Source organism: Caballeronia mineralivorans PML1(12), assembly GCF_001028175.1.
Lineage (GTDB): Bacteria > Pseudomonadota > Gammaproteobacteria > Burkholderiales > Burkholderiaceae > Caballeronia > Caballeronia mineralivorans.
On the sequence record NZ_AEJF01000219.1, the window covers coordinates 1 to 41,611 of the forward strand.

General features: G+C 58.8%; 25 protein-coding genes and 6 pseudogenes. 23 read left to right on the forward strand and 8 right to left on the reverse strand.

What is annotated here, in order from left to right; translation table 11 throughout:
• From EOS_RS35915 to EOS_RS35950, 8 genes are all read left to right on the forward strand, one after another.
• The coding region (locus EOS_RS35915; protein WP_047896978.1) for a pentapeptide repeat-containing protein at nucleotides 1–977 on the forward strand (977 nt) is incomplete at its 5' end.
• The gene (locus EOS_RS35920; RefSeq protein WP_047896979.1) at nucleotides 974–1,927 is read left to right on the forward strand and encodes a pentapeptide repeat-containing protein; all 954 of its coding nucleotides are present in this window, start codon (nucleotides 974–976) and stop codon (nucleotides 1,925–1,927) included. The genes EOS_RS35915 and EOS_RS35920, both read left to right, overlap by 4 nt.
• A 58-nt stretch (nucleotides 1,928–1,985) precedes the next feature.
• Nucleotides 1,986–2,630 carry a DUF3540 domain-containing protein gene (locus EOS_RS43815; protein WP_053064157.1) on the forward strand — a complete coding sequence of 215 codons (645 nt, stop codon included), beginning with the start codon at nucleotides 1,986–1,988 and terminating at the stop codon, nucleotides 2,628–2,630.
• A 9-nt stretch (nucleotides 2,631–2,639) separates the two neighbouring features.
• Nucleotides 2,640–3,056 (forward strand): DUF4150 domain-containing protein, encoded by a 417-nt coding sequence (locus EOS_RS35930; protein ID WP_047896980.1) that lies wholly within the window; start codon nucleotides 2,640–2,642, stop codon nucleotides 3,054–3,056.
• A gap of 2 nt (nucleotides 3,057–3,058) precedes the next feature.
• Nucleotides 3,059–3,775, forward strand: coding sequence for a type VI secretion lipoprotein TssJ (locus EOS_RS35935; protein WP_053064158.1), 717 nt, complete (start codon nucleotides 3,059–3,061; stop codon nucleotides 3,773–3,775).
• Nucleotides 3,772–5,157: a type VI secretion system baseplate subunit TssK gene (gene tssK / locus EOS_RS35940; RefSeq protein WP_047896981.1), complete on the forward strand. Its 1,386-nt coding sequence runs from the start codon at nucleotides 3,772–3,774 to the stop codon at nucleotides 5,155–5,157. Before EOS_RS35935 ends, tssK begins: the two co-directional genes overlap by 4 nt.
• A 3-nt stretch (nucleotides 5,158–5,160) precedes the next feature.
• The gene (locus tag EOS_RS35945) at nucleotides 5,161–5,814 is read left to right on the forward strand and encodes a DotU family type IV/VI secretion system protein (RefSeq protein ID WP_053064159.1); all 654 of its coding nucleotides are present in this window, start codon (nucleotides 5,161–5,163) and stop codon (nucleotides 5,812–5,814) included.
• A gap of 1 nt (nucleotide 5,815) precedes the next feature.
• The gene (locus EOS_RS35950) at nucleotides 5,816–9,901 is read left to right on the forward strand and encodes a type VI secretion protein IcmF/TssM N-terminal domain-containing protein (protein ID WP_047896982.1); all 4,086 of its coding nucleotides are present in this window, start codon (nucleotides 5,816–5,818) and stop codon (nucleotides 9,899–9,901) included.
• An 846-nt stretch (nucleotides 9,902–10,747) separates the two neighbouring features.
• Here EOS_RS35950 and EOS_RS35955 read toward each other — a convergent pair.
• A pseudogene (locus EOS_RS35955) lies at nucleotides 10,748–11,134 on the reverse strand (IS110 family transposase); the annotation flags it as partial.
• Between the two features lie 74 nt (nucleotides 11,135–11,208).
• On the opposite strand from EOS_RS35955, the gene EOS_RS35960 reads away from it, so the two are divergent.
• Complete coding sequence (locus tag EOS_RS35960; protein ID WP_200908740.1) at nucleotides 11,209–11,724, forward strand: SRPBCC family protein; 516 nt, start codon at nucleotides 11,209–11,211, stop codon at nucleotides 11,722–11,724.
• Nucleotides 11,725–12,118: 394 nt separating this feature from the next.
• Here the strand turns inward: EOS_RS35960 and EOS_RS45825 are convergent.
• Nucleotides 12,119–12,264: pseudogene (locus EOS_RS45825) on the reverse strand (IS6 family transposase); the annotation flags it as partial.
• A 372-nt stretch (nucleotides 12,265–12,636) separates the two neighbouring features.
• Here EOS_RS45825 and EOS_RS35965 point away from each other — a divergent pair.
• The 5 genes and pseudogenes from EOS_RS35965 to EOS_RS35980 all read left to right on the forward strand — a co-directional run bounded on the left by EOS_RS35965 (nucleotide 12,637) and on the right by EOS_RS35980 (nucleotide 22,073).
• Nucleotides 12,637–14,658, forward strand: a complete 2,022-nt coding sequence (locus tag EOS_RS35965) for a hypothetical protein (RefSeq protein ID WP_047896984.1) — start codon at nucleotides 12,637–12,639, stop codon at nucleotides 14,656–14,658.
• 1 nt (nucleotide 14,659) lies between these two features.
• Nucleotides 14,660–14,767 (forward strand): annotated as a pseudogene (locus EOS_RS49580) (IS6 family transposase); the annotation flags it as partial.
• A gap of 340 nt (nucleotides 14,768–15,107) precedes the next feature.
• Nucleotides 15,108–17,630, forward strand: a pseudogene (locus EOS_RS48425) (Tn3 family transposase); the annotation flags it as partial.
• A gap of 374 nt (nucleotides 17,631–18,004) precedes the next feature.
• Complete coding sequence (locus EOS_RS35975; RefSeq protein WP_152693244.1) at nucleotides 18,005–21,235, forward strand: hypothetical protein; 3,231 nt, start codon at nucleotides 18,005–18,007, stop codon at nucleotides 21,233–21,235.
• Between the two features lie 136 nt (nucleotides 21,236–21,371).
• Nucleotides 21,372–22,073, forward strand: a complete 702-nt coding sequence (locus tag EOS_RS35980; protein ID WP_047896986.1) for an IS6 family transposase — start codon at nucleotides 21,372–21,374, stop codon at nucleotides 22,071–22,073.
• 177 nt (nucleotides 22,074–22,250) lie between these two features.
• Here EOS_RS35980 and EOS_RS46015 read toward each other — a convergent pair whose 3' ends face one another.
• Nucleotides 22,251–22,823, reverse strand: coding sequence for a methyltransferase family protein (locus EOS_RS46015; protein ID WP_047896987.1), 573 nt, complete (start codon nucleotides 22,821–22,823; stop codon nucleotides 22,251–22,253).
• A gap of 512 nt (nucleotides 22,824–23,335) precedes the next feature.
• Between EOS_RS46015 and EOS_RS35995 the strand changes: the two genes are divergently transcribed.
• The gene (locus tag EOS_RS35995; protein WP_268760386.1) at nucleotides 23,336–24,457 is read left to right on the forward strand and encodes a CsgG/HfaB family protein; all 1,122 of its coding nucleotides are present in this window, start codon (nucleotides 23,336–23,338) and stop codon (nucleotides 24,455–24,457) included.
• 486 nt (nucleotides 24,458–24,943) lie between these two features.
• Nucleotides 24,944–26,173, forward strand: coding sequence for a hypothetical protein (locus EOS_RS36005; protein WP_160312566.1), 1,230 nt, complete (start codon nucleotides 24,944–24,946; stop codon nucleotides 26,171–26,173).
• Between the two features lie 418 nt (nucleotides 26,174–26,591).
• Here the strand turns inward: EOS_RS36005 and EOS_RS36015 are convergent, their stop codons facing one another.
• The gene (locus tag EOS_RS36015; protein ID WP_235443068.1) at nucleotides 26,592–26,972 is read right to left on the reverse strand and encodes a hypothetical protein; all 381 of its coding nucleotides are present in this window, start codon (nucleotides 26,970–26,972) and stop codon (nucleotides 26,592–26,594) included.
• A gap of 655 nt (nucleotides 26,973–27,627) precedes the next feature.
• On the opposite strand from EOS_RS36015, the gene EOS_RS36020 reads away from it, so the two are divergent.
• The gene (locus tag EOS_RS36020; protein ID WP_047896994.1) at nucleotides 27,628–28,545 is read left to right on the forward strand and encodes a hypothetical protein; all 918 of its coding nucleotides are present in this window, start codon (nucleotides 27,628–27,630) and stop codon (nucleotides 28,543–28,545) included.
• Between the two features lie 95 nt (nucleotides 28,546–28,640).
• Here EOS_RS36020 and EOS_RS43830 read toward each other — a convergent pair whose 3' ends face one another.
• Entirely contained in the window at nucleotides 28,641–29,933 is a 1,293-nt protein-coding gene (locus tag EOS_RS43830) for a pentapeptide repeat-containing protein (RefSeq protein WP_160312567.1), read from the reverse strand.
• A gap of 353 nt (nucleotides 29,934–30,286) precedes the next feature.
• On the reverse strand, nucleotides 30,287–31,345 hold the full coding sequence (locus EOS_RS36030) for an NAD-dependent epimerase/dehydratase family protein (RefSeq protein WP_075645454.1): 1,059 nt from the start codon (nucleotides 31,343–31,345) through the stop codon (nucleotides 30,287–30,289).
• Nucleotides 31,346–31,606: 261 nt separating this feature from the next.
• Here EOS_RS36030 and EOS_RS36035 point away from each other — a divergent pair.
• Nucleotides 31,607–31,975: pseudogene (locus tag EOS_RS36035) on the forward strand (transposase); the annotation flags it as partial.
• Between the two features lie 1,245 nt (nucleotides 31,976–33,220).
• Here the strand turns inward: EOS_RS36035 and EOS_RS45140 are convergent.
• Nucleotides 33,221–33,424, reverse strand: coding sequence for a DUF3562 domain-containing protein (locus EOS_RS45140; RefSeq protein WP_075645455.1), 204 nt, complete (start codon nucleotides 33,422–33,424; stop codon nucleotides 33,221–33,223).
• Between the two features lie 777 nt (nucleotides 33,425–34,201).
• Between EOS_RS45140 and EOS_RS36040 the strand changes: the two genes are divergently transcribed.
• The 3 genes from EOS_RS36040 (at nucleotide 34,202) to EOS_RS46680 (ending at nucleotide 35,811) form a co-directional block, all read left to right on the forward strand.
• Nucleotides 34,202–34,864: an acetate uptake transporter gene (locus EOS_RS36040; protein WP_047896995.1), complete on the forward strand. Its 663-nt coding sequence runs from the start codon at nucleotides 34,202–34,204 to the stop codon at nucleotides 34,862–34,864.
• Nucleotides 34,865–34,888: 24 nt separating this feature from the next.
• Nucleotides 34,889–35,305, forward strand: coding sequence for a phasin family protein (locus EOS_RS36045; protein WP_047896996.1), 417 nt, complete (start codon nucleotides 34,889–34,891; stop codon nucleotides 35,303–35,305).
• A 275-nt stretch (nucleotides 35,306–35,580) separates the two neighbouring features.
• A complete protein-coding gene (locus EOS_RS46680; protein ID WP_152693245.1) occupies nucleotides 35,581–35,811 on the forward strand; it encodes a hypothetical protein in 231 nt (76 codons plus the stop codon).
• 88 nt (nucleotides 35,812–35,899) lie between these two features.
• Here the strand turns inward: EOS_RS46680 and EOS_RS36055 are convergent, their stop codons facing one another.
• Nucleotides 35,900–36,808 carry a cation diffusion facilitator family transporter gene (locus EOS_RS36055; protein WP_047896997.1) on the reverse strand — a complete coding sequence of 303 codons (909 nt, stop codon included), beginning with the start codon at nucleotides 36,806–36,808 and terminating at the stop codon, nucleotides 35,900–35,902.
• Between the two features lie 637 nt (nucleotides 36,809–37,445).
• Between EOS_RS36055 and EOS_RS36065 the strand changes: the two genes are divergently transcribed.
• Both EOS_RS36065 and EOS_RS36070 read left to right on the forward strand, forming a co-directional pair.
• Nucleotides 37,446–37,766, forward strand: a complete 321-nt coding sequence (locus tag EOS_RS36065) for a hypothetical protein (RefSeq protein WP_047896999.1) — start codon at nucleotides 37,446–37,448, stop codon at nucleotides 37,764–37,766.
• Between the two features lie 334 nt (nucleotides 37,767–38,100).
• Nucleotides 38,101–41,611, forward strand: a pseudogene (locus EOS_RS36070) (cyclic beta 1-2 glucan synthetase); the annotation flags it as partial.

The following is a 41,611-nucleotide window of genomic DNA, read 5'->3' on the forward strand; positions in this document are numbered from 1 at the left end:
TCGACGGCGCCGCGCTGCGGACTGCACGCGGCGAATCGTTCGAGCGCGTGCGTGTAGAGGACGCCGATCTGTCGGATATCGATCTCACTGGCGCGAACCTGTCCGGCAGCGAATTCATCCGTTGTGTGCTGAATGGTGCGTGTTTGTCCGGCGCGCAGCTTGCCGATGCCGTTTTCACCGATTGCAGGCTGGATGGCGTGAACGCCGAGCGCGTGAGCGCAGGACGCCTGATGGCGAGCGGCTGCTCGTGGGTGGGCGCGTCGCTTTCGCAAGCTGACCTGTCGGCCGCGCGCTGCGACGCCTGCGACTTCACGCGCGCGAATCTTTCGGAGGCGGTGCTTGAGCGTTCGAGTTTCAGCAAATGTTTATTTGCGGATGGCTCGTTCGCGAAACTACGTGCGCGGCGCGCGAATTTCTCGATGTGCGACTTGACCCGCACCGATTTCACGCAGGCGGAACTAGGCGACGCGATTATCGAAGATGGTCCGCTGGATGACGCGCGCTTTACGCAGGCATCTCTTGCCGGTTCGTCCTGGTGGGGTGTCAAAGGCGTTGCGATCGATTTCAGCGCCGCAAATCTCGCCGGCGCGCGCATCGGACGGAAAAGCGGTTTCGAGCGCAGCAATTTCGACGGCGCCGACCTCACGAACGCCTGCGCGAGCGACACCGCATTTACCGCGAGCACGCTGCGTGGCACCCGGCTCGACAAATCGCTGCTGTCGAATTGCGACCTCTCTGGCACCGACGCCTGTCGCGCGACGGCGCGCGCCGCTGACCTCGCTGGTTCGCGCATGAACGGCGCGCGCTGGACAGGCGCGAACCTGATGCAGGCATCGCTGCGCCGAATGGCGCTGAGCAACGTCGATCTGAGCGGCGCCAACCTGCATGCAGCCGATACGAGCGGGGCGCGCTTTGAACGCGTGCTGCTCACCGACGCGCTGATGACGCGCTTCAGGCTTCCCGAGGACGCGTCATGAGCGCAACCGTGCCGCTTCGAGCGGAGGAACTTCTTGCACGCCGCCGCGACTCGATGACGATATCGGGCCTGTCGATCGCAGGGGGCGACTATCGCGGCATTGATCTGTCGGGCGTGCGCTTCGACAACATCGACGCGCGGGGCGCGAGATTCGCCGGGGCGTCGCTTGAATCGAGCCGCTGGGCGAACTGTCGCATTGACGGGACCAGCTTCGAAGCCGCCGACTTGACGCGCGCGCGTCTACAGACGTGCGGCGGCGAAGGCGCGATCTTTTCGCGCGCACGGCTCATGTATGCGGAGATGCATACGTGCACCTTGCGCGGCGCAATCTTCGACGGTGCTGATCTGACGCGCGCGGCGCTCGAGCAGTCGGATTTCCAGACGGCCGCGCTCGAAAACGCGTTGCTGAGCATCGCGTGGTTGCGCGCATGCAATCTGGCGCACGTCGATTTGCGCCGGGTGAGCTGGAACACGGTGCAGAGCGTCGACTGCGATTTCACCGGTGCCCGGCTGGAGGATGCGCAACTCGTGCACTGCGCGTTCGATGGCGCCCGCGCGCCCGGTGCCGATTTCACCCGCGTTCATGCGCCGTACTCGTCATTCGCGCGCGCCGACCTGTCGGGCGCGTGCTTTGCCGGGGCGTTCCTGAAGGGTGCGAAGTTCGACATGGCGTCGATCGGCAAAGCCAGCTTCATGGCCGCCGACCTGACGATGGCGCGGCTTGTCGGCGCGAGCGCCGGAATCAGCCTGTTTGCAGACGCCATTCTCGCTTATGCGGACTGTTCGCATATGCAGGCGCCCGCCGCCGATTTCTCGCGTGCGGATGTGACCGGCACGAACCTGCATGCCGCGCAGCTCGACGGTGCGCTGTGGACTGGAAGCAACCGCGCGGCGGCACGCGATACCGACATGGAGCAGCTCGCTGCAGAGCGCTGGGAGCCGTCACGATGAGCGTGTCGGCATATACGGGCCGGCAACGGTCCGCGGATCTTTTATCGAGGGGCTTCTGATGAGTCATGTGCATGCGCTTCACGCGGCATCGGCAACGTTTTTTCATGCGCGTGTGATTGCCGCGGATGGTGAACGATTCGCGGTGGCATACGATGCCGGCCGTTCCTGGGTCGACGTCGCCGCGGGCTGCCTGCTTTTTCCGCAGGTCGGCGACACGGTGCTGGTCTCGTTCGCTGACAGCGGCTATGTGCTGACCGTACTGCGGCGCGGAGATGCGGCGGCGTGCGAAATGCGCTTCGAAGGCGATCTGAAGATCACCGTGGCGAACGGCCGGCTGGACCTGTCAGGCGAACACGGCGTCGCGCTCGACGCACACGCCGGTCTGACCGTGCGCGCCGATGCGGCGGCGATACGGCTGGGCCGCGCGCATCTCCATTGCGACGAACTCGCCGTTGTCGGCGGCCGTGTTCATGCAGCCTGGGGCGAGAGCGCGCTCGTGACTGAACGCCAGTTTGTCGCTGCCGCCCATGCCGAAACAAGACTCGGCGAATCGGTCCGGCATGTTGCCGGTCACGACGAACAGGTGGCGGGCTCGATGCGGCAAACGGTTTGCGCCGACTGGACCGTGCAGGCCCACGATGCATCCGTCATCGCGGCGCGGCGCGTGACGGTGGATGCGGACGAACAGATCCAGCTTGGATGAGGTGACGACATGTTCATGCTGAACAACGGCGGCGCGATGGCGCTTGCAGTGCCGGATGTATGCATTACCCCCGTGCCGACTCCGGTTGGTCCGGTACCCACACCGCTGCCGTATCCGAACATGGCGACGACCGCCATGGCGGACCCCGGCGGCGTCGTCGCGAAGGTGCTGGTTGTCGGGATGCCGGCGCTCAACATGGGATCGAAGATCACGATGACACTGGGCGATCAGCCTGGTTCGCAAGGGGGCGTGATTTCACACAAGGTAATGGGCGAGATGAACTTTCTGCTTGGCAGCTCGACCGTGATGGTCGGCGGCAAGCCGGCGGTGCGGCTCACCGCGTTGACCGGCCATAACGGCGCGCCGCCGAACGCCGAAGGTGCGGTCATAGCTCCGTCGCAGACGATCGTGATGGTGATGACGTGAGCATGTCCGGCCCATCTTCGCGGCAGGCGCGCATGCCGTTCATCGGGTTCGCTCTGGCAAGCGTCGCCATGACGGCGGCGATGCTGACCGGCTGCTCGTCAGTCAATGGCATGTTCGGCGGCAACTCGCAGGCCGACGCCCTCGGCAAGCTCCAGTGGGGTTACCAGGACCGCTCGATCGACGTCGTCTGGAGCGCGGACAGGGCGCTCAACAGTCACGGCGAAACGTCGCACACGCTCCTTCTGGCGATCCTGCAGTGCACGGACCCGAACGTCTTCAAGGCGTACGTCACGGAGCCCGAAAAGCTCGCGACGTTGCTGTCGGCGAAAACAGTGCCGCAGGGTTTTCTGCAGGTAGACCGCGTGTTCGTGCAGCCGGGCAGCGACGGTGCAATTTCGCTGGCAAGGGCGCAGAACGCGCAATACGTCGGCGTGGTCGCGGGCTACTACGCGCTGGAGCCCGCGCGGGTGGCCCGTCTCTACCGGATCGGCGTGAGCGTCGACTCACAAGGGTTCCTCATCAAGACTCGTACAGCCAGCCCGGCGTCGCTGCAGATCAACCTCCAACTGGGGCCTGACGGGCTTCTCGGCGGCGAGTCTTCTCGTGCCTTGCCCCGTGCACCCGTTCAACCCAAAGCCGGCGAGGTGCCGATCACGGAGCCATCACCGGAAAGCACCACGTCTCGTGTCCCTTACTCAGATCGCGCGAAAACATCATGAACATTGATCAGCCTGTCTACTGGCACCAGGGACTATTCCTTCAGCCGCAGCATCTGCAGCACAACGATCGTTTGCAGGCACATCGTATCGGCCGGCTGGCGAACATCGCACTGCCGTATTCGTGGGGGGTGGTGTCGCTGCAACTGAATGAAGCGGCGCTGGAAACCGGGCGTCTCACGCTGACGCAGTTGACCTTGCAGTTTCGCGACGGCACGCTGGCCGAATTTCCGGGCAACGCACTGGTCGAGCCGCGCAGCTTCGAACCCGGTGAGCTGGCCGCGGGGCCCCGCACGGTCTATGCGGGCTTGCGGCGCCTTGTGCCGGGCCAGCCGAACGCGAGCGTGTACGAGACGTTCGATGCCGCGGCGCGCGCGCAAACGCGTTTCGCCACGCTGGCCGACCCCGAGAGCGTGCCTGACTACCTCGACGGCGAACGCACGGCGCATGTCCGTTCCCTGAGCTACGTGGTGCGGCTGTTCTGGGAAGATGAAGTGTCGAGCCTCGGCGAGTACGAGCTGGTTGCGATCGCCCGGATCGAGCGCGACGGCCAGGCGACACGCGCGGCGTCGCGCTTCATTCCCCCTTGCGTCAACCTGGGCGCATCGCCCGCGCTGAGCCAGACGTTGCGCGATATCCGTGACGAACTGGTTGGCCGTGCCCGCCAACTCGAGGTGTACAAGCAGCCGCACGATGCAGCACAGGGCGATCTCGAGTTGAGCCAGATGCGGCTGTTGTTCGCACTCGCGACACTGAACCGCTATGGTCCGCTGCTGTGCCATCTGATCGAGACGCCGCAGACCCACCCCTGGCAGATGTACGGCGTGCTGCGGCAACTGATCGGCGAGCTGAGCTGGTTTTCCCTGCGTTGCGACATGCTGGGCCATGCGCCAGATGGTCGGGTGCTGGTTCCGCCGTACCGGCATGACGATATCGGGCCGCAGCTCGCGGCCCTGGAACTGCTGATCGGTCAGATGATGAACGAAATCACGTTCGGCCCCGAACAGGTGGTGCGCCTGGCCGAGACCGAGGGCGTCTGGATGGCTGATCTGCCGGCCTCCTTTTTTGCCACGCGCAGCCGGTATTACCTAGTCGTGCACGGCGCGGCCGACCCCGCGCAACTGGGTGAAGCGTTGCCACGCGACGCAAAACTGGGCACGCCGGCGGAGCTGGATGCGCTGGTCACGCACTCGCTGCCTGGTGTCGAACTGATGTATCTGCAGGTGCCCCCTTCCGGCATGCCACGGCGAGGGGGCGCGACCTATTTTCGTATCGAGCATGAATCGGACACGTGGATGTCAGTGGCCCGGGCGCAGGCCGTCGCGCTGTTTTTCGCCGGCGCCCCTGCGCAATTCGCGGCCGACCTCGTTGCGGTAAGGAGATAGGACATGCGTCTTGCCCATTGCTGGATGCCCGTCGTCGAGCGAGTACGCACGGAACTGTCCGCCGCCTCAACGGAGGCCGGCACGTTAGCCGCGGCGATCCCGGCGATGCTGGACAGTGCGCAGACCAATGCGCGGCGCGTCGGATACAGCGAACGGGAAATCGGCGATGCGCTGTTCGCCGTGATCGCCTGGATTGACGAGCAGGCGATGACGCGCGCATGGCCCGGTGCGCCGGCATGGCGTCTCGCGCCATTGCAGCGCCGTTATTTTTCGACGACCCGTGCCGGCGTCGAGTTCTTTCAGCGCGCCGAGGCATTACCACCTGAAGCCCACGGCGTTCGCGAAGTGTATGGACTGATGCTGATCGCCGGTTTCGAAGGACGCTTCAGCAGCCGCCCGAAAGCGGAACTGACGGCGTTTCGAAATGGGTTGCTCGAAGCCTTGTCGAACGCCGCGACGGCGCCTTTGTCGGCGCGGGGGCCGTTGTTTCCCATTCCACCCGCGGCGACACCAGGTTCGTGGCGTCCCTCGAACAGGCGCTCAATGCTTCCGCCCGTGCTGGCGATCACCGTTCCGCTGGTCGTGCTCGCGACGCTGTACGTGCTTTACGACGGCTTGCTGGATCCGCTTGTCAATGCATTGTTGACTGGCCATTAATATGCTCAAGAAAATTGCTCGAATTATTCTCGGGTGCGTGCTCATCCTGGCGCTGGCGATACTGTGCTGGGTGGTTGCGCTGTATTGGGACTGGCCACTCTGGAGCGGTATCGCGCTTTTTGCCGGGGTGCTGGCGGCGGCGTGGCTTGCGGGACGCACGCGTCGCGCGTGGCTTTCCTGGCGTTTGCGACGCAAGCTCTTGCACAGCTCCGCGGGTGCCGCTGGCGTGGACAGCATCGCCACGCTCGATGCCGCGTGGAAGTCGGGTATCCGGCTTCTCAGACGTTCCCGGCTCTCGCGCATGGGCGGCGCACTCTACGCGCTGCCCTGGTTCCTGATCCTCGGCGCGACCGGCAGCGGCAAGACCACCCTGCTTACCCGGACGAGATTATCGTCAGCGGTGCGTCTTGTGAGCCAGCGCCAGCCGGTCGAGCCGACGCAGGCGCTCGACTGGTGGTACTTCGACCACAGCGTGGTGCTCGATCCGGCGGGACGCATTTCCAATGAGGGCGATCCCGACAGCGCGAACGGCGAATGGCAAAGGCTTTTGCGACGGTTCCGGGACAGCCGTCGCCGCGAGCCGTTGAATGGAATCGTGCTGACGATTTCCGCCGTGTCGCTGCAGAATGGCGATCTGCAACAGCTGGCCGATGCCGGGCAGGAAGCGCGCGCTCGCGTCGACGCGCTGACGCGGGTGTTCGAAGCGCGCATACCGGCCTACGTGGTGGTCACGCATTGCGACAGGATTCCAGGCTTTGTTGCCTGGGGACAGGCGCTTCCTCCGGAGTCTCGCCAGGCACCGTTCGGCGTGATGGCGCGTGGCGCGAGCGGCGGTGAATTTGTCGATGGGGTTTTCGAAGGCCTTCGCGAGAGACTCGCGGAGATCCGTATCGAACAGGGCCGCCAGGGCACACCGGATGACTCCGCATTCTTCTTTCCTGAATGCATCGCGCAGATCGAGACGGCGGTTGCCGCGTATCTGTCACCTGCGTTCGACGAGAATCCGTACGGCGAAGTACCGCTTCTGAGCGGACTCTTCCTGACGGCTGAAGTCCCGGATGGCGCACTGGCTACCGGTCCGGACCGGCAGCCCGCCGCCGCACCGCAGGGCTGGTTCAGCCATGCGCTGTTCGACGAATTGCTCCCGTCACGGCGAGCGGCATACGAGCCGCTCGCGAGGCTGCGTTTCTGGCAGCGTTTCCTGCGGCACCGTGTGGTGCTCGCGTGGCTCGTTCTGTGCGTTGCGTTGGCGACGCTGATGACCTTGAGCTACCTGGATTCGCGAGCGACGCTCATGACGGTCGCGGCGCGCGAGCCGCAAGCCATCAGTCTTTGCGGCAATCTTTCCGCGGATCTCGCCGCGCTGGGTGAATATGGCGACACGATCCGGCTGCTGGATGGACGCAACGCCAGTCTGCTCAATCGCTGGTTGCCGTTCCGCTCACAGCTCGTGCGCGTGTCCGACACGTTTCATGCGAAATTCTCCGCGGCCTTCGAGAAGTGCGCACTACGCGGTGGGGTTGACGCAGTCATAGGACAGGACCTGCTGGCCGTCGCACAGCGTGGCGACGACGCGATGATCGCGGCCTATGCACAGCATCTCGTCCGGCGCATCAACCTGATCGATGCGGTGTTCGCCGGGCAGCCGCTCTCTGCGTTGCCGTTGCCCGGCAGCGAACTGACTGCGATCCAGAGCATGTCCGGGGCGCACCCGTCCTTTGACGCGGCGGTCCCGTCGCGCTTCGGGCAACTTTATCTCGACTATGTCCGTTGGCAAGGTCATCGCGATGTGCTGTCGGCGCAAAGGTCCGAACTGCGAAGTGAACTGACGCAGCTCAGCCTGGCGGCGCGTTCGCCGTCGTGGCTGGTCGCATGGGCCGATCTGCAGGGCGACCTTGCACCGGTCACGCTCGCGTCGTTCTGGAACATACCGAACCGGCCTGACCTTCCACGCATTCCGAGTGCATACACGACGCAGGGCTATCGCGCGATCTCGGGCTTCCTTGGTGAAGTGTCGCGTGCAAGTGGCGATACCGCGCTCTGGCGGAACCAGAGGAGTGTGTTCGAGACGAATTTTCGTGAGACATTGACCAAGACCTGGTACCGCTTTGCAGTCGACTTCGACGGGTCACGCAGTGTGCTGACAGGTGAGCCGGAATGGCGGGGTGCGCTGGCCTTGATGCTGACGCATGAGGATCCGTACCGCAAGCTGATCCAGGCGATCAGCGAAGTGTTCCGGAACATGCAGAAGGTTGCGCCCGACGGTCCGCCGGCTCCGGCATGGGCGCAACTGGCGATGCGGCTTGACCCGCTGTATACGGCATCTCGTCGTGAAACGAACGCGCCGTCGCCGTCACGGTCCGCGGGGCCACTCGCCTTCTTCAAGCTTGCCAATGCGGTGGGCAAGAGCGTATTGCGGCCTTCGCAGGTGTCCGCGTTCACCCAGGTGAGCGGCGCCCGGCGCGACATGGAGCGTGCGGGGGAACTGGACCAGTATTGGGGGCAACTGGCGACCACGATCGAGGAGATCGAGAAAGGCAGCGGACATGCACTGCAGGTCGCGGCCGATACCTACGGGTTCAGCAGTAACGCTTCGATCAAGGAGCCGGCGTTGATCGCCGCTGCGCGTGGGCTCGACCGGCTGGAGAGCAGCGATGTCGCGAAAGCGCCGGACGATGCGATCGTATGGAATCTGGTGCGGGGACCGCTCGCGTTTACGCTCGACTACGTTAGCCGGAGCGCGGCGTGCACGGAACAGAAAAGCTGGGAAGCACAGGTTCTGGCGCCCGTGCAGGGCATCACCGATCCGTCGCGGCTGGATCAGGCGTTGTATGCCGACAATGGTCTGGTGCCCACGTTCATGGGCGGCTCGGTCAACTCGTTTGTCGACCGCGACGCGGTGCGCTACCGGCCGCGCGAAGTGATGGGGCAGCGGATTCCCTTCAACGGGCTTTTCTACGCGTTTGTCAGCCGTGCGCAACTGGCGCGCGTCAATGACGACACCGCGCGGCAGCAGTCCGACGCGCAGCGCAAGGCGGATCAGGCGGCTCAACAGGCGCGCGACATGGAGCTGCGCGCACTGGACCAGCAGGTGAACGACATGAGTTCGCAGATTGCGCGGCTCACCGCGACGAGCGGTGTGGTGAGACTTACGGCGCAGCCCACACAGACGAGCCGGGACGCAACGTTGTTGCCGCAACAATCAACGCTCACGCTGCAATGCGCGAGTGGCACGACGACGCTCAACAACTACAACTTCCCGGAAAGCGCGTCGTTCAACTGGGCGATGGCGTCGTGCGGAGACGTTACGCTCAACGTCCAGTTCCCGCGCGTGACCTTGACGAAACGGTGGACAGGTCCGCGCGGGTTCATCGATTTCTTGCGCGCAACAGCGGATGGTGAGTACCAGTTCGATCTGATGCACTACCCGGACGCGCAAAAGGCGCTTGCCGATGCACACGTCACATGGATCAGGACGCCGTATCAGCAGGAGGGGCAGGAGGCTTTACTGGTCAATTTCGCGGAAGCCGACAGACTCAGCGCGCAGTTGCAGACACTGACAAGCCGCCGTGCCGCGCTGCAGGACGCGGCGGCTCAGGCTGCGGCTAGCGCGGCTCAGATTCCAGTCGACACAATCCCCGATCTCTTCGAACCCATGTCCGATCTTTCGACTCCGGCAACGGTTGCAGCCTGCTGGAACACCTCGCCGGCGTACCCGGATGGAGAGGGCATCAAGCCGGAAATTGTCCCGCTGCCGTCGAAGCCGCCATTGCCGGTGGTCATGCGCGCGGTCGCCCCGCAACAACCGGCGCACGATGCCGCACCCGCGCGGAAGGGGCAACAGGCGGGCGGAGCGTTCGACATTCAGGTTGGCGTGTTCGCGGACCCGGCTCGCGCAGAGGCGAGTCTGAAGTCGCTGGGTCTGCGCTCCGAGACGACACCGATGCAGGCGCGCAGCGACGGCACGTCGCTGTACATGGTCCGCGCGCCGGGTTTCGTGGATCGAGCGGAGGCCGCCGCGGCTGCGGGCCAGATAGGACAGGCGCTCGACCTGACACCTATCGTCGTGACCGCGCAACAGAGGTGAGTGGTGATGGCGTGCTCAGATGCTCCGCGGCCGCACAGATTTTCCGGATATCAAGTCCTTTTTCTGAAAGACAGCCGGATTGCGCCGGAAGGATACTTCGGTCGCGCGACGGTCTGCACGCCATCGCGTTGATCGGCGTGGCACACATACGAACGAAGACGAGCGGTTCGCCGTCGGTGCTCCGTTGATGCATGAAGATGACGACGTGCAAGCTTGATCCATTGATTCGGGAGATTCATCGACGCTCAAGCGCAGGGCTTTCCTTTACCTCGCCACGCCGTTCGCCGCGGCGCTGTTTGCCGGCCAACGGGTGTGGGGACAGCGGGCCGAACAGATGCTGACGCCAGAAGTCGCCGGCGATCCTGCGGTGGTCGATGCCAGTGCCTTTGGTCAGTCTGTGGCGCGCTTGGCGACTATATGGGGGCGTTTGACGAAAGGGGGCGACGCCCATTAGCGGGCCGGTGTCAAGTGAGCAAACAACACCACGACTGCGCAAGCAGCCGGTTTCGTATTTCAATATCCGATCGCAGTAGCTGATCGCGCCCGTTTCTTCGATTCATGGCTGCGACGGATCGCGCCAGACACCCATCTAGAGATCTAGCATGCCGTGATGTAATGCACGATTGCCTTGGTGGCGATTGCCACCCCAGAGAAACGTTGGTGCCAGGCGAGGTCCAATGGGTTTCGCAAAACCATGGCTGTTGTTTGCACAACGCCAGTCAAAGATGGCTCGTCGTCCGGGCGACCCGGTAATCTACAAACAGCCGGTGGAGCAAAGGGATGACCGAATCAAAGCCATGGATTCTGACCAGTCAACTTACCGGGCTCATCCCCTTACCCCACCTTTTAACCAAAGCCGTGGCTTACTTCAAATGGCTTGTGCTCCCGAAGCATGTGATAGCAGGCACGCGCCAGCTTGTGCGCCAGCGCCTTGATCGCGACAATCCCGTTGCGTGCACGTTTCTTGCGCTCATAAAAGCGTCTCGCCTCGGGGCACGTGCGGATGGCAAAGTTGGCCGCCTCGACGAATGCCCACGCCAGGTACCTGTTACCGTTCTTTGTGTTGCCTTCGCCTTTCTTCCTGCTGTTGCTTTCCCGCCGGCTATCCACGCAGCGGCAGTACGAACTGAAATTGCCCACATCTGCAAACCGCGAAATGTTTCCAGTTTCCAGCATGATCGTGGTTGCGAGAACAGGTCCAATGCCTGGAACCGAGTTCAGTAACGCGTAATCCGCAGGAACGTGTGCGAATGTCCATTTCTTGAAGCATCCCAACTCCAGAGCTGAAAATGACACACGATGAACAGTTGAGCACCGCCGACATTGAGCCTGTAATCGCGAGCATCAACGTTCAGGCCACGCCGACCCGCGCGTTCGAGTTTTTCACCGCCGGCATGAGTCGTTGGTGGCTGCCGACCCAAACGGTCAGTCCATCAAGACCTCTGATCCACCAGGACGATCCTGTCGCTAAAGTCGTACCAGCAATCGAACTACGGGTGGGCGGTCGCTGGTACGAACGCGCTACCGACGGTAGCGCGTTCGACTGGGGCCGCGTTCTTGTCTGGGAACCACCGAAACGTCTTGTTCTCGCGTGGCAGATCGACGCTAAGTGGCATTTCGACCCGACGCTGCTTACCGAAATCGAAGTGCGCTTCGATGCACAAGCCTCGGGGGCAACGGAAGTCAACATCGAGCACCGCGGGCTTGAACGCTACGGTGCCGCCGCAACTGCTGTGCGCACCGCGCTCGCCTCGTCCGAGGGCTGGAGCGGTCAGCTGAAAGATTTCGCAGCGGCACTTACGCAAAGCGAACCTAAACCTTAGGACGACGGAGCTAGCAGCGAAACGGTCAATATGGGGCAACTTCAGAATTCGGAAAATACCGTACGCCAGCATCCGGCAAAGCCTTACTGGGCAAGGACGCAATGGAATTACGGCGCAATGTCTCGCGCGCTCTCGCCTCCGAGCAGCAAGTTGTTGATTTTATTGATGGTGCAATGCGGCTAACGTGCTAATTTTTCCGAATTCTGAAGCTGCCCCTACAAGCGCATTTTCGGCAACACCATGAAGGCAGCGAGCGCTGCCGCAGCAGAAAACCGAGGCGTGGTTCAGTGCGTCTGCACTAAACCGAACGACCAATCTTGGAATGCCGGTGTCCGTGAAAATCCAACAAGTAGCGAACATCGGGGCGCTTTGATCAAATTCTTCTTTATTCAACAACGCCACGCGCGGCCAGCAACTCCTCGACCATGCCCCGACTCAGCGGGAAACGATAGTACAACGATAGTACAACCACACCGCGTAGCCGATCACATCGGGCGGGAAGCGATAGCCCGCATAGGACAGTGGGTTGTTGGTGGCGATGGGTTCTGCTGGGAGGCTGGTTTCATGACCGACATTATCGCCGCATCCACCTCACGCTGCCCGCAAGTTGACAATACCAAAACTTATAGTCCTGTCGTTTTTTTGGGCGATGCGGAATCTCCGAAACGCTAACGTGTTCATACCTGCACAAGGTCGACAGGTTTGTCATGCGCCAGGCCGTGGAAGATTCCACAGTTGCGTCGACTCGCCGACGGCTTCGCCGTGAAAAACGGCAAGACTAAAGCATCGCGCCGTTTCGATTTGTTACGCCTGGTTGTTGAAACGGCCGGAGCGGTATGAATACTTCGGAATAGGCTATCGCGCCGCCATGTGCGAGCTGGTTGATCCTGACTACGATTTAAGGAGAAGGGCATGGGCCTTGAAATCCTGACGAGGATATTTCCTGTCGAGAAGCCGGCCTCTATTTTTGACGAGGCGTTCGACGCCACGTTTACGGGCAATTTGTCTACGAAGAACCTTGCCGCGACCGTGTACCGTACTCTCTTCTGCGAGGTCGAAGATACCTACGAGACCAATTGTTGCGAGGCCATCGCTCCTGCTGAGCTCGACGCTCCTCCCGAGGGCAGCGCTTCGCCCGAGGCGGACGTTCCTCCCGAGGCTATCGCTTCGCCCGGGGCCGGCGCTCTCCACGAGCCCGATGCTTCTCTTGAGGCCGGCGCTTCACTCGAAGTGGCCCTTTCCAGCGGGATCGGCGTTTCCCCTAGTACCAGCTCTCGCTTCAAGGTCTCCGTGAACAACGTGGCGCTCGACTTTGACAGTATTTGCGGTCCCGGCGGTACGGTAGAAGAGAAGGGGCAACTGGCTCTGGAAGGAGTCGAGAAACTTATCGCGTGGGAGTTTGAGCGGCAAAACCATTCCGCTTCGTTGGCTAAAGTTGCCGCGAAGGAGGTGGCTGCATTGATGCTTAGCGGGGAGTTTTCCTCTGTTGACGAGAGTGTCATCATCGGGGCGCGTGCAAAAACAGAACTCTCTCCGTTGAAGGTGGTGAGCAGCGGTATGAATATCGCTTTTTTCGACGGGTTCATGCTGTTACACAAAACCTCAGGCTGGACGACGATCGATCCCACGCAGGCGAAAGGCGGCAAATGCGAACTGGTGACTGACTTCGCTGTAAGAATCAGATTAGACCGGTCGTCCAGTATGCGCGAGATTTTCACGCCCAACGCCACGGAAAAATACACGTTGACCGCGGAGCCTGCTTTTTTTCACGTCGGCGGATTCGCGGTACGTGAGATGACGGGCACGGTTGAACAAAAAGTGCGGGAAAGAGTATTGGAGCTGCTACGGGAAGTACTCGCGGCAATAGGAATCGATTATCACGAACGTGCCCCAACGGATATGGACAAGAACGGCATCCACGCGAGTCGCTGTCCAGGCATGACGGACCTGGAAGACAGTGATCGAGAGGCTGCTCCGAAAGGAGTGATGGCAAGCAGTGTGGGGCCAGGCAAGGTAGTCAGTTATACGGCCTTCGAGATGATAAAGATGTCGCGTGTCGCCGAGCGTCTGCCGTCATGGAGCACAACCCACCTTCCCAGGAAACCCGTGGCCAAAACGGCACCGGTCTTACTTGCCACGGATAAAATGGTCCCGACTCCGGAAAATCCCGTCTTGGTCGAGGAGGAGGACGAAGATGGATTCTCGACGATCCGAGATACGGCAACAGAAGTTGCTTCGTCGCAGGTCAAACCCGAGAATGTCGAGGTCGTACAGCTTGGCGGCGGAATCAACGCCAGAGGACAGCTGGCGCCTGCCGAAGTGAGGTCCGCAATCACGGCCATGCTTTCCCCATTCGAGGATGGGGGGGCATGGCGCAAATCGGATGATACGTATGATGCCGGCGTCCCGGCTCCGGCGCCCAAGTTTCTCGTGCGCGCCGATGGGGCTGCCCGTTTGCTCGTATCTTCTCCGGTGCACGACCTTGACCCTAAAAGAGAAACTCCGCAACGGCTTGCCGCGAACGGAAATAGATCGATCGATGACGTTATAAAGGACCTAAAGACCGATTATTCTGTGGGCCCTGTGCGAGTGTTGATTCCCGTCTCGCAGGGCAACAGAACGACCTTCAAGTTTATTCGACGCGCCCATTGGGTTCTACTCGACCTTCAGTTTGACAACGGCGTGCTCCGGACGACGAAGCTGTACGACTCCAAGGCGAGCAGTTACACCTACGACGGGACAATGCATGTGCAAAATGCTATGGAACGGGCTGAGGTTCCCGTAATTCCGGTCGGGTTACATTGCAAGGGAGATCAAGGGTTTCTTGATAACATAAACTGCGGGAGGTTCGTGATCGATTACGTGGAACGTGCGGTAGCCGGCGGGCGCCTGGGCGACGAGCGTAACGCCGCATTGATCGCGCCGGCGGCCTGATTACGAGACTGTGCGACGCTGGTCGGTGAAGTTCGGCCTGAGTATCGCCCGGCGCATTCGCTCTACCGCGCTGACCCGGGGCGACAAGTGGCACCTCGACGAAGGTGTGTCACGAACACAAGCGAAAGCTTGTGGTGCTGTACTGAAGATGGGAGTTGGCCTCCCGGAGTCGGCTTACAGGAGCGGGCTTCAAACCGCCCGGTACTGCTGCGTTCAAAAGGCGTGGTGGTGAGCGACCGCGGAAAAGTCATCCATCAGGGTGGCAGGTACGTGTTGAGAAGATGAGCGAAAGCAAACCGTTCGATGACGCGTCGTTTAGGTGTTAAAGCGCATCTCGTTATACAGAAGTCAGGCATCGTCCTCGCGAAGGGCCTAAATGGTGGAGGCGGCATCCATAGTTCGCTGCATTACAATCCAGAGGGTTTTCGCACCTCGGCTCGCCATCGCTCTTGCGGCGCCGCCGGCACATTGTGCTGCCACCCATCGCAACCATTGAACGGCTCTGCGCCGAGGTGGCAACACGCGCGCAACGCCAGGTGTACCGTCTGCTGACTGATCCTCTCGCGGCACGACAACGCAAGGCCCTCGATAGTCTATTGTTGCTTCGCGAAGGTCGCCGAGTCAGCACGCTGACCTGGATCCGGCAGTCGCCCGGTGCGCCCTCCGCCAAAGCAGTGCTGGCCCACATCGAGCGATTGCAGGCCATCCGCGCAATCGCTTTGCCGATCGATCTAGGCTGCGATGTGCACCAGAACCGATTGATTCGCCTGGCTCGGGAAGGTGCACAGACGGCGGTCTACCAACTTGAAGAATATGAGCCTGATCGTCGTCACGCGACGCTCGTAGCCATCCTGCTGGATACTGCCGCCACACTAATCGATGAAACGCTTGATCTTCATGACCGGCTGATTGGTTCGTTTTTTACGAAGGCTAAACATCGGCACGAACGGGAATTCGCCGCCGCCGGCAAGGCGATCAACGACAAGGTCAGACTCTACGCGCGCATCGGCGGCGCATTGGTCGACGCAAAGACGTCGGGTACCGATCCGTTCGTCGCGATCGAAGCCATCATGCCCTGGGATCAGTTTGCCGAGACGGTGAAGGACGCGCAGAGGTTGGCGCGTACCGAGGATTTCGACCATCTCGTGCTGGTCGGCCAACACTATCAGCAGCTGCGCCGTTATGCACCGGCGTTTCTCGACACCTTCGAGTTCAGCGCTGCACCCGCCGCACAGGGCGTGATTGATGCCATCCAGACCCTGCGAACATTGAACCGCACATCGGCCCGTAAGGTGCCAGCAGACGCACCGATTGGCTTTGTTCGGAAGCGCTGGCAACCGCTCGTGTTCGTTGACGGCGGCATCGACCGGAAATTCTATGAGTTATGTGCGGTGGCTGAACTGAAGAACAGCTTACGTGCGGGTGACGTATCGGTTGCCGGCAGCCGTCAGTTCAAGGACTTCGATGCTTACCTCATGCCACGTTCCACGTTTGATGGGCAACGCGAGACGGGCACGCTGGCGGTACCCGTCGCCAATATCCCACAAGCCTATCTCACCGAGCGATTGGAGCGCTTGCGCACCGCACTCGATGAGGTGAACCGCCTGGCCGAGGCCGATCAACTGCCAGATGCGGTACTGAAAGCCGACGGACTCAAGATCTCGCCACTCGACGCGGACGTTCCCGATGAGGCAGAGGCCTTGAGGGAACGGGCATACGCGATTTTGCCGCACATCAAGATCACCGATCTCCTCCTTGAAGTGGATCGCTAGACGAATTTCTCGCAGCATTTCAATCACCTGAAGACCGGCGAAGCGCCAAAGGATGGAGCGCTGCTGCTGACCGCCGTACTCGGCGACGCATTGAACCTCGGAGCCACCAAGATGGCCGAGGCCTGTCCGGGTACCAGCATGGCGAAGCTGTCCTGGCTCGTGGCGTGGCACGTCCGGGACGAGACGTACAGCAAAGCGCTCGCCGAACTGGTCAACTACCATCACCAGATGCCGTTCGCCGCATACTGGGGCGAGGGCACTACGTCGTCTTCGGACGGCCAGAGGTATCGGGCCGGCGGCCGCGGCGAAGCAGGTGGTCAGGTCAATGCCAAATACGGCAACGAACCAGGCATCCTGTTTTACACGCATGTCTCGGATCAGTACGCCCCGTTCCACACCAAGGTGATCAACGCAACCGTGCGTGATGCTATCCACGTTCTTGCTGGTCTGCTGTATCACGAATCTGACCTGCGGATCGAAGAACGCTATACGGACACGGCGGGCTTCACCGAGCACGTCTTCGCGCTCTGTCATCTGCTCGGGTTCCGGTTCGCACCACGCAATCTGGCCGACAAGCGGCTATACGTTCCCGGCGCGGCGACTCAATGGCCAGCACTGGCACCCCTAATTGGCGGCAGCTTGAATCAGAAGCTGATTGAACAGCAGTTCAACGAGGTGCTGCGCCTGGCTTCTTCGATCAAACAGGGGACGGTGACCGCATCCTTGATATTGCGCAAGCTCGGCGCCTATCCTCGCCAGAATAGTCTCGCAGTGGCGTTGCGCGAAGTCGGGCGCATCGAGCGATCGCTGTTCATGCTGGAATGGTTGCGCGACCCGTCGTTGCGCAGGCGTGTGCAGATCGCACTGAACAAGGGGGAAGCACGCAATTCACTCGCGCGGGCCGTGTTTTTTCATCGACTCGGCGAGATTCGCGACCGCTCGTATGAAAACCAGCGCTACCGTGCGAGTGGGTTGAATCTCGTCGTCGCCGCAATCACGCTGTGGAATACCGTCTATCTGGAGAAAGCGATTGATGCGTTGAGACAGCACGGCACGGTAGACGAAACGCTCCTACCGCACATATCGCCGCTGGGCTGGGAGCACATTAATTTGACGGGCGACTATGTCTGGCACACAAATAGACGTGTTGCGAAGGGACGTTACCGGCCGCTGCGCGCGGTCAGGCCTTCTGATCCTTAACGTGCGCAAATTTCCGAATCTTGAGACGACCCCATATTCATTGGATTCCTTTGGAGAGCGTAAGTGTTTTAACACAACGTCCGGTGAAACTGAGCGAGAAATACTGCACTGATGTGCACTCGTTTTTCAACGTATATCGTGGGCCATTTTCCGGATATGACGTCACGTTTCCGAAAGACAGCCGGCGACGCCGTCGCGATACTGCGCGCACGCGACAGCCGGCGTGCGATGGCATTGCCTGTTGCAACAACGACAAATACCCTGAACACTGCCAAGGCTTCCGACGACGTTTGAACGTCCGTAGCTTGCCTGACGAACGCGCGGGCATGGCTGGTTCAATCGAAACGACGATCACAGACCTGGTTGGAACAACCATGCGAACATCGCAATCGCCTTCCTCGAGCCTGGGCACCTCGTCGGGGTTCCGGCTCTACGCAGACACGCCGGCTTCAAACCCAAACCCCAACGACGGAGAGGCCGGAACACTGGACGACTTGTTCGCCGAACTCGACGGCTTGTTCACGCGAGGCGCGACTGACGCCAAGGTTCACGAATATCTGAGGGCGTCGTTGGGCCTGGAGAGCGCATGCGGTAACGACTATTTCTGTAGCGCCGTGTTGCGTTTGGGCGGAAGCTCGCATCCCGCGACCAGTATCGAAAATCACCGCGTCAATTGCGCGCTGATGAATCTGGCGGCGAGGGTCTACTCCGGGCAGGAGAAGGGCCAGGCTTTTCTTGAAGGTGGCCGTTTGAATTGGGACGGTTTTATCTGGTTTGTGGCCGGCTGTCTCCGCTCGACGATCGACCAGGTGTTGGCGATGATGCCACCCGAGCGTGAAGAGGGCATTTCGCTGCAAGGCGTCGACCCTTGCAGCGGAGCATCGGGAGCCGAAGCGATCGAAGCAACGGGGACGAACGGTGACGCCGAACGCCTGCAGAATGACGGGCCGAACAGGTTCGAACAGCTTCCACCGGAGGTTCTGCAAAACCTGTTTGGATTCCTGTGCAAGAGCCGGGACCTCGTCAATGCGGCAACAACGAGCCGCGGGATGTGCGGCATCTTGCGCGCGCCGGTCAAGGCTCATCAACTGGTTCATCAAGCAACGCAAATCAGGTCCCGGTCCGATGTACGCAAACTGACCGGTGACGACGGCCACGGCGCGATCGGCGATCTGGGGACGCGTCACCAGGCCACGGTACTGTCGACGATGATCGGCAAACTTCCGGGTCTCCCCGCCGAGGAAAGACTGGCTTCGTTCAAAAAAGTCCTCGCGGCTACATTGCGCCTGCCGCAGCGATGCCAGGCACCGTTGCTGGTCGCGCTGACGGGAAAGATGAGAGCGCTGGGCAGCGGGGCGCGAGGCGCGGTATTCGACAAGCTTATCAATGCAGTCAGCACACTTTCTGACGACGCGTCCTTTAAGGTGCTTGCTGCGCTTGCGGGCGCTATCTGGATGCTTCCTCCGCATAAGACGGACACTGGCTTTCATCGGCTCCTGAGCGCCGTCGACGCCCTTCGTTGCCGCAATGCAGCGCGGCCGCCGGCCCTGCCGCTGAACGACATGTGTGCCGTACTCGGCAGGTTTCCAGACGAGGCGCGCGTGAATGCGTGGGGCGCGTTCTTCGAGCTGTTCGACGCTTTGCCCCACGACGTCCGTGCAGCCGCGCTAGTGAAGATGGCATCCGGCCTGCAAGATCATTTCCAGAACGTTGAGTCCATTTTCTTCATGGTGCTCCTGACGGAGATCGAAAAACTTCCACTGGTTCACCGGCTCGAACCGCTGACCGCGTTGAGCGACTGGATCGGTGTGATTCCTGACAAGGACGTGGTTTTCGCGACAAAGTGCATTATCGCGTCAGTCGATCGGCTCAGAAATGGCAGGGGTGTGCCACCTGCGCTGTTCAGCGCACTCCTTACGACACTGGCGCGGCAGCCGCTGGCTGGCAAGGATGTGTTGGTAACGTGGCTCGTCGCAGTCACCGGGGAGGTTCACCGAGACGATCCCGGCAGGCTGGGCGCGTTGCCCCTGGTCCAGCTGGGCGCGGCGTTCGGGATGCTCTCTTGCGAGGCAAGACGGTCTGGAATCAAAGACTACTTCGGCGTCTTCAACGCGTTGCCCGATGCGCAGCGTGAGCGTCTTCTGATCGAACTCGCGACTGAAATCGACAATGACTGGATGGACTCCCTTATGTTGGGTGCGTTCCTCGACGCCGTCTGGCAGCTCCCAGCGGGCTGTAACGCAAAGCCGCTCTCCGAAGCGATCAACCGCATAGCCTGGCTGTCCGCAACTGATGCGGAGATTCGGCTTGCGACCGATTGCATCCTCGAGTTCATCAAGAAACTTCGGGTGAGCGGCAGTGAGTTATCTGCCGGACTGTTCGACAGTCTCGGCAAGCTGTACTGGGCCCAGCCTGAAAGTGACAAGGCCGCCACGTTCAGCCGGCTTACCATAGTTGTCGCCGATTTCTTCCGGCGCAATCCGAATGGGCGGGATATTTCCCCGGCGCATCTTCTGGGGCGGATGTATGACGGATTGCCCGACGAAATACGGGCCGTCGCATTGGCGCGTCTGCTTGCTTTCGCCGGCCGGTTACCCGACGGCATCCACGCGCGCATCCTTACCGGAATGTCGCGCGGTGCAAGCCGCATGCTCCAGGGAACAGACGCAAAACAGGCATTTCCCGGCATGTTGCAGGCGATCAAGTCCATTGCTTTCAGCGACCAGGCGCCACCGCTCGCTGCATTGATCCGCAGGGTCGTCAGGCTCCCCTCGGCGCAGGTCGGCGATCGTGTCGGGAGCATTTTCAAGGTCGCTCGCAACCTCGGCGTGGAGCATGAGCTTTCCGTTGATCTGCTGACGGCGATGGTCGAGTTGCTGTTCATGCAGCTCGATGACAGCAGAGACGGTTTGTTCGCCTGGCTCAGGTTTACCTTCAGGAACATGTGCGTCAGCAATCCCGAGCGGCTGAAGGCATTTCCGACACGGCCGCTGGGCTTGATGCTCATCTCCCTGCCTGACGGAATGCGGGCGCGCGCGCTGAAAGATCTCCTGTCTCTGACCGATGAATTGCCGGGTGCAGTCCGTGCGCGGACGCTGGCGACCGTATTGCACGGGGAGGGTCTGCTGTTCCAGGGCGTCAACAGGCAGAGCATGTTGAATGATGTGTTGCACGTCATCGACAGGCTGCCGACGGAAGACCGCGGTAGCCCCCTGACCGCGTTGAGCCGCGAAATCCGCTATCTGCCTCTGGCCGAACTCGCAGACGCTACCGGCAGGATCATGCAGGTGGTCGAGGCGTTCCGGCGGCATGCCCCTGTGTCGAGGGGCTTGTTCTCCGCGCTGGTTGGTCTGCTCGCGAAGCACCCGAAAGACCGCCGGCAGCGGCTGCTTGACCAGCTTCTCGCTGCTGCGAGCGCACCTCCCCAGAACAATGAAGCATTGCTGGGCGCATTGCGTGAGCTGTTCGCTACGCTGATACAGCTTCCCGACGATGTCCAGGGTGACTCGATGCAGCGCCTCTTCGATTTCGTCTCGTTGTGCCCGAGCGCTGTCCGCGACCGTTTTTTGGGCGGGCTGCCTCATTCCCAGATCAAGTACGGGTAAATTCTGGCGAGGTTCATAACTGCGTTACACAGGCGACTTGCCTTGCAGCAAGGGGGCGATCCGGTCGTATTGCTCATCGCTTGCAGTAAGGCGTTCCGCTATGATGTGCGGAACGACACGAACGACTGAAAGCTCGATGAAGACGTTGAATCCGGCGGTGGGTCGAGTGCTCAAGCGCCTGCATTATCCGCTCGACGTGATCCTGACTTGCGTGCGATGGTACGTGGCCTATCCGCTGAGCCTGCTGCATCTTGAAGATATGATGGCTGAGCGCGGCGTTTCGGTCGATCATTCGACCGTGCACCGCTGGGCCATCAAGCTGCTGCCGGCATTGGAGAAAGCATTCCGCCGCCGCAAGCGGCCGGTTGGTAAGAGCTGGCGGATGGACGAGACGTACATCCGCGTCAAGGGCGAATGGCGGTATCTTTACCGGGCCGTCGACAAGGACGGCAACACCATTGACTTTCTGCTACGCGCCCATCGGGACAAGACTGCAGCCCGGCGTTACTTTGAGAAATCGATCGCCCAGAACGGTGTACCCGAGACGGTAACCCTCGACAAAAGCGGCGCCAATCTGGCCGCGCTCGAAGCGATCAATGCCGATTGTGAAGCGCCCATCAAGATCCGCCAGTCCAAATATCTCAATAACCTGGTCGAGCAGGACCATCGGGCGATCAAGCGACGAACGCGGCCCATGCTGGGATTCAAAACGTTTCGATGTGCCCGGATCCTTCTGGCGGGCATTGAGATTATGCACATGATCGCGAAAGGACAGATGAAATATGCTCGCGGAACCCATCCGTCCGCCGCTGCTCAATTCTACGACCTCGCAATATAAGCAGACTTGCATATCGATCTCGCTCACCCTTTGATCCTTACCGCGACAAAGCCCGCGTAGTTCCTCGCCTTTAACCGGGCGAGTGCACCGATCTGGGCAAAGCGAAAGATGCGTCGGTAGGGGATGAAAATACCAGAAAGATATTTTTGATTGCGCATCACCCACGACGCTACCGGCTCACAGTACAAAGGGAATTAACGCAGCAACCTCGTTGCGATAACGGCGATAAGCTTCACCGAACTGTTCTTCGAGCCAGCATTCTTCACGCCTGAGCTTGAACCACAGCGCGCCACACGCCAGCAACACAGCGAGCACCCCACGCCATTCGCCGCAAGCGATGGCAGAGCCGACGAACGAGACAATGAGACCCGCATAGACAGGGTGGCGCACGAACCGGTATGGGCCGCCACGAATCAGTTCGTGATTCTCTTTCAGTGTGACGAGTGCGCTCCAGTTTCCGCCCAGATAGACGCGTGCCCATACGGTGAAGAGCAGGCCCGCTGCCGTGAGCAGTGCACCGATCCACCATACGGCCTGCGTCGACGACAGGATACGGCCGCACAAAAATCCACCTGGCAATGTCGGCAGCCACAACAGCAGCGCTGCCACGCTGACCGGCACGATATGCATCGCGCGGAACGCAAGGGATTCTGTCCGGCTCGCAACCTTGACGCCGCTCGCAGCGAGCTTCCAGTAGATTGCCCAGACGATCCAGAGGAATGGGATGAGTTGCGCTGTCAGATATGCCATGCCGTTATCTCTTGAAGGTTTCCGATTGGCCGTTTTCGCATGCAGTCGCGACACTGGCTGAGGAGGGTACCGTCTCCCTTCTGCATCTTTCGTCAGCTTTTCACTCGCGACTTTAGAAATTCGCACGCTTGACATGTGGATGCATCGGATCCGCAGGCAAGCGCAGGATAATCTGCATTCCAGAGCGTTGCGTCAGACGCGTGCGGGCCCGACTCTGGCTCGCTCCAGCCAGACCGGATCCATTTCTGATATTTGAAACGTTCAGAAAGAATCCGATATCTATTCAACTGTGCCTGGCGGAATACTGGCGTCCATATTCAGGCCGCGCGTGAACGCTGCGTGCGTGCCCTGAACGCGCGTGCGCGCTACTTGCCGGCCAATGCCGGACTGAGGTCTGAAGCAGGGCAAATCCGGTGAGTGCCGCGTGATGGTTTTGATGTCCGACCGGATACTTTTTTCCATTTTTTCTATTTTTCATGACACTTCGACGTTATCTGAAATGGGCCGCGCTGATGATCGGTGTACCGGTGTTCCTGGCTGGTTGCGCGGCGCCCGGGACCATTGTTCCCGCCCAGTTTGCTGCCAGAACAGACGCAGCAAATTATCGTCGTGTGGCGGTGTTGCCATTCGATGGCGACGGCGCTGAAGAGGCAACGAAAGACTTCGAAAGCATGCTTGTTTCCGCGCAGTATGACGGTAAGCCTTACTTCACGGTCATCGACAGGCTTACCGTTCAAAGCGCAGTCGCGGAGCTGAAGCTGCAGCGAAGCCAACTGGTGGATTCGGGGACGACGGTAAAGGTTGGCCGCCTGATCGGCGCGCAAGCGTTGTACAGCGGCTCGGCGTTCGTTTCACCTCCGGCGTATTCCTATTCAACTGAAATCCGCGCGATCTGTCCGGCCAATGGGGACTGCCGCCACATACAGGTTCCGTGCACCACCAAAACCGCCACATTCAAACTGGTGCCGAGGCTGGTGGACGTGAGTCAAGCCAGGGTGGTCTATAGCGAGATGAAGTCGTCGTCGCGATCGTCGTACTGGTGTGCGGATGCCGGCGTTGAGCAATCCGGCGAGATATTGTTGCGCGAAGCGGTGGGTGACGTCTTCGAGCAGATTCGCGAAGACGTCGCGCCGTACGTTCAAAACGTCTTTGTGAATTACAAGAAAGATAAGGAAAACATCAGTGATGGCGCGATGGAGCGCTTTACCGGTTCACTGGACTTCGCGAAGTCGGGACGTTTTGACCGGGCCTGCCCGATGTGGTCTGAACTTGCGCGAACGAATCCGGCAAGTCTCGCGCTCGCCTATAACGTCGCTGCGTGTGACGAGATCGCAGGGAACCTCGATGGTGCGGTGGCGCGCTACCGGAGAATCGACGGCTCTCTCACCAGACCGGATGCGGATGTTGATCGCGCGCTGGCGCGTGTAACGGACGAGATCGCGCAACGCGACAAGCTGCGCGAAAAAGCGCTTCAGGCTTCACTACGTCGCCCGCGAAATCACGGAAAGCTCCGGGCAACTGATCCTGTTTTTTCGTGCGCACGCGTCGACGTGGTCTGGCTGATCACATCATCAATGCTCAACGTAGCCGGTCGCGATCTTTTGTGCAATGCATGGTCTCGCCGGTCACTGTGAATGCAAGCGCGTCCTTCAAAATCTGGATGTCCGGAGCCTGCTGCTCGTTGGAAATGTGAGCAACTCTACGTATCGCTTTTTGTTCGCCTCATGCTCCTTAGCGAGCCAAAACCCGAAATCGAAGGTGTACGAAGCGAAAGGCCGTGATGATTTTCGAAGGTCGCAGTTCGACTCATGGGCTATCGTGCAGATGTCGCTGTCACCTGACCCCGTCCGTCCTCCGTTGCTTGAAGCGCGGTTCGCCGGAAAGCAGAAGGCCATTAACGCAGAGGGCGTCTGCGCCGTCCAGAATCACGACAAAGTTCAGCGTTTCGAACAATAGGCCAGTCACCGGCGAGATGCAGGGAAAAGTCACCGCCCCCACTCGTTCCCGCCGACACATCACTTCTTCACAAGATGAAAACAAACGTCACTTTCCGTCAATACGACATTCCGCGCGAAGATCCTGTTCAATGCCATTCCCAGCATTTCCAGAAGGTAAGGGACGTGTTAGAAGTACTGTTAGCGCAAGAAACGATAGGCAGGAACAACATCCGTAACTACGTTCTCGCATGTTGCGGTCGCCCCTACGATCGACACGTTGTCGATCAGGAGTTTGCGGGTCTGGTTGCCGCAATACATCAGCCCTACGCTACGCAGCCATCTGGATTTGTGTCCGGGCAATACATCCATTCTGCTAGAGAATATTTTAGTGCGGCGGTGGTAGATATTTTAGCTCAGTTGTATGTCGCGTCCTTTCCGGAGACGTGGTGTCTGTCGGATAAAGTACTGGATCGGGTAAAATTTGTTCAATTCCTCGGGGCGCAACTTGAAGAGCGTTACTCCATGTTGGATTCCAGGATTTCATTCGATTATCTCAGTGCCATAAAATTTCTGACTTTATATCCGAATGGAAATATTCTGCTGCAGCTCAATCATGGGATAGCAGAGGTAACGCCAATGGGTCGCCGGGAAAAGGGGATAAAAATGGTTTCTTCTTTAGAACAGGCATTGAGAGGCGGGAACTACGAAACGATAGACAGAGTGATCTTTCATGCTGTGAATTCCGGATTCGACTTTTCAGCCCGGGATGCCAGCGGTAAAACCGTGTTCCACCTGGCTGCACAGAGATCCCTGATGCCCCTCGTCATCAGCTGTCCCGGCAAGGGGAGTCCCTCCACTTTTACGCCCCTTACATTGATTTTTTCGTTGATTAAAGACTACGGCGGGGATCCAAAAATAGACAGTTTATCCCGTGACGGCGCGTCCGCGCTTTACTATGCCATAGTCGGTATGTCTTTTTACGATGCGCGATTTTTACTGAACGCTAATGTGAGTCCCGGTGCTTATGTTAGGGAAAATCATAATCCCATCTCTCAACTTGATATTGTCATCAGGAAATTGATGGAAATCAAGTTAGCTTTCGTAAAAATTCGAGATCCTCTTGATTATTTATTGAATTATGTGGCTCCGGAAATTTTTATAGTTCTGGGTGAGGATTTCCAGAACGTTGAATCCAGACTCGCTGAGGTAGAAAGAAAAATATGTATCCTGGATAAGCGGATTCGCAGCGCCGAAGAATTAGGTGCACAAATGAAAGCCCGTCTGGATGGACGTTCCAGGTCCGTCGGTTTTCCGGATATTGCGCCTGAGCATCCGCTTGTAGGAAGGAGAATTTCAGAAGCCCTATTAAAAAAGAGGGCATATTCGACCATTTGTGCGGATGAACAAGACTGAAGTGGCGGACGCCCGGACAATCGCGAATATGGAGACCGGCATTTTGCAGTTCGACAATTCCGTGGGCATTTCTTCAAGGTGAAGAGGGGTTGGACGGCCGGTCAGGTCTTGCTTGCCCTGGAAAGGTCACGTCCCTTGAATATCGCGTATATCGCGTATATCGCGTATATCGCGTTGACCATCGAAGTCACCGTTTCAGCGTCGCGGGGGAAGTAAATCAGTTTGGTCGCCGGATTAGTGATGACGTCGTCCGCCTCGCGTACTATGCCGGAGTAGTTGCGACGATGCACGTTGTTTGGGTCATTGATATCGCACGAACCCCGCGTGCGGACGACACTGAAGCGTACGGTGGGAACCTTTGCTTCCCACATTGCCGGAATGAAACGGCTCACGCCTTCGACGAGGTGAACGCCAGGATTTAAGCGATGCGATTCGCAACACCACCGGTGGCAATGGGTGAGCGCATGTCGCTATTGAAGAAATCCGCGAGGCGGTCCGACGCATCCATGTGCCGATGCGCCGGGGCCGACGCCAACTGTCTGTCGTACAACGCCAGGGTTTGCTCGACTACAGCACGATCGTCCTCGGCCACGCTCCATTTCTGCAGGTTCTCCACACGCGTCACGCTGCGTTCAAGCGCGGCTTCGGCCTCTCGTAACAGAGCGAGATCATCACTGTCCTGCACGGCGTCGCGCATGAAATACGTCAAATAGAGCGCCTTGATCAGGCAGGTCATCAGATCGACATTGCCGTGTCCGTTGCACATCGCTGCAAGCGCCAGATGATTCTCAAGCGACATTGCACGGACCCTGGCGACAGGCAATGGCAGCAACATGTCCTTTGTCAGTCTCTTTTTGCCGGAGCGAGATGCAACGTGCCGGATTCTTAACGAGCTTGTCATGAATACGTGGAAATTGTGAGGACCACGGGGTTGGGGAAACCTAGTATCCGTTTGCCGTGGCCAAGCTGTCTTTCGGAAACATAAAATCCTGTCCGGAAAAAGTCTCGCGGTTTGAATCAGGATTTCTGCATGTGGCGTTCGCACACGCCAAAAAGCCTGGATAGCGAGGCGTGGTCATGACGGCGCCGGCTATAGCCAGGCCGAATGCACGGTTACGTCAATCTTGCCAGTCGCGGTCGATTGCCGTTTTTCGATCGCACTCCGATTCAGGTCATTACCTGATGACCGGTATTAACCGAGGTGATATTTTAATTTCAGGTAGTTGCTGGTTAGACGGATTACAGATGTCCAGTAATCCATAACTCTGATGTGACACTTTTTGTCAAGATGACGAAAGCGCATGGGCGTGGTCGATCGCATTGCAGGCCATTTGTCTCGACGGAAAACGCGGGATCGGATTGTCGCGTTATATCAAATCCGGCTCGTGGCGCGAGCCACGGATTGACCGGGTTAAACACTGTCAGCGGCCTGGCAAGGAATTTTGAGAAATATCATGAATAATTTTCAGATTTGCGAGATATGTTTACCTGAGAGCTGCGTGATGCCTTCGGATAATCTTTCGGAACCAACTATCGTGGATTTTTTTGCAAGATCTTCATCTGCGGATAGTGGCAGCGAAGCAGACCGGAGAGTGATTTTTATCTGTATAGCCGGACATCAGCTTCTCTTTCAAAGTCTGAACATCGCGACATACGTTGCGCAGCAGGCGATCCGCGCGGCAAAGGCGGACAATCCTGGCCTGCTTGCCAACTTGATCAGGAGCGTTGCGGTATTGCGTCTGGGCCACGCCAGCATGGCCTGCGCGACCGGAAATATGACGCGTGCCGAATACGAGTCCTGCATTCGCCCCATGATGATGAACGCAAGTCCGGATTTTTCAGGTCTGAGTTCCGTCGACAACTGGATATTTCAGATGAACATATCTGAATTGAAAGAAGTCGTATCTGCCCGGACTGGCTTATGGAACAGCGTAGACGCCAAGCGTGTACTTCTGGCCCTGAATGATTACAAACACGCGGATAAGGTGTGGTGGGTTGAGCACGGGCGAATCATGCATACGCTGATTTCAGGGGATAAATCGCTGGCGCAAGTGGAATACAAAAATCAGGTCGAACACGGCCTGAGAATCGCATTTGGCGATTTTAGAGACGGCTTGCGCAGGAGGGCGGTACTGGACGCGTACGACCGCTTTTTTGTTTTACGGCGCGGACCTGTCAGACGATCGCAATTTCGTGACAATCTGAAGTGGTGCGTCGCTCAAATGGATCAATTTCAGGATGAGAGGCCGGAATTGAGGAATTACTGGAAGGATGCGGTAACTGAAATGTTTGATGTCATCGACTATCCAGCCGGTTCTCAAAGCGCCGGACACGCGCTTCCGGACGAAGGTGTCACGTCGCAATCGCTATAGAGGCCGATGAAACCGGTCACGTGTGGGCAGGGTCTCACCGGGTTGTCCGGGTGCCGAGTCGGATCAGTTGTATCTCTCGCAACCGTCGTTTCTGACTAATCGGTCGGCCCTGCACCATTCGGTTGTTGCGCCAACGCACGCTGGAGCTCGGGGCTAAGCTGCGTATTCCACAGCACGGCGTCGTCCAGGAGGTGGTCGTTGCCCGGACGAGTGTAGGAAAGATCAAGTCCACTCAGGTCCGCACCTCGGAGATCGGCGTCGACCAGGCTATGTTCGTCCAGCTTGGCGCCGACAAGCCTTGTGTCTTGCAGGATGGCGCCTTCCAAGTTGGTGCCGGTCAGATCGAAGCCGGAAAGATCCTGATCGCACAGGTTTGCGTTGCTCAGGTCTTTGCCTTGCAGACTGTCCTTGTCCAGCGCGGCGCCAGTCAGCCTCGCCCCTTGTAGTCGAGTTCCACTGAGCGTCGCCCCGGTCAGTATCGTGTCCCACAGGTCGGCGTTGGTCAGATTGGTGTTGCTCAGATCAAAGCCGGAAAGATCCTGATCGCAGAGGTTTGCGTTGCTCAGGTCTTTGCCTTGAAGACTGTCCTTGTCCAGCGCGGCGCCAGTCAGCCTCGCCCCTTGTAGTCGAGTTCCACTGAGCGTCGCCCCAGTCAGTATCGTGTCCGACAGGTCGGCGTTGCTCAGATCAGTGTTGCTCAGATCAAAGCCGGAGAGATCCTGCCCGCACAGGTTTGTGTTGCTCAGGTCTTTGCCTTGCAGACTGTCCTTGTCCAGCACAGTGTTAATCAGTCTCGCCCCTTGTAGTTGAGTTCCACTGAGCGTCGCGGCAATCAGCATCGTGCCCGATAGGTCGGTGTTGCTCAGATCAAAGCCGGAAAGATCCTGCCCGCACAGGTTTGCGTTGCTCAGGTTTTTACCTTGCAGACTGTCCTTGTCCAGCACAGTGTTAATCAGCCTCGCCCCTTGTAGTCGAGTTCCACTGAGCGTCGCCCCAGTTAGTATCGTGTCCGACAGGTTGGCGCCGCGTAGATCAGTGTCGCGCAGATCGAAGTTGGAAAGATCCAGTTCATTCAGATCCGCGTTACGCAAATCCAGACCTCTCAGGCTCTGCGGATCCAGAGCAGCGCCGCTCAGATCGGCACTGCTCATGTCGAGCCCCGCAAGATTGAGGCCCTTCATATTGAAGCCGGCGAGTTTCAGCGGAGCGGAAGCACGGTTATGGTTCAAGACAAAGAGATGTCTCAGGTCTGCGTTGAAACTGCGGGCAACCTTTTGCGTAGCCTTTTCCCGCACCTCGGTGCTGTTCAGCGCGTGCGCAACCGCTTTCGCAACCGCTTTCGCTTCGTTTACCGGGCTAAACAGGCTATTGAGAAGCGTATCAAACATGCTGGGCCGTTCCGGGGCCTCCCTTTGCACCCGAAGCCGTCGAGCCGAAGTACCAGCAGGCTCCACGTTGTAACGCAAGCCATTGACCTCCAGCGTAAAGGGTTGCCCTGATTTCTGACCCATGTCGACGTCAAAGCGTAACGCCGCCTCAATCTGGGATGGGGTGTCTAGCTTGTAGGGCGCGGAGAGCATGATCTTGGAAAGGGAGTCGTTTTAGTTGATGTGTACTTTGACGTCATGCCGCGCCGCTTGCTTTCGAGATTTTGTTGGCGCTATCGGTTTTCCCTCGCGGCACACACCCGGAAGCAGCGGACTGCCGGATCCTACTGAACGGACTGACGCCTGGTGCCCCGTTAACTTCCTCTTTCGACGCCGTGTGACAGGGCGATTTCACTTACCCTGCTTGTCCTGATTTTCGGCGCCACCTCTGTATCGACGGGGTAAGGGCCGTCCGAGAAGCGTTGCGTGTGGTAGCCCTTGGTCCCGACATTCAGTGACAGTGCACTACGAAAATCGCAGGACGTCGCCAGGCTCCGCAAAATACTCCGAAAATCGTATTTTGGTTGCCATCCCAAGCCCATTCGTGCGCGTTCGTTCACGTAGACGCGGTCAAGCGAACGCAGCATTGACCATCCGAGCCTCGCATAAATGTTCTCATATTCCGGAAAAAGGTGACGCACTACAATATCCGTACTTGTTCGAAGGTGAACAAGATCATCGTGCGAGAATGGGGTCGTCGCGCTAACCACGTAGCGCGCGAGTCCGATCTCCGGAGCCTTTTCAGCAGCGAGTAAATGAGCTGTAGCTGCATCTTCCAGGTCGACGCGACGGTACAGAAATTCATTGACCTTGAGATTGTCAGGGGTGTATTTCCGGCGCGCATATTCGTCATCATCCTCTTCTGAAAAGAAACGTGCTGTTCTGAGAATGATGCATGGCAGACCACTTCTATAGTGAAAGAGTTCGCATAGATTCTCTGCGCTCAATTTAGTTACGCCATAAATGTTCTTGCAAATTGGAACGACATCTTCAGTAATCCATGCTGTCGGCTTGTCTTCACTGGGTGCTAGAGCTCTGCCATATACGCTTGTTGTGCTTGTAAATACGAAAGATTCAACGCCATTCCTCACGCTTTCTTCTAGCAGGTTGAGCGTGCCCGTGATATTTGTATCAATGAAATCATGGCGCGTGTGTGTTGCGACGTGGGGCTTGTGTAAAGTCGCTGTGTGCACGACAGCATTCACACCACGCAAACAGTCGGCCACAAAATCGCGGTCGCAAATCGAGCCTGTCAATTGGGTGAACGGCGAGGGCTTTATGTCCAGACCTATTGCTTCGTGGCATGAGTTCTGAAGGATTCGCATTAGAGCTTCGCCAAGATGACCAGCACTGCCAGTTACAAGAATTTTCATGTCTTCGTGACCTTTAGTAGCTTTCGTGGATTGCGAGGGCGCTGCCACAGAAAAAGATCGAGGCATGGATCGGCATCTGCGCGGAACAGAATGACAAATCCCGGTATGCCGGTTTAAATGAACGAAATAGCGGAAACGAGACGCGTTGATTAAATTCTTCTTCATTCGACAATGCCTGGAATACGAGAACATTCGCTCCGTCGAGACCTTTTAGCTAATCCTGAAATTCTATTTTGTAGTGTCCCAGGCTCGCGCATAAGCGGTCGCCCGTGCGTCTACGCGGATGTAGTGATTCAGATGCTGCTCGGACTCAAGCAGGTTTCCCGCCTGCCGTTGCGGGCGCTGCAAGGACTCGCACAGAGCCAGCGTGAGCTGACCTTCACGGATCTGCCGGTGCCCAATTACACGACGCTGAAGCTGCATCTTCTCATCGACAGTACGGGCCTGAAGGTCTGCCGCGAAGGCGAATGGAAGGTGCGGCAACATGGCTACTCGAAGCGACGCATCTGGCGCAAGATTCATCTGGCGCTCGACGCAAAGACCGGTCAAGTGACGGAGCTGGCGATCCGGGTGAGCGTGCTCAACCGCATGACGGCACCTGAACGCTCGCAGTCCGTTCGCATCGCCTGAATTTCGTATCACTGGAGCCCCTTTTGTATTCGAAATCGATTTATGCAACAACGCCCCCGGCTACCACGGCGGCGAACGAACCGTAGACCTCAAGCGCCGCTAGGATTTCATCGATCCGCCACCAATCTTAGTCAAACCCTTGAATCCCGGCCTTCAACGAACCGCCTGCAATAGGGTGCAAGCTTGAGTCGATTGCCTGTTCCAATTCAACCCTTTTCATTGGATTTCATATACGTAAGGATAGCTAAATTTTGTGAAGAAATATTGACGGGATTTACCTGAGCAAATTCTAGTCTTCGAAAATTCAACGGGATGCATCGAAAATGCGAAAACATCCGTTAAGCTGGGCGGAATCGACAATCTTTATATCGACGCACCCGACCAGACATCTTTGGCTGACGAAAGTACCCGTGATGAGAGCCTCACGGTTGATGCGTCTTCGTCACACGCTCGAAAATTCGTAGCGGAGAATGGTGGGTTTCATGAAATTCCCGACGCGGCCGGCCAAAGGTTTTATGCAATGAAAGTATCACTTCAGCTACTGTCAGTCATCAGGTAAGGACCTGAATCGGGGTGCCGTCAGGAAAATGGGAAAACTGGAAGACCGCGTCGTGTCGACAAGAGGCAGTCGTATCTGCCGAACCGCGGCTGTTCACGAGAACGGTGCGGTGATGAGCGGCGGTTCGACGATCGTGCTATTACGAACGGGAACAGCAATTGGGCTGGGTACATCTCGATGTTGTCGTTGATAACGAGGCTGCTATGACCTTTTGGTAAAAGGCTGGCCGGCAAAGGGCCAACTGACTGCATACTCGTTGTATTTTCGCAAAAGACTAGTGCGCAAGTCAGATCGTTGTATTTTTCGTTGTATCTGACAGATCGAATTGTGTGGAGGCCTTATTCCGTAAGGTGTAGAAGGCTGTCTTCGAACCTCTCAGCACCACCATACCGTTTCGCAAGCAACGTCCCAATCGTTCCGACGATGTCCGGAAGAATCCTCTGAAACCCGCACAGCTATTGGCTCTGCGGGTTTTTTATTGCCTGCGAATTGTCTTGGGACGTCCAGTATGTTCCAGCTAGATCCGAACTTTGAGCGTTGTATTTTCGTATTCACGAGAGTCCACGAACGGTATACAACGATGTCGAAAACCGCACTTCATCAGCTTACCCATCTGGAGATTGTGAACGCCAAGGCTGCCACGAGACGTTACACGCTCGCTGACGGGGGGCGGCTTTGCGTTTTGGTTAAGCCCGACGGAACCAAGCTTTGGCGGGTTTCAGGTTTGCGCGAACGCTTTTGGCTGCCAAAAGCGACATATAGTCATGGATGCGTGCTCCGTCTCGATAGGATGCCATCGTGTCCTCATACGTCTTCGAAACGGCTTGCACGGATGTGTGCGTTTCTTGAGCTATTTGCTCCACAAGTCTCTCATCGGTGGATCTGTTCACTTTCGTTTCCTCGCTCGGAAGAAGTAGGGGCAGAGCTGACTTTTCCGACAGGAATGACGAGGTGATCCGGAAAGCAGGTTTTCGTCTGGATCGGTCTTTCGCGTATCGTCGCGCGCAGAAACGGGGCAATGACAGACTGTTTGATCACGGCTACTTGTTGGTTGCCAGCGGTCTGGCGATTGGCTTAGTTCCCGGATGTCCGACCCATGACGCCGGACCGCTGCGAGCCCGGTCGAAAAAGCGTGACACGCGTTGACCACTTCAGCGCCGGACTATCTTGCGGACCGTAACAATGTCTCAACTCGCATCCGGACCCGCCTGCCCGAGCCCAAGTGGGCGGCGAGATATCTATGCACGGTAATTACGCCTCAGACATCCTGAGCGGCACGCAATTGCGCCTTCCTTAGGCTAGCGTTTTCGCGCGCGCCGACATTGACTCAGATCAAGGTAGATCTGCGCGGGAAATGGCACAAGCGTGAATATCGATGAGCTCATTTCGCGCCTGCGCCAGGCACTGCAGAAGACGGCGATTCATGAATTGGTTCGCGCGAGCAAGGTTGAGGCATCGCGAAGCCTCTGCGGCTTATGGTTGATGCAAGTCAAAGATGCGGTTCGTGTGGGGCATAGGATTAAATCAAGCAGGACGTGTCGACACTGAAGAATCCGGCGATTCTCGATCAACTCCGCTAAGCCCGTTTCGGGCGCGAGTTTTTTGATCACGTTCGGAGTTTTACTGCGGATTGCCCGCAGCTTACCGATATCTTCAGGAGACAGACAATGAACTACGCAATAACGCAAAGGAAACTAGCGAATCCGGCGCCGCTGGGTCTCGCCGGGTTCGCGCTGACGACATGGTTGTTGAGCATGATCAACGCAGGCTGGTTTTCAAGTGATTCAACAGGACTGGTACTCGCGTGCGCACTCTGCTTTGGCGGCACCGCGCAAGCCATAGCGGGCGTGATGGAACTACCGCGAGGCAACACCTTCGGTGCGACGGCGTTTTTGGCCTACGGGGCGTTCTGGTGGTCATTTGCCCTGTTCGTCCTGTTTCTCCATGGCAAGGTACCCGCCGCGTTCGTTGGCTGGTATCTGTTTCTATGGGGCGTGTTCACCTTCTATATGTGGCTCGCTACGTTTCGTTCGCCGCGCGCACTCCAGCTGATTTTCCTGACGCTCTGGATCACGTTCGTCCTGCTTGCCGGCGGCGAGTGGACAGGTTCGACCGCGCTGCGTGCTGCTGGTGGTTATGGCGGCCTTCTGACTGCGGTGTTCACGTTTTACCTATCTGCGGCCGACGTGATCAACGAAGTCTACGACCGGATCGTATTGCCCATCGGCGAGGCGAAAGCCTTCAAGAACCACGCGGCCTGTCTTATGACGGCTCGTGCTGAACGCGGGTCAGGAAACACGGCGGACGTCGCCGTCCGTTGTATCGCTTAATCAATAGTCCAAGGGAGACTTATCATGGCAACAGCTTTTAATCCGATCGCCGACTTCAGCAAGATGCTGGAGGGCTTCAACTTTCCCGGCGTCGATAAGACGTCGCTGATCGAAGCACGACGCAAAGACCTCGAGGCGCTCGGGGAGGCTAACAGGCTAGCGTTCGAAGGCATGCAGGCTGTGGTGCAAAAGCAGGCAGAAATGTTGAGTGCGAGTGTGCGAGAGATTCAGGCCGCCGCACAGCAAATGACCGGTGGCAGCCCAACGGACGTGATGGCAAAGCAGGGGGAATTCGTCCAGCACTCCATAAAGAAGGCCGTCGACAACATGCGGGAGATCGCGGAGATGGCACAAAAATCACAGGCCGATGCATTGGCGGCGATCACCAAGCGTGCGGAGCAAAGCATCGACGAGACTAAGACGTTATTGCCACGCACGTGAGTGCTGCTCAAGCGCCTATCAACACGACGCCAAATCGTTGGAAGCGAATCATATTGACGATCGCCGTCGCGAGTCTTGGTGCTTGCACGACCAGCAGATCGTCTATCGACGCTCAGCACTACGAAATCGCGTTAGACGAAGCTCGCGACGACGCGTCGATAGGCTGCGTGGGCCGCGTAGCGTGCGACGCGGCGTGGCAAAGGACTCGGGAATTCGTTACGCGGCATTCTGCGACGAACATTCGTCGCGCAAACGAAATAACCATTGAGACAGGCGTGCCGCATGAATCCGGCGTTCTTTATTTATGGGCGTCGCGCACCGCCACGGGCGACGGCATCGACAGTGCGACGATTCGTGTAAAAGGCTTGTGTCGCGGGATGTACACGAGCGACGGAGCTCCCGCATGGATGTATGTCACATGCGCCGAACTGATCACACAAGCAGAAAAGGAGTTTCGCCACTTTGTTGCCAGCACTGATTCAGGAGAGGGCGCCGTGTCCAAGTAGCGGACAGAGCCTTGGTGATTGCAAGCCTCACGGTCGCCGGAAACATGGAGCGAGTCCAGTCGGCTTCGATCGCGCAGTGCTCGCTGAATCACTTGATCAAATCGTCCAGACGCCGATCGTCGATACCGGCGGGTTCGAGATGAGCAACCACATCGGCGGCCTGAAATATCGATCTTACGGCGTCCTCCGCGCGATCTCCAATGCTGTGGCCTTTTTCAACCGACATTGCTCCATCGACCTCGAGGTGAAACTCCACGAACACGCGGTCCCCGCCATTCCGGGTCCGGATGTCATGAACCGCCTGAACACCTTCGCAGCCGAGCACAGCGGACTTGATTCGCTCCCGGTCAGATGTATCGAGTTCCCGATCGAGTAACTGAATCAAGGCATGCAGGGCCATTCCCCGCGCATTCCATAGCATGTAGCAGGAAATTGCCAGCGCGCCTATTGCGTCGGCACGGTTCCACGCGAGGAACCGTTCAAGTACCAGCGCAACCAGCACTGCAATGTTCACCGCAACGTCGGTCATGTAGTGCGCACGGTCTGCAGCGATTGCTGTCGATCCAGTCCGTTTGACGACATAGGTTTGCATTGCGACAAGCCCGCCTGCCGCCACTGAACTGGCAATGATCACCCACAAGCCGAAGCCGATCTCTGTGAGCGGTTGCGGGACGAGCAGGCGCGTGAACGATTGAATCCCAAGGACCACGGCCGCGCCCGCGAGCAACAACGCTTGCACGAACGCGGCGACGGCTTCGGCCTTACCGTGTCCATAACGATGGCCTCGATCGACAGGGCGCCCTGCATACCGGACGCCCGCAAAGGTGACGAGGGATGCGACGACGTCGACCAGCCCGTCGGCCGCAGACGTGAGTAACGAGATCGAGCCTGTTGCAAGCCACGCCCATACCTTGACAGCGACCAGGACGAGGGCGACAGCGAGTGCCACGATCGAAGCGAATCGGCGCAGTTTTTGATTCGACAGGTGTTCGGACATAGGCGCAAGTCTCGCTTCGTAAGCCCTGATGCTACGACAGCAGCATACGTTGAAGCCGGCTTACTCGCCGGCGGGCTTACTTGAATTCGGCGAAACCGCAGCGTTTCGGATTCTCAGATTCCGGATCCGCCTGAACGACGGATTGTCATGCAGCAAGCGGGCTGTGATATGCGCGACTGCGGCTTCACCGAGAAGGTAGTCCGGCACGCCGGAGACCGCGTGGTGAGTCACTTGTTGGTTGTAAATGTCCGGCGCTTCGGCCGAGCTATAGAAAAAATCGACTTCATACGTTGCCAAATTGAACTCCAATGGTGTGATCAATCGTTAAACAACCATTGACGGAATCAATTCTATCAAGAGCGGGTAACAAGCGGGCGCGAGGGTTCGTGAAGCGAATGTCGAATTCCGGCCAGGGTGTTTTGCGGCGTCATTTCCTACCCAAAGTGCCGCCGGCACACGCGCACGGGCGCTTTTTGTCACTTCCATGATTTGACGCAAAAATAAGGTCTTTAAAAAGAATTGCCTTTGAGCGCCAAATTTGTGTTCCCCTAAAGGAGGCACCGGTTGCGCCGGTATCAGTCGCGGGTGCCGGTCCTGCAGCGCCGCTGTATGACGGCCAAAGGAGAAGCCAGTAGAAATGAATCACCGCATCGTAAAAGAGTTGCTAGCCGGACACGGGGAAGGGAAGTTCGTTTTAAGCCATCGCATACACGGCAGGGACTTCGAAGTCATGGTTTCACTGCTGCAATCGTCGGGAAATACGTTCGTGCGGGATTATTGCGCCCGGGCGCCCATCCTCGCCGGCACCGACGGACTTCGCGATGCCGCCGCGCAGGGCTTCGAAGCCGCGCACGCCGCAATAGAAGGCGATCTGCTCGCCAAACCTGCCGGCATGTCGTTATTTCAGTTTGTCACCGATCCGGCCCGGCGGAAGGTGTTCTTCCGTCCATTCGACTAAAGACCGGCCGTGTTTCATCGGGTTCGTCGTTCATACGAGGCGAATCCCCGTTTCCTGCCAAACCCTGTGATTGATGTTCTCCGGGCGTCGTAGTTTTCACCAGGTTCAAACGCTCGCGTCGACTTTGACGTGCGATGCGCGAGGAACGCGTTGGCGCTTGCCTCTTGCACCCCCGAATCCATTCCCTACGCCAGCTACGCAGCTTCGCGCACCATGCCGACAGTTCGCCAGTCTGCAATTTTGGACAATGATGGCCTTTTCCCGTTCGTATTTACCGCTCAAACTTGATTCGCTTCTGGGGGCGTTGGCCCGATGGAAGACCGAATCTCGCCGCTTGCCTCAAGAGCCCGCGCTGCGCGCCGAGCTGTTCAGCGCGGACCAGATGGAACTGCACGGGGTGCGGCTTGCGGGGCAGCATCGGTTAAGCACAGATGCGGGGTTGGATCATCTGCTGCCACGGCTCGCGAATAATGAAGCGACGCTGCTAAGTGCGTACGAACGTCTCACGAAAGCAACGCTCAACAGCTACCGGGTAACGCCTGCCGCCGAGTGGCTGCTCGACAATTACTACCTGATCGCCGAGCAGATCCGGATCGCGCGGCACCATCTTCCGAAGGGTTATAGCCGCGAATTACCGCGTCTCGCCGATGGTCCGTCCCACGAATTGCCGCGCGTGTATGGCATTGCGCTGGAGACAATCTCGCACGGCGACGGACGCGTCAATACCGAAAGCCTGACTCGCTTCATCACGGCCTATCAGAGTGTTACGCCGCTCACGCTGGGTGAGCTTTGGGCGATTCCCATCATGTTGCGGCTCGCCTTGATCGAGAATCTGCGGCGTGTGGCAAGCCGCGTGACAACCGACCTCGACGATCGCAACCTCGCCGGGCATTGGGCCGATCGGATGACCGAGACGGCTGGGCACGACCCGAAAAGCGTGGTGTTGACAGTTGCTGACATGGCGCGCTCGAACCCGCCCATGGCGAGTTCCTTCGTGGCCGAGCTGGCTCGGCGCCTGCAGGGACAGAGTGCAACCCTGGCACTGCCGCTGACGTGGATCGAGCAACTGTTATCGGAGTCGGGCCTGAGCATCGACCGGATGGTGCAGCTGGAGGCGCAGCAGCAGGCGGCAGACCAGGTTTCGATCAGCAACAGCATCAGCAGCCTGCGCTTGCTCTCGGCCACCGACTGGCGCGATTTCGTCGAAAGCACGAGCATCGTGGAACAGGTTCTCGGCGAAGATCCCGCCGATATCTATCGAGCGATGGATTTCGCGACACGGGACCGGTACCGGCACAGCGTTGAACGGCTCGCGCGTGCAAGTAAGCAGCCGGAGGAGGTGGTGGCGCGTGCGGCGATCGATCTGGCCAGGAATGCCGTTGAATCGGACACGGGCCGCAGTGTCGAACATCACGTTGGTTTTTATCTGTTGCGCGATGGCGTTGGAGAACTCGAACGGCACGTCGAGGCAAGAGTGAATGCACGCGAGGTATGGAGGCGCCTCTTGCGTCGTGCACCGTTGCCTATTTATCTTGCCCTGGCGGCGCTGATCACCCTCCTGTTTGCATGGCCTTTTCTCGACGCGGCTCACCGCCACGGGTGGCGGGGCGGTTTGTTGGCCGTGCTCGCTGTACCGGTGCTGCTGATGACCAGCCGCGTTGCTATCGATTTCGTCAACTGGTTCGTCACTCTGACGGTCGTGCCCGACTGGCTGCCGCGCCTGGACTTCACCAGGGGTATCCCGGCGCAGATGCGCACGCTTGTCGTGATTCCGTCGCTGATCGGCAGTGCGCAAGATGTGGAGGATCTGACGGAGGGGCTTGAAGTACGGTTCCTCGCGAATCGTGATCCCCATCTGCATTTCAGCTTGCTGACCGACTTTATGGATTCAGCCTCCGAGAGTCGCGACGAAGATGCAGGGCTGATGCTGCTCGCGCGGCTGAGCATCGAAGCGTTGAACGAAAAATATCCCGATACCCAGGGCGACCGTTTCTTCCTGTTTCATCGCCCGCGACGCTGGAACGACATCGAAAAAGTCTGGATGGGACATGAGCGAAAGCGCGGCAAGATCGCCGAACTCGATGCGCTGCTGCGCGGCACCGGAAGCGATCGTTTCTCGCTGATCGTGGGGGACATCGCGGCGTTGCCACGCGTGCGGTATGTAATTACGCTCGATACGGACACCCAGCTCCCGCGCGATGCAGCCAGCCAGTTTATCGGCGCGATCGCGCATCCACTGAATGCGGCCGTCTACGACGCGGTCAAGCAGCGCGTGAGTTCCGGCCATGCGATTCTTCAGCCGCGCGTTGGCATCAGTCTTCCGAGCACGGCGAGATCGGCGTATGCGCGGCTGTTCGGCGGCGATGCCGGTATCGATCCCTACACAAGAGCCGCTTCGGATGTCTATCAGGATCTGTTCCACGAAGGGTCATTCATCGGTAAGGGAATCTACGAACTCGATGCGTTCGAGCAGGCAGTGGAGGGGCGTTTTCCTGACAACCGCATCCTGAGTCATGACCTGATAGAAGGCTGCTACGCACGAGCGGGCCTCCTGAGCGACGTGCATCTGTACGAGGAGTATCCGGCCCGCTACAGCGCCGACGTCAACCGGCGGCACCGATGGATCCGCGGTGACTGGCAACTGCTGCCGTGGATCTTTCCCTGGGCGCCGACTCAACATGGCGGTCTGACGCGCAATCCGCTTTCATTGCTGTCGCGCTGGAAGCTGTTTGACAACCTGCGGCGCAGCGCCTCGCCTGCCGCAGTGCTGGCCATGTTGTTGATGGGGTGGATCAGCGGATGGCAGCCTCTCGCCTGGACCGTCGGCGTTGTCGCGTTGACGTTGAGCATGCCGCTGGTCGCGAGCCTGATCGAACTCCTTCAGAAGCCGCATGACATGCCGCTGCGCCGGCATGTCGCGTTGACCGCGCAATCGGCCGGCCGTCATCTGGCGCGCGCGTTTCTGGCGCTCGCATGGCTGCCCCACGAAGCGCTGTACAGCATGGACGCCATCGTGCGCACACTCTGGCGCATCGGGTTCAGCAAGCACAAGCTGCTGCAATGGAACGCTTCTCGCGAAGTCGAGCGGGTCGCACCCAACGACCCGAAGGCGCTGTACCGGCTCATGTGGATCGGCCCGCTTCTCGGTGCAGCGCTAAGCCTGTCATTCCTCACGACGCCCGAGACACTTGCGGCGGCCGCGCCGTTCGCGCTGTTGTGGCTCCTGTCTCCGCTGCTAGCCTGGTGGATCAGTCAGCCTCCCGTTCAGACCGGGAGCGCTTTGGCTGCCAACGAGACGCGTTTTCTGCGCGGACTCGCCCGGAAGACCTGGGCCTTTTTCGACGAATATGTCGGACCGGAAGACCATTGGCTGCCGCCCGACAACATCCAGGAGGTGCCCATTTCAGGCGCCATGGTCGTTGCGCACCGCACTTCTCCGACCAACATGGGCATGAGCCTGCTCGCGCATCTGGCCGCTTTCGATTTTGGCTATCTGAGCGCCGGGCGAATGCTCGCACGCATCGGCGATACGCTCGCGACCATGGATAGCCTCGAGCGTTATCGCAATCACTTCTTCAACTGGTACGACACGAGCACATTGCAGACGCTTGCGCCGCGTTATGTATCGACAGTCGATAGCGGCAACCTCGCGGGCCATTTGATGACCTTGAGCCGTGGCTTGCTGGAGGTGGTGGACGAACCCGTATTCAGTCCGCACACGTTCGCCGGTCTCGCCGATACCCTCGACGCTTATCGCGCGGCGGCACACGCAGCAGAGTTCGACCTCGATGCATTTGCGCCGCTCGAGGCCCAACTGAGCGCAGCTTCGGCAGCGCCGCCGCGCA

What these genes read in the sequence shown, in the direction of transcription:
- EOS_RS36045 (WP_047896996.1), top strand. Translation starts at nt 34,889, where the DNA reads ATGGCAACAGCTTTTAATCCGATCGCCGACTTCAGCAAGATGCTGGAG.
- EOS_RS35945 (WP_053064159.1), top strand. Translation starts at nt 5,161, where the DNA reads ATGCGTCTTGCCCATTGCTGGATGCCCGTCGTCGAGCGAGTACGCACG.
- EOS_RS35995 (WP_268760386.1), top strand. Translation starts at nt 23,336, where the DNA reads ATGATCGGTGTACCGGTGTTCCTGGCTGGTTGCGCGGCGCCCGGGACC.
- EOS_RS35950 (WP_047896982.1), top strand. Translation starts at nt 5,816, where the DNA reads ATGCTCAAGAAAATTGCTCGAATTATTCTCGGGTGCGTGCTCATCCTG.
- EOS_RS35975 (WP_152693244.1), top strand. Translation starts at nt 18,005, where the DNA reads ATGCGAACATCGCAATCGCCTTCCTCGAGCCTGGGCACCTCGTCGGGG.
- EOS_RS35965 (WP_047896984.1), top strand. Translation starts at nt 12,637, where the DNA reads ATGGGCCTTGAAATCCTGACGAGGATATTTCCTGTCGAGAAGCCGGCC.
- EOS_RS36040 (WP_047896995.1), top strand. Translation starts at nt 34,202, where the DNA reads ATGAACTACGCAATAACGCAAAGGAAACTAGCGAATCCGGCGCCGCTG.
- EOS_RS35920 (WP_047896979.1), top strand. Translation starts at nt 974, where the DNA reads ATGAGCGCAACCGTGCCGCTTCGAGCGGAGGAACTTCTTGCACGCCGC.
- EOS_RS36055 (WP_047896997.1), bottom strand. Translation starts at nt 36,808, where the DNA reads ATGTCCGAACACCTGTCGAATCAAAAACTGCGCCGATTCGCTTCGATC.
- EOS_RS36020 (WP_047896994.1), top strand. Translation starts at nt 27,628, where the DNA reads ATGAATAATTTTCAGATTTGCGAGATATGTTTACCTGAGAGCTGCGTG.
- EOS_RS36030 (WP_075645454.1), bottom strand. Translation starts at nt 31,345, where the DNA reads ATGAAAATTCTTGTAACTGGCAGTGCTGGTCATCTTGGCGAAGCTCTA.
- EOS_RS46015 (WP_047896987.1), bottom strand. Translation starts at nt 22,823, where the DNA reads ATGGCATATCTGACAGCGCAACTCATCCCATTCCTCTGGATCGTCTGG.
- EOS_RS43830 (WP_160312567.1), bottom strand. Translation starts at nt 29,933, where the DNA reads ATGTTTGATACGCTTCTCAATAGCCTGTTTAGCCCGGTAAACGAAGCG.
- EOS_RS35935 (WP_053064158.1), top strand. Translation starts at nt 3,059, where the DNA reads ATGTCCGGCCCATCTTCGCGGCAGGCGCGCATGCCGTTCATCGGGTTC.
- EOS_RS43815 (WP_053064157.1), top strand. Translation starts at nt 1,986, where the DNA reads ATGAGTCATGTGCATGCGCTTCACGCGGCATCGGCAACGTTTTTTCAT.
- EOS_RS36015 (WP_235443068.1), bottom strand. Translation starts at nt 26,972, where the DNA reads ATGTCGCTTGAGAATCATCTGGCGCTTGCAGCGATGTGCAACGGACAC.
- tssK (WP_047896981.1), top strand. Translation starts at nt 3,772, where the DNA reads ATGAACATTGATCAGCCTGTCTACTGGCACCAGGGACTATTCCTTCAG.
- EOS_RS35930 (WP_047896980.1), top strand. Translation starts at nt 2,640, where the DNA reads ATGTTCATGCTGAACAACGGCGGCGCGATGGCGCTTGCAGTGCCGGAT.
- EOS_RS36065 (WP_047896999.1), top strand. Translation starts at nt 37,446, where the DNA reads ATGAATCACCGCATCGTAAAAGAGTTGCTAGCCGGACACGGGGAAGGG.
- EOS_RS35980 (WP_047896986.1), top strand. Translation starts at nt 21,372, where the DNA reads ATGAAGACGTTGAATCCGGCGGTGGGTCGAGTGCTCAAGCGCCTGCAT.